The sequence below is a fragment of the Microbacterium sp. NC79 genome (genome assembly GCF_019061125.1).
Taxonomy (GTDB): Bacteria; Actinomycetota; Actinomycetes; order Actinomycetales; family Microbacteriaceae; genus Microbacterium.
This window is the reverse complement of the sequence record NZ_JAHQYI010000002.1, coordinates 1-57,428: the sequence shown is the minus strand read 5'-3', so window position 1 is coordinate 57,428 and position 57,428 is coordinate 1. Positions and strand designations below refer to the sequence as shown.

Below are 57,428 nucleotides of genomic sequence, written 5' to 3'. Positions count from 1 at the left end.
GAGATTCCCGTTGTCGTCGACATCTGGGCGACCTGGTGTGGGCCCTGCAAGCAGGTCGCACCCATCCTGGATCAACTTGCCGCCGAGTACGACGGTCGCGTGAAGATCGTCAAGCTCGACGCCGACCAGAACCCCGAGACCGTGACCGCCGTTGGCGTTACCTCGATTCCGACCCTCGGCTTCTACACGGGTGGCGCGCGCGTCGACATGCTCATCGGCGCCCACCCGAAGCCGGTCATCGCAGAGAAGATGGAGGCGCTCCTCGCATGAGCACCGCAACCGTGTCCACCACCGCACCGGCCACCCGCCGACTGTCGACCCTCGACCGGTGGCTGCCGCTCTGGATCGGTCTCGCCATGGTCGGCGGGATTCTCATCGGCCGCTTCATCCCGGGCGTATCCGAACTTCTCGCCCACCTCGAAGTTGGAGGGATATCGATCCCGATCGCCCTCGGCCTGCTGGTGATGATGTACCCGGTCCTCGCGAAGGTTCGCTACGACAAGGTCGCCGCCGTCACCGGGGACAAGAGACTCTTGATCTCATCCTTGGCTCTCAACTGGCTCATCGGCCCGGCACTGATGTTCGCCCTCGCCTGGGCGTTCCTGCCTGACCTCCCCGAATACCGCACGGGGCTCATCATCGTCGGCCTCGCGCGCTGCATCGCCATGGTCGTCATCTGGAACGACCTCGCCTGCGGCGACCGCGAAGCCGCAGCGGTGCTCGTCGCCATCAACTCCGTCTTCCAGGTCATCGCCTTCTCGTTGCTCGGCTGGTTCTACCTCACCGTCCTGCCCGGCTGGCTCGGCCTCGACTCCCAGGGCCTGGATATCTCGATCGGACAGATTGCGCTGAACGTCCTGATCTTCCTCGGCATCCCCCTCATCGCCGGTTTCGCCTCCCGCTTCATTGGGGAGCGCACGAAGGGACGCGACTGGTATGAAGACAGTTTCCTCCCGAAGATTGGCCCCTGGGCCCTCTGCGGCTTGCTGTTCACGATCGTGCTGCTGTTCGCGCTACAGGGCGAACAGGTCACGAGCCGCCCCTGGGACGTTGCCCGGATCGCACTCCCGCTGCTGGCGTACTTCGCGATCATGTGGTTCATCGGCCTCTTCGCCGGCAAGGCGCTCGGGCTCGGATACGCACGATCGTCGACCCTGGCGTTCACCGCCGCCGGCAACAACTTCGAACTCGCCATCGCCGTGGCCATCGGTACCTTCGGTGCGACCTCGGGCCAGGCTCTCGCCGGCGTGGTCGGCCCTCTGATCGAGGTGCCTGTGCTGGTCGGGCTCGTCTATGTCTCGCTCTGGGCTGCCCGCCGCTGGTTCCACACCGATCCATTCACCGCTGAGAGGATGCAGTCATGAATGTCACCCTGACGACCGCAGACGATACCTGCAGTCCCGTCACCACGCACGCGATCGGGCTGGAGGCAGCCTCCTCAGTGGCAGCGACCTTGAAGGCGCTCTCGGATCCGCTGCGGCTGCGGATGCTGTCGGCCATCGCCTCCGACCCGCGTGGGGAGTCGTGCGTCTGCGACCTCGCCGAACTCGCCGACGTCGCGCAGCCCACTGTGTCGCACCACCTGAAGGTGCTCAAGGATGTCGACGTGCTCACGTCGGAGCGCCGCGGAACCTGGGTCTGGTACCGCATCAACCCGAGCCTGCGTAGCGCAGTGACGGCCCTGCTGGAGTCGTTCGCGCCCGCCACGCTCGCGCCCTGGAGTCTGGCCGACGGCCACGATGAGCCACGACCCGACTTCGACGCGCGTGTCACTCATCTCGCCGACGAGCTCGCCGCGGAAGTTCCCGAGCTGGACCCCAACGTCGTTCTCACCATCGTCCGAGAGTCCCACACCTCGCTCGCGCGCACCGCCAGAGTCACCTCTGCCCTGGTGCCTTTGACCGAACGCTTCGCCCGGCAACGACTCGCCGACCTCACCCGCGACCGCGATGCGTCGGTTCCGCAGGTGCTCTTCGTCTGCGTCGCCAACGCCGGCCGTTCGCAGCTTGCCGCCGCGCTCGTCAACAAGCTCGCCGGTGGCAAGGTCGTGGCGCGCTCGGCAGGGTCTGCTCCCGCGGATGTTATTCATCCGCATGTCCGCTCACTTCTCACTGAGATCGAAGGCGACCGCGCGGCAGACCGCTTCCCCAAGCCCCTCACCGATGATGCCGTCCGTGCGGCCGACGTCGTCATCACGATGGGGTGCGGCGACGTCTGCCCGATCATCCCCGGTGTGCGCTACGACGACTGGGCCGTCGGAGACCCCGCCCTGGCCTCGCGCGACGGGGTCGAGGCCATCCGCGACGATATCGCCGGACGCGTGCGCGCGCTCGTCGACGACCTACTTCATTGACCAACCCCTCTCACCAGGAGCCACCATGACTGACTCGACCACCACGCCCTCCGTCCTCTTCGTCTGTGTACACAACGCCGGCCGCTCTCAGATGGCTGCAGGGTTCCTCCGCGACATCGCCGGCGACCGCATCGAAGTCCGCTCAGCCGGCTCCATGCCCGCCGACCAGATCAACCCGATTGCCGTCGAGGCAATGAATGAACTCGGAATCGACATCACCGCAGAGCAACCCAAAGTGCTCACGACAGAAGCCGTGCAGGCATCCGACGTCGTCATCACCATGGGATGCGGCGATGCCTGCCCGTTCTTCCCCGGCAAGCGCTACGAGGACTGGAAGCTCGACGACCCGGCCGGACAGGGAATCGACGCCGTGCGTCCCATTCGTGATGACATCCGTGCGCGCATCGAACAGCTGGTGAGCGAACTGATCTGAATCAGACCGGTGCCTGCCGGAGAGGGGGTCGCCGCGTGGCAGCCCCCTCCCTCTCTCGCTTCAGGGGCTCAATGCCCGGCGCCGAGATTGCCGGTGAGGCGGCCGTGGAAGGCTGCCGCGGTGTCATTCAGGCCTTCGATGGTGACGTTTTTCCCGTGGTGTTCGTACTTGGTGACGATCGCATCGAGGGCAGCAACCGTGGAGGCATCCCAGACGTGAGATCGGCTCATGTCGATGACCACGGTGGCAGGGTCCTCGGCGTACTCGAATTGCGTGGTGAGGTCGTTGCTGGAGGCGAAGAACAGTTCTCCGTCGACGGCGTAGTGCGCTGTGGCACCATCCTCACTGAGCAGTCGGGTGACGCTCACGAAGTGAGCGACGCGACGCGCGAACATGATCATCGCAGCGATCACACCGAGGATGACGCCGACCGCGAGATTGTGCGTCCAGACGGTCGCAATGACGGTGATGAGCATCACGGCGGTCTCGCTCTTGGGCATCCGCTTGAGAGTTCCCCAACGGATGCTGTGCCAGTCAAACGTGGCGATCGAGACGACGACCATGACAGCAACAAGCGCCGCCATGGGGATGATCGCCACCACGTCGCCGAGAGCGAGGATAAGCACGAGCAGGAAGACTCCGGCGAGGAAGGTTGAAATGCGGGTGCGTGCGCCGGAGGCCTTGACGTTGATCATGGTCTGGCCGATCATCGCGCAACCGCCCATGCCGCCGAACGCTCCCGAGAGAATGTTCGCGGCCCCTTGCCCGAGGGCCTCGCGGGTCTTGCGCGAGTGGGTGTCGGTGATGTCGTCGACGAGCTTCGCGGTCATGAGCGACTCGAGAAGGCCGACGACGGCCATGGCGAGAGCGTAGGGTGCGATGATCTGCAGAGTATCCAGGTTCAGCGCCACGTTCGGAATGAACAGCTCGGGCAGGCTCTGGGGGAGCTCGCCCTGGTCACCCACGTTTGGGACGTTCCAGGCGAAGACGACGACGGCAGCGGTGAGCAGCACGATCGCGACGAGCGGCGCCGGGACGACCTTCGTGATGCGCGGCATGAGGAACATCACCAGGAGTCCGACTGCCACGAGCGGGTAGACCAGCCAGGGCACGTCGAAGAGCTGGGGAAGTTGGGACGTGAAGATCAGGATCGCCAGGGCGTTCACGAACCCGACCATCACCGATCGCGGGATGAAGCGCATCAGCTTGGCGACGCCGAGGAGGGCGAGGATGATCTGGATGAGCCCGCCGAGAAGAACAGTGGCGATGAAGTAGTCCATGCCGTACTCGCGGGCGACCGGCGCGATGACGAGCGCGATCGCGCCGGTCGCTGCGGTGATCATCGCGGGGCGGCCGCCGAGGAACGCGATCGCGACCGCCATGATGAAGGATGAGAACAGGCCGACGCGCGGGTCGACGCCAGCGATGATCGAGAACGCGATCGCCTCCGGAATCAAGGCGAGTGCGACGACGAGGCCGGCGAGTACTTCGCGCGTGAGCAGGCGCGGGCTGCGCAGCGCCTGCATGACGGTGGGTTCGATGCGATACCGCGAGGCAGAGTCGCGGGTGGGGGTGACGGCAGTCATGTGCCCTCCGAGTGTTGGGCTCTCTCGTGAGAGCGCGGGAAACGAATGGGAGCGCAGCGGTGCGCAGGCGTCGGTCAGGCCGACGCGAGAAGATGAGGGGTGGCGGCGCGAGAACCGCGCCGCGTGCAACTCTAACGTAACGTGAGTGTTGCGAGGAAATCGATTGAAGGTGGCCGTTGGGCAACGACGAAACCATGCGCATCGGTGAGGTCACCGAACGTACATCCCTGTCTCTCCGTACCCTCCGGCACTGGGAAGATGCCGGCCTCGTCGCGCCATCCGCGCGCACCGAAGGAAATTTCCGGCTCTACACGGAGAAGGATGTCGAACGACTGCTGCTCATTCGTAGGATGAAGCCTCTCGGGTACACCCTCGACGAGATGCGCGAGCTACTGGACGTCGTCGATGCCCTGGCCGTGACTCCGGCCAGCGCTCCTCTACGTGCCCGTCTCGACGACATCAGAGAGGGTGCACGGATTCGACGAGAGAAGCTCACCGAACAACTCGCAATGGCCGACGAGTTCGTGGGATTGCTCAGTCACCTGTCATCGGGAACGCCACTGCCTTAGCCCAGGTTGACCTGAGCTCGGAAGTGGCCGGCTCGGATGGTGAGGATTTCTCAAGCACGGCCAGGATCATCGAAGCGGTCGAGCGCAGTTGCGATCTTGTCGACGTTCTCGAGCGTGAGACCCACGAACTTGTTGGGCCGCACGACGAACGAAGGAACCTCTGTCATTCCAGTCAGCCGTCGTGCAGCGTCTTCTGGGGCACGATCATCCGCCCAGGCCACGACCGAGGGTTTCACCTCGCGTACGTATGAAATCAAACTCTGCAATCGCCAGCCCTGCTTCGGCCAGTTCTGCCAGGGCACGTAAGGGCCCGAAAGCTTGCCGCGAAGAGGTTCGTGCACGAGCCAAGCGACTTGATCGTGAGGCCATGTCGTCAGCCACGCAACGTCAATCTGAGAACTCTCGACGAGGCTGTCGAGTGCATCGACCACGTCATCATCAACGCTCATCCACGAACGCCATCCCGACTCGTTCTGATGCAGGCTGTGCTCTTCTTCACGGAAGATCCGAGAGACAGTTCCGTCGACGTCGAGGACGAGAAGCCCCCGTTGGGATTGGTTGGCTGACGATGGCACTTCTGTCGTCTCCTTCGGGTCATCGTGCGCCCCGGGCGGCGACGTTTCAGAGCGAAGCCTCCCAGGTTGTGATCGTGAGCTCAAGCTGGTCACTCATACGCCGAGCGCGATGCTCACGACACCGCTGCGGACAGCTCAATCCGCGTCGATCCATTGCTCGGACGACCGCCTGCACGTGCCCCGAATGGCGCAAGATGTAAACGGGAGGCGATGACTATGAATCTCTACCTCGTGAGGACCCCTGATGGCGTGCCTGTCTGGGTTGCGTTCGAGAGTGACCAGAAGCGCCTGTACACGCACGTGCAAAATACTGGAAAGTTCCATCTCAACGCCGGGCTCTACGAGGACTTCTACTTCGACCACACGATGACCTACGAACCAGTCGATCAGCAGGCCGCGGAGGCGGCGATCCTGAGTGGGGTCGGTCGCCGCGACGAACGCTCATTCGTCCACATCCTCGCGCGCTACCGCCGGGATCCGAACGCCCTCTCGCCAGAAACAGTGTTCGGGCATACCCTCAACCGATCGTGACGGTAGAGGGGGCTGCTGCGATACCGGGCTGTGGCGTTGACAGAGCCTTCACAACTAGCCCCTACCATAGGCGCTATGGCGCGGGTTCAGATATTCGCCTGGAGCGCTGACCGCTCGCAGGCCGATTCTGAGTATTCTCGCGTGCTGGAACTGCACCGAGATCATCGCTCCACGCTGGGGCATCTGCCCTATGCGGCGTTCGAAGAGGCTCGGTCCCGGGGGCGGTTGATTGTGGGCAGCGTCGATGGCACGGTGCAGGGATATGTGCTGTACAGCACGCCTCGGCAGCAGACTCTGAAGCTCGTCCACGTCTGCGTCGGAGAGGCTGCTCGCGGTACCGGTCTTGCAAAGGGGATGGTCGATGCAGCGATCACGGCGAATCCAGATCGTGCACTAATCACGGCGCATTGCCGGTCAGACTACGAGATCGATGGGTTTTGGCATTCGCTTGACATGGCGCCGACGGGTGAGCGCCCGGGCAGGGCGGCGAAGGGCTCGGTGCTCACGATTTGGACGAGGAAGATCGGGCAGTTCGACCTGCTGGAGAGTGCGCTTTACGAGTCATCTCGACCGATCGCTGTCCTTGATTCGAACGTTGTGATCGATCTGTACGTCTCAGATCAGATGGATCGCCCGGATCGTGAAGAATCCAAGGGACTTGCGGCGGACTGGCTAGTTGACGTCGTTGACCTCGCCGTTTCGCCCGAGGTGTCGTTTGAGGTGAACCATCTTGAGCCTGCGTCCGAACGGCAACGCGTACAGCGCAACCTCAGCGGACTGGTTGCTTTGCGACGGCAAGACGGCATGCGGTCCCTCGCGTCGGACATCCTCCGAAGAATGCCGACCGAGCTCACGGCACGAGACCGCAGCCTTCGTAGCGACGCCAAGCATCTGGCGGATGCGGTCCTCGCCGGGGCTGACTACTTCGTGACGCGGGACGAGACCTTCCTCGCCGCGACCGCGAGCTGGTCACGCGAAGAATACGCGATCGATGTTCTCCGACCAGTTGATCTTCTTAGGACATTCATTCCGCCGTCCGCCCCAACGGAGTTCCGCTCAGGACAACTCGAGTCGGTCGGACTTCGCTGGGAAGAAGTGACGGCATCATCCTCTGGTCTCGAGGAGGTGTTCGTCGAAGTTCACAAAGGCGAGAAAGGCAAGCAGTTCCGGAAACGGCTTCATGCCGTTCTTGCGAGACCTGCTAGTGCGAGGATCGACCTGCTGGTTGACGAGCGAGGGCGGAAACGTGCCCTGCTCTCGGCCGAGGTCCGCGGTGTCGTGCTGTCGGTTGCGGTGATCCGCGTCGCGCGGGGATCACTCGGCGGCACCATCGCGTTTCAGCTCACACGATACCTTCGGGCGTTGGCATTGGAACGAGGCGCGACGGCCGTTGAGGTCGTCGACGACGTGGTCGATGAAGTGCTTCGAGCCGCCCTGGTCGCAGATGGTTTCGAGGGGGCGCCCCTCGCGGTGAAACTAGGTCGTCACCCTCGCGCGGCCCAGACTGAGTCGCTAGAGACCCCAGGCGCGGTCGCTGACTACGAGCGAAAGAACTGGCCCCAGATCGTGCTCGACAAAGCTGTTCCAGTGCGCGTCGTGCCTATTCAACCGCGGTATGCGCGCGAGCTCCTCGGGTTCAATGACACGCTGATCCAGCTGCGCGAACGCCCTGCGCTGGGGCTCGCCCGCGAGTTCGTCTACTTCGCTGCACCGAAGATGAGACACTGGGACATCCCGACTCGCGTGCTTTGGTACGTGACCAAAGATCCCAGGGCGCGAGAGACTAGCGCCGTCCGAGCTGTGGTGGCACACTCCCGCGTACTCGATGCTGAAGTACTGGACGTCCAGGACGCGGCTGAGAAGTATCGATCACTCGGCGTCCTGCACCGAGGCGAGATCCAAGGTCATGCGATTGACGGAAAGGTGCTTGTGCTGAGGTTCGAAGACACGCAGGTGCTTGACCAGCCCGTCGGCAAGCGCTCGTTCGACGCGCTGCTCCGCAAGCACGGAACCACGACGTCGCTACTCACAACACGTACCGGGGCTCCCGGTCTTTTCGACGACCTCATCCGCACGCAGCCAGGATGGGAAGCCAGATGAAAAGGGCGCTGCTCATCTCAGTGAAACCAAGGTACGCGCGCGCGATTCTCGAAGGACGAAAAACCGTCGAAGTGCGACGGCGATTCCCAGAGGTGCCACCCGGCACCACAGTTGTTCTGTACTCCAGCTCCCCCGAGAGAGCGGTTCTGGGCACTGTGCGCCTCAAACAAACAAGCACAGTTCCTTCCGACCGCGTCTGGGAGATGCACTCCGACGCGATCGGCATCGCCGAAGACGCGCTCGGCAAGTACCTTGATGGCGCCGAAGCCTCCACTCTGCTTGAAGTGGAGGACCCACAAACGTGGGCACGGCCTGTCTCGTTGGCGTCCTTGCGGACTCTCCTTGGCCTTGAGCCGCCTCAGAGCTTCCGCTATCTCGATGCGGATCAGGTGGCTCTGATCGCGACCAGCGGAGCAGAGAGCCTACCGGCGTCCTAGTACGCGTGCGTGGCTAGTGTCGGTGCAAGCTGAGAGACTTCCCTTATGACCTTTCGCACCGCTGATGGCGCAAGCTATGAGGGACGTGATGAATCAGGGAATGAGACGTTTCGCGTCTCTATACCGTCTGACGAGCACGGCTACTTCGGACGCGAGTGCCCAGCGTGCCAGCAGATCTTCAGGATGCATCTAGATGACTACAAGGCGCTTCCCGACGATCTGATCCTGACCTGTCCGTACTGCGGACATCAAGAGGAGCACACAAGCTTCGTGACCTCGCAGCAGCAAGAACGCGTGATGCGCGTTGCCCAGGACGCCGCGATGCAACTCATATCCGAGGCCTTCGGAGGTCTCGGACGATCAGGTCGAAGCAACAAGTTCGTGAAGATCACCTACAGGTCGACGCCCTTCTATCCACAGCCTCTCCCAGATATCGACGAGGAGCAGCTTGTCAGGGAGCGAACGTGCGTGACGTGCGGTATCCGCTATGCCGTCTTTGGCGAGCACTCGTTCTGCCCCGCCAGCGGAGCTCTCGATGCAGGCGAGGTCGCCCGCGATGCGCTGGGAGCGGAAGCCGCGAAGCTGAGCGCGCTCGACAGCATTCCCGGCCCCCAACGAGCCGCCTTGAGAGAGCAAGGAGTGTTCGACCGTATTGCAGTCGACACGCTCAGCAGAGTCGTGGGCGTCGTTGAGCGATTGGCGCGGGCTGAGTTCGAACGCCGCGTCGAACCTGCGGGTCAAATCCTAAAAGGAAAAGGCAACGTCTTTCAGAGGCTGGATGACCTGGCCGACCTCTACTCCGCTCACCTGGATATCGATCCGCGACTCGTCCCAGATGTCGACTGGGTTCTCCTCACGAAGCTTTGGGCAACACGTCACGCACACGTGCACGCCGGCGGGCTTGTCGATACGAAGTATCTGCAAATCGTGAACTACTCATCGCTGAAGGTGGGTCAGCGCATCGTCGTGACCGCAGACGACGCCAGAAACGCAATCCGACAGGCGATGATCCTCTGCTCTATCTTGGCTGGGTAGGACGCCTCGGATCTCGCCTGACCGAAACACCGAGACACGCTTCGTCGCAGATTCTGACAACTCGGGTGAGACAAATCAGCGGCGGGTCGCGCTAGAGATTTCGCGTGATTCCGGTGATCGTTCGTCTCATCTCATGACAGGTCTCGTGAGATCGGACAGCGATGTGGTTGTCCAGTCTCACCGGATCTGTAGAAATCTCACGTACCTGTAGAACGTCTCACTGGAGTTGTAGATTCTCATCGGAGTTGTAGATTGCTCCTGGATGAGATCTACGTTTCGTTCTTTCGTTCGGTGTCGTTGCGGATCGCCAGGAGGGCTCCGGCGATAGCAGCGGTGAAGATCACGATGTCGGCGATGTTCCCGATGAACCAGTTTCCGTAGGCGAGGAAGTCCACGACATGTCCGCGGGCGAATCCAGGATCTCGGAAGAGACGGTCGCCTGCGTGTGATGCTGCGGCTCCACCGAGCGCACCGACGACGATGGCCCACCCCCGGCGTTGAACTCGGAACGCGAACACGATCGCTGTGACGGTAGCGGCGACAGCGAGCAGCGCGAACACCCAGGTGAAGTCTTCGCCGAACGAGAATGCCGCTCCCGGGTTATAGGCGAGCTGCAAACCCAGCAGGTCACCGATCAGCGGGATGCGCTCACGCTCGGTGAGGGTCGCTTCGGCCCACACTTTCGTTCCCTGATCAATCAGGACGACAACCACGGCGATCAGGAGCGCTCCACCAGTGAGCTGCCACCGCCGCGTCGACGACAGCTTGCGCGCAGCGGGCGGGCGAGCCTCATTCTGGGAGGAGGTCATGCGAGCACCTCGATCAGACGGACAATGACCCCAGATTCGATCAGAATGAACAAGCCCAGACCGATGAACACGGCCGGTACGAGCCAGTGCTCGATGCGTTCCAGCCCCTCGGTGACGGCCTTGTTGGTGCCGATCAGTCGTCCGGCAGCGCACCAGACGGCGACGAGGATGAGGAACACGACGATCATGATCGCGACGTCGCCGGGGGCGCTGGTGCGGAAGATCGGCGTGTAGAGGGAGATGTTGTCGGCCCCGTTGGCGATCGTGATCCCGGCGACGCCCCAGAGTCCGACCGCGGTGATCTTGGCGTCATCATCGTCGTCATCACCGTTTCGACGCAAGCCGCGCACGAGCGTCCAGATGCCGATGCCGAGCGGGATCAGCCCGAGGAAGCCCACCCATTCGTCCGGGACGATCGTGAGGCCGAGCGCGGCGATCACGCTGATCACGACGAGGGTGATGAACCCGAGGTACTGGCCAGCGACGATCTGCCACGGTCGCGGCTTTCCTCGGCTGGAGGCGAGGAACAGCACGGTGAGCACGACAATGTCGTCGATGTTGGTCGCAGCGAACAGGCCGATCGCTGATCCGATGGTCGCGAGCATCAGCTCTTCACTCGCGGAGTGCGGGCGGCGCGCAGGCCGTTGAGAATAACGATGACCTCGGCGACCTCGTGGACCAGGACGACCGCCGCGAGCCCCAGCACGCCGAAGAGCGCGAGCGGGACCAGTGCGGTGATGATCAGCAGCGACAGGATGATGTTCTGGTTGATGATCCGTCGACCGCGCCGGGCGTGGTCGAACGCGCGCGGGATGAGACGCAGATCATGGCCGGTGAAGGCCACGTCGGCGGATTCGATCGCTGCGTCGGAGCCGGTCGCTCCCATCGCGATGCCGATGTCTGCGCCGGCGAGGGCCGGGGCATCGTTGATGCCGTCACCGATCATCGCGACCGGCCCTACCTTCGATAGCTCCGCGATCGCGGCCGCCTTGTCCTCCGGGCGCAACTCCGCGCGCACGTCACTGATCCCGGCCTGCGCAGCGAGCGCACGGGCAGTCCGGGCGTTGTCGCCGGTGAGCATCGTCACGCCGATGCCCTGACCGGTGAGAGTTCCGACCACCTCGGGGACTTCTGGGCGCAGTTCGTCACGGACACCGATCGCGGCGATCGGCGTCCCGTCACGATGCACGATCACGACGGTCATGCCCTGCTCCTCTAGCCCCGCGACCCGATCCCCGAGCGCGCCGGCGTCCAGCCAGCGGGGGCTTCCCACAGTGATTCTCGAGTCGTCGACCGTGCCGTCAATGCCGTGACCCGCCCGCTCGGTTACGTCCGCAGCGGCTGTGACACCCGGAGCGGCCGCCGTGATCGCGGCCGCGAGAGGATGCGTGCTGTGCTGCTCCAGTGCGGCCGCCCACGCCAGAGCCTGAGCCTCCGACACGCCATCTGCGGTGAGGACAGCGGTAACCATGGGCTCGTTGCGGGTGAGGGTGCCGGTCTTGTCGAGGGCAACGTGCCGGACGGTGCCAAAGCGCTCGAAGACGGCACCGGACTTGATGATCACGCCGAACTTGCTCGCGGCGCCGATCGCCGCGACGACCGTGAGTGGTACCGAGATCGCGAGTGCACACGGAGAAGCTGCGACTAGCACGACGAGCGCGCGAGTGATCCATACCTCCGGATCGCCCAGCAGCGACCCGATGATCGCGACGAGTGCCGCGAGGATCAGAACACCGGGAACGAGCGGGCGGGCGATCCTGTCCGCGAGACGAGCACGCTCGCCCTTCTCAGTCTGTGCTTTCTCTACCAGCTCCACGATCGTCGTGAGCGAGTTGTCGGTGCCCGCAGCCGTCGTCTCGACCTCTAGCGCGCCGGCGCTGTTGATCGCACCGGCCGACACTGCATCGCCGGGCTCCACCTCGACCGGGATCGATTCCCCGGTGATCGCCGAGGTGTCCAGGCTGGAGCGACCAGAACGCACGACACCATCGGTGGCGATCCGCTCGCCCGGGCGGACCACCATGATTTGGCCGACCGTCAGCTCTCTTGCCTGCACCTGCACGGTGGTGCCGCCCTGCAGCACGGTTGCCGTCTCCGGCACGAGCTTGAGCAGTGCGCGGAGCCCGCCGCGGGCGCGGTCCATCGCCTTGTCCTCGAGCGCCTCCGCGATCGAGTACAAGAACGCGAGAGCTGCGGCCTCCTCCACGTAGCCGAGGATGACTGCACCGACGGCGCTGATCGTCATCAGTAGACCGATGCCGAGCTTGCCCTTGAACAGCTTCCGGATCGCGCCGGGCGTGAACGTCGAGGCGCCGAGCAGCAGACCGACCCAGAACAGCACCAGCGCCGGGATCTCGAGGCTGGACCACTCGAGGATCAGACCGACGAGGAACGCAACGCCGGAGAACACCGGCACCATGACCCCGCGGTCCCTCCACCAGGGACGCTCCGCCTCTTCGATTTCCTCGTTCGCCGCGGTGGCAGGCTCGTGCTCGCAACCACACGCCGCGCTCACGCGTCCGCTCCCGCGCCACAGCAGCCAGCCACCGTGCAGGCCGAGTCCACGCACGGCGCGTGCTCATCCACAGCCAGCGTCACGTCTACGAGCGCGACGAGCGCAGCGGCGAGATGCGGGTCGGCGATCTCGTAACGAGTCTGGCGGCCCTCGGGCTCAGCGACGACGATCCCACAATCGCGCAAACATGTCAGGTGATTCGACACGTTCGACCGAGTGAGTACCAGATCGCGCGAAAGGACGGCCGGATAGCTTGGCCCTTCGAGCAGGGTCATCAGGATCCGTGAACGCGTCGGATCGGCCATCGCCCGGCCAAGCCGGTTCATTACATCGATACGGGAAGCAATAGTCAGCACGCACTGACTATACAGTCACCGGTGACATATTTCTAGTTCGACTGGGTGTCACCAAAACCAACACCTCTGGTGAGACGACAGATCGAACGCGGCTGGTCGCTTGTGCGCAAGAATCCGAGGTACATGTGTCTCATCTCGCGACAACACCAGTGAGATCGGACATTATGCGTTCGCTGGACGGGATGGTGTCTATTCGAATCGCGCGAATACGCGGATCGGGAACGGGAGATCACGCACCTCGGTGAAGCCGATGGATTCGTAGAAGGCTCGTTGTTCTGGCTCGTCATCGGTCATGAGAACTTTTTGACGCACGTCGGCGGAGGGCTCGAATGCGAGGCGGCAGAGTTCTCGTGCGATTCCCTTTCGCTGGTGGTCGGGGCGTACAAGCACGTCCTGCAAGTACGCGATTGTGAGGCCGTCGCCGACCACTCGCGCGAGGCCGACGAGCGCGCCGGCCTCATCGCGTGCGGTCGCCACCGTCAACGACGCTGCCACCGCGCGAGTTAAACGCTCAGGGTCTTTCGTATAGGCAATCCACTCGACGGATTCGTACAGTCCAACGAGGTCATCGCGGGCCGGATAGTCGTTGACGGCGTAGGAGATGGGCATGTCACCAGCCTGGCATGTGTCGCTGGCGTGACCAGTTCTCGGGTTGGAAATTTCTCCCAGCAAACACCCAGGTAAAAGCACTCTCACCAGCCATATTTACCCTCTCAATGTCGGTGGTTGGTGAGAGGGTGAAGACATGGAAGAAACACCGCAGACCCCGGCATCGCAATTGCGCGATGCCATCGCGGTGTTCACTCGGCAGACGCAAGAATTCCACGCGTCCGGGGCGCTCGCGCTCGCTGATGATGGCGAGGCGATCGGCATCATGACGGCCGCCGGTGACGCCCTTCGCGCCGCCGAATCGCTTCTGATTGCGGGTGCCGGAACCATTCAGCAGCGCTCAGCGACGGCAGACGTTGCTGAGCGGCTCACCACCCGGCTTGGGTGTGGTTCCGTCTCCGACGTCATCCAACTCACGACTCGCGTCGCGGGGGCAACGGCGCGCAAGATGCTTCGCGTCGCGCAGGCAACGACGCCGAACCGTTCAATCACAACCGGCGAAGAACTCCCGGCGGCGCTTCCGGCGCTCCGCGAGGCGCTTCACGACGGTGCTGCCGGCATCGACGCGGCCTTCACGATTGTCGGTGCGCTGCAACCGCGCGGTCGCATACTCGAGCCGGCGCTTGTTGCCATTGCCGATCAGGCGCTTTCCGCAACCGTGCGTGGTGATGAATTTGATCCGGCGACGGGCGAGACGAAGACTAACGCCACCATGCCGGCGACAGCCGATGTGATTCGTATTCATGCCACCGCATGGGCGAGTGCGATCGATCCCGATGGTGCCGAACCCATTGAGCAGGCGGCACTACGCAAGCGCGGCGTGACTCTCGGCACCGTGCGCGATGGGCTCGTGGAGCTTCACGGGCTCATCCTCCCCGAGGGCGCCGAGCAAATCCAGCGCTTTTTCGATGCCGTTGGCACCCCGCGCCACACCCGCGTCTCGTTCTCCGACTCCGAGCACAGGCCCGAACACTGCGCATGTGAAGACACGAAAAACTGCCGCTGCGCCGACGACAACGTTGTCGACCCACGCACCGCGGCTCAAAAAGGCCACGACGCACTCGTCATGGCCTTCACGATCGCCGCCGCCAGCGAAGACGCGCCCATGCTCGGTGGTGCCGCACCTACCCTCCTCGTCATGGCTGATGAAACGGCGCTCGCAACCGGCCACGGAACGGCCTTCCTCCCCGCCACCGGAGCCACGGTTCCGCTCGCTGCTGCGCATCATGCCGCATGCGCCGGAACCATCCAGCGCGTCACGCTCGAAGATGGCCGCGTCACCAACATTTCCAGTCCGCAGCGCATCTTTACGAGCAACCAGCGCCGAGCGATTTCCCTGAGGGACGGCGGATGCGTCATCCCGGGGTGCCAGGTTCCGGCTGCATGGTGCGAAATCCACCATGTTGACGAGCACGCCCGCGGCGGCGAAACCCACACCGACAATGGGGTGCTGCTGTGCTGGTTCCATCATCGATATCTCGAAATATCGGGGTGGACGATACGCATGCAGGAGGGCGTGCCCGAAGTGCGCGCGCCCGGGTGGATCGACCCAACCGGTCGCTGGCGCCGCAACACCACGTCGTCGCTACGACTGACACGTCGCGCGCATCGACTCAAGCAACCGCCCGGTACCACAGGGCGGCGCCGAACCAGCGCGGCACCACCCGAGATCTAGCGAGACTACCTGCTGCGTCCATCACCCGCTGCGTCCATCGCCCGCGTTCGGCGGCCCATTCGGTCCATCGCGTGATGCGAGGCCACCCGCCGCATCCTGCACGGGAGCGCCAGGAACGGCCGCACAACGTGCATGAATGCCGAGATCTGTGCACCGTGGGCCGTGCTTTGAAAGGTAATCACCGTTCGGTATTGACCGTGCTTCACGCGCTCTGACTCGGTGGGAGGCACCATCTCAACACATCGGAGTGTCATGAGCAGCAATCGCCGACCCCTCGTCGCTGTTATCTCGGTGCTGGGCAAGGCGCCAGACGAGCGGAACCATCGCTCGTCTACCGAAAGCGCGCCGACGCGCCGAGACTGGCCGTGGATTCCGGCCGCACTCTTCGCCGCCGTCACGCCGCTGCTCTCCGGACTGTGGTGGAGCGGCCCCGCCTACGCCAATGCTCTCCCCACCGCACGCCCCGACAGCGGTGTTCTCTCCGTCGCCATCACCGTCGTTCTCCTCTTCGGTGCAACACTCCTGACACTGCGCGCGGTGCGCCCACACGTGACAGGCATCTGGGGAGGATGGATTGCCGCCCGCAACGGAACCAGCACATGCGTCCGGCACCGAGGTTCCGGCTGGCTTCCTCCGCGCCGACAACGGCCGCATCACATCCGGAACCAACGAGGTGCTCCTGCGCGGAGTAACGTCAACCAGCTCGTCGACTTCTACCACTACGACATCAATCTGCCCGTCACTCGGCCCCTCGCCGAAGCAGACTTCGAGCAGATGGCAACATACGGCTTCACCGTTATGCGACTCGGATTGTCATGGTCAGCCGTCGAACCCGTGCGCGGCCAACTCGACCCCACATACCTCGCCACGATTCACGACGCCGTCGACCAGGCCGCCAAGCACGGCATCTATACCGTGCTCGACATGCACCAAGACGGATGGTGGAATGAAGGCACTGCGCCCGGCACCTTCTGTCGCCCCGGAACCGAGCCGATGTGGGGATTCGACGGAGCCCCCACATGGGCCACGATCACCGACGGTGCGCCGCGCTGCCAGTTCACCGGTCGAGACATTTCGCCCGCAGGCGACCGCGCCTTTCAACACTTCTACTTCAACACCGACGAGATTCGTTCGGCGCTGGCGGAGACGTGGGGAAAGCTTGCCGCCGAGTTCAAAGACAACCCGATGGTCGCAGGCTTCGACCTCTTGAACGAACCCGGCTTTGGCGAAACGGCGCCGGTCACCATCGTCAGCACCGAGCGGCAGTTCGACCTCGCGCTCGCGGGTGCCGCCGGCTATGCCGCCCCGCTGTGGTCTGGCGAGTACGGCTACTGGGGTGAAGACGCCGTCGAACGCATGCAGCGCTACGCGATCGCCGAAGACAAGCACATGCTGGGCAGTGCGTACTGGGTGTGGAAGCAAGCGTGCGGCGACCCGCAAAACGGCATCCAAGATATCGGCGATGGCCTGATGATCGAAGACTGCATCAACGGCACAGATGGCGGAACCAAGGCGGAGATCCTCGAGATTCTGAGCCGCGCCTACCCACAGGTCGCGCCAGGCACACTGACCTCGCTACAGGGCGACGGCGCGACGCTCACGGTGAGTGGAACCACACGGCAGGAGTCGTGTGATCTTGCGGTCTGGGTTCCGGGCGCCGACAAGCCGGTACCCGACGTGAGTGGCATCACACAGTTGGCCACGGAGAAGGTTGATGGCGGCTGGATCATCACCGGCTGCGCGACGGGGCAGTACACACTGAGCACCCTCTGATGCGGTGGGGGTCAGGACGGTTTGCGCTCTATATTAAAATTCTTCAATATAGAGGTATGACGAAGTCCAGCGGCAACACCACCGCGCCCCGCGTGAACGCCGCCGCCGCAACCGCCAGCACACCGCCTCGCATGTCGGTGCTGGATCGTTGGCTTCCGGTGTGGATCGGCCTTGCCATGCTCGGCGGACTCGCACTCGGCCAATTCGTGCCGGCTGTCGCAGACATTCTCGGTGGAATGGAGGTCGGCGGAATCAGCCTGCCGATCGCGCTCGGCCTGCTGATCATGATGTATCCCGTGCTCGCCAAGGTGCGGTACGACAAGGTTGCTGCGGTCACGGGCGACAAGAAGCTGCTCATCTCCTCCCTCGTGCTGAACTGGCTCGTGGGCCCCGCACTGATGTTCGCCCTCGCGTGGATCTTTCTCCCAGACCTGCCCGACTACCGCACCGGGCTCATCATCGTGGGCCTTGCGCGCTGCATCGCCATGGTCGTGATCTGGAACGATCTCGCGTGTGGCGACCGCGAAGCGGCAGCCGTACTGGTCGCGATCAACTCGGTTTTTCAAGTGGTCGCCTTCGCGTTTCTCGGCTGGTTCTATCTCAGTGTGCTCCCGCAGTGGTTGGGTCTTCAGACCCAGGCGCTCGAGATCTCGGTGTGGCAGATCGCGCTGAACGTCGTGATTTTCCTCGGCATTCCCCTCGTCGCCGGTTTTGCCTCACGACTAATCGGCGAAAAAGCGAAGGGCCGAGAGTGGTACGAATCCCGCTTCCTCCCGGTCATCAGCCCCTTCGCGCTCGGCGGACTCCTGTTCACCATCGTGCTGCTGTTCGCATTGCAAGGCGACCAGGTGCTTGCGCATCCCGCAGACGTGGCGCGCATCGCGGTTCCGCTTCTCATCTACTTCGGCGTCATGTGGTTCGTTGGCATCATCACCGGCCGTGCGCTCGGCCTCGGGTACGAACGCTCAGCGACCCTCGCCTTCACCGCCGCTGGCAACAACTTTGAGTTGGCTATCGCCGTTGCGATCGCCACCTTTGGAGCCGCCTCGGGCCAAGCACTCGCGGGCGTTGTTGGGCCCCTCATCGAGGTGCCCGTTCTCGTCGGCCTCGTCTATGTGTCGCTGTGGATCGCACGCCGCTGGTTCCACCAGATGCCCAGCCCGCAGGCAAATCCGGAATGATGAACCCATGAACCCCGAGTGTGCCCCCACGACCAGCCATGCGATGGCGGAACCAGCTGCCGCGGCGCTCGCAGGAGTGCTGAAGTCGCTGGCTGATCCGCTCCGCCTGCGGATGCTGTCAGCAATCGCGACCGACGCGCGTGGCGAAGCCTGCGTATGCGATCTGGAGGCGCTCGCAGACGTATCTCAGCCGACCATCTCACACCATTTGCGGGTCATGCGTGAGGCGGGTGTGCTCCAGTCTGAACGGCGCGGCACCTGGGTCTATTACCGAATTACGCCGGCGCTGCATGGCGCTGTAACCGCACTCTTGGGGTCATTCTCGCCGTCCATTCTCACGCGCGCCGAGATCGCGGCGCCGCCGCTCACCGACGTGGACGATCGGCTCACAGATCTCGCGCAACGGCTGATGCTCGCCCACCCCACCCACTCCGGAGACCTGGTTGCGCACGTGGTTCGGGAATCCTACGCCAGCATGCTCGCCCATTCGGAAAACACCGAGGCAGCGCTGAATGCCGCAGCGGTATTTGCGGCACAACGCCTTGCCGATATCGCTCATGGAAGCGCACGAACTCGCACGCCGCGGGTTCCTCACGTGCTCTTCGTGTGCGTGGCCAATGCGGGCCGCTCACAACTGGCGGCAGCCTTGATCAACGAGCGTGCCGGGGGCGCGATCATCGCCCGATCTGCGGGGTCAGCCCCTGGCGCGGCAATTCACCCGCACGTGCGTGCGCTCCTCGACGAGATTTCCCCAGGTACCGTCGTTTTCCCCAAACCACTCACCGATGATGCCGTTCGTGCTGCTGATGTGGTGATCACGATGGGGTGCGGAGACGTCTGCCCGATCCTTCCCGGGGTGCACTACGAAGACTGGCCTGTCGGAGACCCCGCATTGGCGTCGGACGAAGGCACTGCCGCGATCCGCGATGACATTGCCGAGCGGGTTGACCACCTTATTGCTCGCCTCACCAACGGAGAACAACCATGACCGCGAAACCCACCGTTCTGTTTGTCTGCGTTCACAACGCGGGCCGCTCCCAAATGGCGGCGGGCTTTCTCCGCCACCTCGCCGGGGACGGCATTGCCGTGCGCTCTGCCGGTTCCATGCCCGCCGAGCACATCAATCCGACGGCGGTGGCCGCGATGGCCGAAGTCGGCATCGACATCACCGCCGAGCAGCCCAAGGTACTCACCACCGAATCCGTCCAGGAGTCTGACGTGGTCATCACGATGGGCTGCGGAGACGCCTGCCCATTCTTCCCAGGCAAACGCTACGAAGATTGGAAGCTCGATGACCCGGCTGGTCAGGGCATTGCGGCGGTGCGCATCATCCGTGATGACATCCTGGGCCGCGTCGAAGAGTTGATTCGGAGTCTCTCGCCGACGGCTTGACACCTTTCGCCGAGCCCCAAGACACTGCACAATGACAGGGTGAGCCCAACCGCACAGCCGTGGGTACTGCACGTCGATCTCGACCAGTTCATCGCGGCCGTTGAGATCTTGCGCCGCCCAGAACTCGCCGGGCGGCCGATCATCGTGGGCGGTCGCGGGGATCCCACCGAACGGGCCGTTGTCTCGACGGCAACGTACGAAGCCCGCACGCTGGGCGTCACCTCCGGTATGCCGCTGCGCATTGCCGCCCGCAAGATTCCAGACGCCGTGTTCCTGCCTGTCGATAAAGACCACTACCTTGCGGCTTCGAACGATGTCTTCGCCACGGTCCGCGCGCACCCCGGCGCGATCGTGCAGGTCGTCGGCTGGGACGAAGCCTTCGTCGGCATCACCACCGCAGACCCGGAAGAAGATGCTCGCGCGATCCAACAGGCGGTGCTGGAGAACACCCACCTGCACTGCAGCGTCGGCATCGGCGACACCCTGCTACGTGCCAAGAACGCCACCGACCTCGGAAAACCCCAGGGCATCTTCCGACTGACCGTCGAAAACTGGCTCGACGTGATGGGGGAGCGGCCCACAAAAGAGCTCTGGGGCATCGGCCCGAAAATCTCGAAGCGCCTGGGCGACCTCGGCATCACCACCGTGCGCGAGCTCGCTGCCGTTGACCCGGCCGCGCTCGCGGCGGAGTTCGGCCCGAAGATGGGGCCGTGGTACTCAGAACTCGGGCGCGGAGAAGGAACACGTGTCGTCGATGACACCCCGTGGGTGGCCCGCGGACACAGTCGAGAGACAACCTTCCAAACCGACATCCCGTCCGCCGACGCAACCGCGGCGTTCCGCGACCTCTTTGATCAGGTCTGGCCCGACATCCTCGCCGAAGGGCGTGACGTTATCGGCGTGACCCTCAAAGTGCGGTACGCGCCGTTCACGACAAAAACCTATCGACACAAGATCGCCCAGACGGGTGACCGCGATGAGGTCTGGCGCGAGATTGAGGCGCTCAGCACCCAGCGCGTTGAGCCGGACCGCACCATCCGACTGCTGGGCCTGCACCTCGAAATGGTCATGCCTGATGGCGCCCGCGACAGTCATACCCCGACACGGGGCGGGTGGTAGCGGTGCGCCTTCGGCAGGCCGCACCCCTCGCGCTTGCCGCGCTGGTTGTGGTCACCGGATGCGCCCCGCAGACCCCACATCCGTCAGCGCTCCCGCCCGCCAGCACCGTGGTTCCGTCAACGACAGCGTCAGCATCACCAACCCCAGCGTCAGAAGCAACACCCGATCCGATGGTTCCGCTCCACCCCGCGGGGGAGGTGACGACCGTGGCCACCGGCCTCGATGCCCCATGGGACATCGTGTTCGTCGATGACACGGCACTCGTGTCAGAGCGAGACGCCGGAACCATCACCGCCGTGTCGGCAGACGGAACCATGCGAGAGGTCGCGACGATCGAGGGCATCGTGCACGGCGGCGAAGGAGGAGTCCTCGGCCTCGCCGTCAATGAAGCGCACCTGTTTGTGTATTCCACCGGCCAGAACGGCAACCGCGTGCAGCGATTCGACATCACGGGCGAACCGGGAACGCTGGCGCTGGCCAACCCGATGACGATTATCGACGGCATACCATCGGCTCGAAATCACAACGGCGGGCGCATCGCACTCGGCCCCGACGGATACCTGTACATCGCGACCGGCGACGGCTCACAAACCAGCACTTCGCAAGACCTCGCGTCTCTCGGCGGCAAGATTCTGCGCGTCAGCACCGATGGCGCGATTCCCGCAGACAATCCGTTTGCACCGAGCCCGGTGTACAGTCTCGGGCACCGCAATGTGCAGGGGCTGGGGTGGGCGGCGGACGGCACCATGTATGCCAGCGAGTTTGGCCAAGACACGTGGGATGAGCTCAACATCATCACACCCGGCGGCAACTACGGGTGGCCCGAGCACGAGGGCGTCAGCGGTGCCGCCGGCTTCATCGACCCCGTGCAGGCGTGGACCACCGATGTGGCGAGTCCGAGTGGCGTGGCGGTGGTGGGCGGAACCATCTACATCGCGAATTTGCGGGGCCGGGTGTTGCGGGAGGTTCCGGTCAGCGACCCGAGCCAAGCGACCGAGCACTATGCGGGCGTCTACGGGCGCCTCCGCGATGTTCAAATCGCGCCGGATGGTTCGCTGTGGATTCTCACCAACAACACCGATGGTCGTGGCGATCCGCAGGAGGGCGACGACCGCATTGTGCGTGTCGCGCTCACCGCTGACGCATCGTCGTAAGGCGGGCGGTGTCGCCAAACACCTCCATACCTGCACACTCTCCGGTACCTGCAGCAATCGTGGTTCCGCCTTTTCCGACGTGCGAAAACTCGATGCGCGCATCGAGGGTTTCTTCCACGCGCCTGTGCATCGCGGAGCGCAGCGGCGCATGCAATAACCCACCGCGGGTGCGCTCGGCACGCAAGCTCAGGGTTCCGTCCGGGCCGTGCATGCGCCAGAGCACATGCGAGTCATCGATCGTGAGCTCGTCGTCGCGTGAGCCGTTCCACGTGGCCCACGTGCTGAGCCGGTCGGGGTACTTGAGCGCGACGATGGACCCACGGAAAGTGCGCCCCACTCCCGGAATGATCGCGCACGACGCGACGAGCGAGCCGGCGATCTCGGCACCGCTGTCGTCGGTGAGGTGGTTGCTGGCAAGCCATACGTAGCTTTCCGGAAAAGCGGTTCCCCAGTCTTTTTCGATGTATCCGCGCCCGCCGGTGAACTCCGTGAGCCGGTCTTCGATCACGAGAGTGCCTGCGAGTTCGTGGCCGAATGACACGATGCCGTGGAAGCACTCCATGAACGGGAGATACCCGTACCAGCCCATGATTCCGGGGCGTCGGAGCGTCACCGGGTACGGGTCGATCGGCGTCGAATACCAGAGTGATCCGCTGATCACCGGCAGGTCGAGCATCACGCCACTCTGGTCGAAGCGGTTGCCGCCGATGGTCACAGCGAGCCGGTTCTCGTCGGCCTCAAACTCGTCGGGTGCAAATGGGCAATACCACGAGCGCCCGGTGACGCCATCGAGCACCTGGATGAAGGCTTCGTCGACGGAACCAGCACTGCTGTCGCCGCGGAAAATGCCAGGAATCAGGGCCCACCGCTGCGAGAGGTCGGCGGAAACCAGCTTGATGTACCAGCCCTCGAAGTACGCTTTCGTGCGCCCACGCCCGTGGTAGCCCTCGGGATGGCGCACCCCACGGATGTACTGCATCGGCGACCGCATGCCCCCACGGTACGGGGGATGCGCGGGAAAGGATAGGGGAGCGGGTTGCCATGTCGGTGGGCCGGAGTATCGTCGCATCCGACGCAAAGGAGCATCATGTCTGCACGATTAGAAGCGATCAACATCACGTGCCGTGACCATGCGGCGAGCGGCGCCCGCTGGGCGGAGATTCTCGGGCTTGAACCTGAGGGCGATATCACGTCGGCAAACGATTTCATCACCTATCGCATCCCCGGAACCAAGGTTTACTTCGCCTTTCAGCCGCTAGACAACGGTGAGGTGGGCGACACATTTGTGCCGCGCATCCACCTGGACGCGGTGGCCTCAGGAAACACTCGTGAGCAAGAGTTGGAAAACCTCCTGGCGCGTGGCATGACGCTTGTCGTTGATGCGCGCACCGCCGATGGGGCTGGCTGGTTCACCGTCGAAGACGTCGATGGCACGCAGATCTGTGTGGGGCGTTCTGATGAAGAGCGCGCGGCGGCGAAGACGGCCCGCGAAGGTTCGGCGTGACCGCCGCCGAACGCGGTCGCATTCTGATCGACCTGTTCACGACGCTCGACGGCGTTATGCAGGCACCTGGCGGTGTCGATGAAGACCCCGAGGGCGGGTTTCGGTTCGGCGGCTGGCAGGTGCCACTTGACGATGACGTGATTGGCAAAGAAATCTGGGCAGGAATGCAGGGCCTCGATGCACTACTCCTCGGTCGCAAGACATACGACATTTGGGCCGCCTACTGGCCACACCACGGCGACAACCCGATCGGTGAACTCTTCAACCGGGTGCCCAAGTACGTTGTGACGCATGGCGAGTTGACGACGCCGTGGGCCGGAACCGCGGTGCTCGACGGTGAGCCGGCGGGCCTAGACGCGCTACGCGACCGACACCGCAACATTCACGTGATCGGTAGCGGCGAGGTGGTGCGCACGCTGCTCGCACACGACCTCTTTGATGAACTCAAGCTCTGGGTGTATCCGGTCGTGCTCGGCGAGGGCAAGCGCGTTTTCGGTGCGGGCACCCGGCCGAAGAATCTGCGCCTCGTCGCCGCTGCAACAACATCGCCGCGCGGCATCGTGACGCTGCGATACGCGCCCGGAGAAGGCGAGGTGCATGGCGGCACATTCGACGATTAGTCGGTCGCAGGCCCTCACGTCAACCCCGTTGGCGCCCGGGCGAATGAGCCATAGCGTGACACACAACATTCGTGAATGGAGAACGACATGACTGACGTGCGATCGCTGCCGGAGCTTGACCTCAACCGCTACCTTGGGCTGTGGTTTGAGATTGCCCGGCTCCCGCTCCGCTGGGAAGACGAAGGCGCGTCGTGCGTCACCGCGTCGTACTCAATGAACGATGACCGCACGATCACGGTCGATAACCGTTGCTTCGATGCCGACGGCAAGCCCGTGCAGTCGCTGGGGCGCGCGAAGCCGGTCGATGGCGAGCCAGCCCAACTGCGCGTCTCGTTTCTGCCCGAACTGTTGCGGTGGATTCCCTTCACCGAAGGCGACTACTGGGTACTGAAGATCGACGACAACTACCAGCATGCGCTGGTCGGCACTCCCGACCACAAATACCTGTGGCTACTCGCCCGCACCACAGTCATCGATAAGGCAAAGGAGAAGGAGTTTCTGGAGTACGCCAGCGAGTTGGGCTTCGATCTCGATGCGCTTATTCGCCCGCACCACGATGGGCGGCGGGTCAGTGAGGCCGACCTCGCGGCAGCCTGAGGTGCATTACAGGGTCAGCAGCACTTTGATCGCACGGCGCTCGTCCATGGCGCGGTAGCCTTCGGCCGCTTCTTCCAACGGCAACGTCATGTCAAACACCGCACCCGGGTTGATCTCGCGATCCCAGATCAACTGGATCAAATCAGGCAAGAACCGGCGTACAGGCGCTGGCCCACCGAGAAGATGAACGGTCTTGCCAAACAGTTCGGCACCGTCCAGCGAGACACCGTGCGAAACACCGACAAAGCCAACGTGGCCGCCAGAACGGCACGCACGAATCGCCTGCTGCATGGACTCCTGGGTTCCGACGGCTTCGACCACGCTGTGCGCGCCGTAGCCACCGGTGAGCTCCTTAATGCGGGCAACGCCCTCATCGCCGCGCTCAGTAACGATGTCGGTCGCACCGAATTCGCGGGCCAACGCCTGGCGGTCGGCGTGCCTGCTCATGGCGATGATGCGCTCAGCGCCGAGTTGCTTCGCGGCCAAAATGCCGAGCAACCCCACGGCGCCATCGCCCACAACGGCCACCGTCTTGCCGGGGCCTGCTTCCGCGGCAACCGCCGCAAACCATCCCGTTCCGAGCACGTCAGACGCAGCAAGCAACGACGGAATCAGATCTGCCTGAGGCTCACCCGGCATCTTCACGAGGGTGCCATCGGCGAGCGGAATCCTGGCGAACTCGGCCTGCGTGCCAATCGAGCCCATTCCGGTGGTGTGCACGCACCGTGACTGAAAACCGGCCTGGCAAATCTCACATGTGTTGTCGCTCGTCATGAACGAGCCCACGACGTAGTCGCCAACGGCGAGCGACGAAACGTCGTCACCAATTTCCGTCACGACACCGATGTATTCGTGACCCATCTTCTTGTGGTTGACGCGGTCGTGGCCGCGATAGGGCCAGAGGTCGGAACCACAAATGCAGGTGGCAGTGACACGAATGATGGCGTCTGTCGGCAACTCAAGCTGCGGGTCTGGGCGTTCCTCGACGCGTACATCTCCGGGGGCGTGCATGACTACTCCGCGCATGATTCTCCTTCACTCGAGCCAACGACCGTGCCACTCCAGAGCGGCGTAACTAGTTTGGCGCAACCGCGCACTGTGTGGGCCGTCATCGGAAAATTAAGCCAACAACCCGCGCACGTCGTCTGCCGTTAAGGCGCCGGCAAACAGGTCGCCACCATCGATCACCTCGGTGAACAGCGCGCGCTTGGATTCACCGAGCGCGACCACCTTCTCCTCGATCGTGTCACGAGCAACAAGGCGATAAACCATGACGGGTTTCGTCTGTCCGATGCGATGGGTGCGGTCGATTGCCTGCGCTTCGGTCGCGGGGTTCCACCACGGATCAAGCAAGAACACGGAGTCGGCTTCGGTCAGGGTGAGACCGACTCCGCCTGCGCGCAGGCTCACCAGAAACACCGGCGCATCGCCCTCTCGAAAACGCGAGATGACTTCGGGTCGGTTTGTCGTGGTTCCGTCGAGGTACTCATAGCGGATGCCACGGGCCTCCAGTCGTGCACGCACCAGCGCGAGATACGACGTGAACTGGCTGAACACGAGCGCGCGGTGCCCCTCGGACGCCAGATCCTCGATGCGATCCAGCAGCTCATCGAGCTTCGTTGTCGCGCCAGGCCTCGTGCCCTCGTCGCCGATCAACGTCGGATCCAACGCGAGCATGCGCAGCAGTGTCAGTGAACGGAACACAATAAAGCGGTTGCGGTCGAGATCTTCGACAAGCCCGAGAATCTTTTGCCGCTCACGTTGCAGGTGCAGGTTATAGAGCCGGCGGTGTTCGGGGCCCAGGTCGATCGTGACGACCTGCTCGGTGCGTGAGGGGAGTTCCAGCGCCACGTTCTGCTTCGTGCGGCGCAGCATGAGGGGGCGAATGCGGGAACGCAACTCACCAATGCGCTCAACCGAGTGCGCCTTGATATAGCGGTCGGTGAAACGCAGCCGCGAAGGGTAAAGTCCCGGTGCAACCACGCGCAAAATCGCCCAGAGATCAAGCAGGCTGTTTTCCATCGGCGTGCCCGTGAGAGCAAACGTCACATCCGCGTTCAGCGCGTACGCGCACTCATGCACTTGTGACGCCGGATTCTTGATGTACTGCGCCTCATCAAGCACGAGCGTGCGCCACCGCTGCCGTTCAAAGCGGTCAAACTCCAGTCGAAAGAGCGCGTATGAGGTGATCACAACATCGGTGTCAGCGGGAATGACATCTTTCGTCGAGCCAACCACCGCAACACTCAGCCCCGGCGCGAAGCGGCGAATCTCATCATTCCACCCGCCCACGACAGACGTCGGTGCCACCACAAGTGCAGGCCGCCCTGAGCCGCGCGTGTGCTCGAGCAACGCGATGGTCTGCAGCGTCTTACCGAGCCCCATGTCATCGGCCAGGATGCCGCCGAGGCGATGCGCGTCGAGGTGCGCCAGCCACCGGAATCCGTCGAGTTGATAGGGGCGCAGCTCGGCGATGATTCCTGGCGGCGCATCGATCGGCTCAGGCGTGCTGGTTAGCGCACGGGCGGCTGAGCGCCAGAGCACGGCTTCTGGACGCTGGTCAGACTCATCCTCGAACGGCTCAAACAGGTGCGCGTGGTACCGGCTGACAATCGCGCCGGTCTCCCACTCCTCAAGCTGCGCACCCTCGTGAATCAGCTCGCGCAGGCTGTCAAAGATCGGCTGGTTGAGCGATAGGTACGACTTATCGACCAGCAACAGCTTGGTCTGCCCGCGGCTGAGAGCGGCGAACACGCGCGCGAACGGCACGATGTACTCGCCCAGCATGATGACAAAGCCGAGGCTGAGCCAGTCATTGTCGTTCGTCGGCACGGCGGTGAGCCTCAGGGTCGGCGCTTCTGTCGCCGCGCGGTAGTCAGGTTTGTCGCCGATGCTGTGAATGCGGATGCCACTCGCCGCAAGAACGGGCAGCTCTTCTGCCACGAACGCCGCGGCCTCCGCACCCGTCAACTTTTCCGGAACATCGACGGGGCCCACAGCGAGCGGCTGGTGGGTCGAGCCCACCCACGACTCCCAGCGCATGAGAACCGTATCGCCCGAGCGGTACTCCACGACGAGCACCGTCTCTTCGCGCACTTCTGGCAGCTCAATCCCACGCCCCGCCACGGCGATCTGCGTCGTAAGCGCGGGGTAGACCTGCTCCCAGAACTCCTCGACATCGGCACCTGGCACCCGGATGGTTCCGGCGTCGTCACTCACCAAATCAAGCCCGGGGCCCGGTACCGGCGCAAGCATGACCCGCAGGTCGGGGTCGAACGCACATACATAAATGCCGTGATCGGCCACAACACCCGTCGGTGTGACGCCCACGTCATCGATCGTGACGGTCGGTGCTATCCGCAACCCCGAGGTTCCGTCCGGCGCCACTTCTGCCACGATCCGGGCAGCCGGCGCAAGGTCAACCCGAGTCGCCTTCTTACCTGTCAATAGTGTGATGCCCGCGGCAGCGGCCGAATCGAGATGCGGCCACAGCAACGCGCTGGCGAAATCGTCGAGGTAAAGCCAATCGCTCTCCGAGGCGCGGTAACCGGAACCGCTGGCTCGGTGCAGGGCCGCAAACTGCGTGAACCACGAGACCTGAGCCTCATCGAGGCCCAGCCGCTCGATCTTGTATGTGAGGGTGCCCCACGTGATGTCGCTTGTGACCCAGTTTCCGCTTTTACTGCGCAGGGCCGGCCGCACCCCGAGACGCTGAGTGCCGCGTTTACGTACCGAGGTTGCTGGCGTCGCTTGGGGGGATGTCCACTGGCTACCTGCGCGCGTGAGGGTGCGCAACTGAAACAACAGCCCCAAGTCGGTGTGGCCATCGCGCGCCGGCGCTACGGCAACACCGAGGCGGTCTCGCCAGGAGGGGGTTGCATTCGCCGTCACCCGTTGATTCTCTCAGGCACCGGGGACAGCGACGGCCGGTGCGCAGGAATTCATCGCGCACCAGCCGTCAAGAATGGTTGCTTAGTACCAGTCGGTCGCTTGCGAGTGACCCCATGCGCCGCAGGGTGAGCCATAGACGGCATCGATGTACTGCAGGCCCCAAATGATCTGAGTCGTGGCATTGGTTGCCCAGTCATCGGCAACCGTGGCCATCTTGTCGCCAGGCAGTGATTGCGGAATGCCGTAGGCGCCAGAATCCGGATTCTCGGCGAGGGCGTTCCAGCCGGACTCCTTGTTCCACAGTGATTCCAGGCAGGAGAACTGGTCGCTTCCCCAGCCGTAGTCGTTGAGCGCGATTGAAGCGGCTGTCGCGCGGGCGCCGTCTGGCGTGTTCGCGGCTGCCGCGGCGGCGGCCGCTTCTTCTGCTGCGGCTGCTTCTGCGGCAGCGGTGGCGGCAGCGGCCTGCTCGGCTGCGATGCGTTCCTGGGTGGCGACCACGTCAGCGCGGAGGGCGGCGGTGGCAGCGATCACCCGCTCGGTCTCGGTCGTGATCTGCTCGGTCTTGATGGTGAGGGCCTGTGCTGGCACACCCGTCAGGGTGAGCGCGTTCGCAATATCGGCGCGGAGCTCTTGTGAGTTCACGGTGAGGGTGGCAACGGAAATTTTGGCCGCATCGAATTCAGCGTTGGCCATTCCGGCATCAGCGATCGCCGCCTCGGCGGTATTGATGGCGACGTGAAGGTCAGCGAGCTTTTCGGCGGGCAACATTTGCTTTGTCGCGGACGGCACGATGGCCGCAGCAACGGCAGGCGCTGATGCGCCAAGCACGCCAATGGCAACCAGAGCGCCAACCAGAGCGAAGCTGGCGGTGCGCTTTGACGGAGCGTGACGGTGGGAATGAGGGGTGGGAGAGAAGAAAGGCATGACAAGAAATTCTGTGTCGGAACCACCGACTCTCGGTGGCAGAGCGCGTCGCTGTGCCCATGCGGAGAAGCGTCTGGCTTTCGGGTGCCCAGGCTTGTGGCGGCGCGATGTGTCATTCGGGGTGACACCTGAGCAACCTTGAGTGTCGGATCTGGGCAAAACTGATGAAAACCCTGGACAACGCATGAGTGCGAGGGCTTATCGGCAGTGCACGGAGCTCACAGTGCATCCCGATTTCAACCCCACAAGCAATTCGTTATGGTTCCGTTATTTCGGCGTAATCGCGGACAGAATCCGCATGCCGGACGTTGATTTAGGCACACCGAAAAGGTAGTGTTTTCGGCATGCCTAAAAATGTTCAGGGTCGAATGTGCCGATGGGGTGCTCTGATCGCACTCGGCGCGCTCGCGGGGGCTGTCACGGCGTGTGCAGCGCCCGGTGATGAGACAGGCGATCGCCCCGTTGTCATTGCCACGTTCAGTGTTTTGGCTGACATTGCCAGCGAAATCGGCGGCGAACACATCGACGTTCGTTCAATTACCAAGGTTGGTGCCGAGATCCACGGCTATGAGCCCACGCCGGGAGACATCAGGCAGGGCGCAGACGCCGACCTCATTATTGAGAACGGATGGGGGCTCGAGGCCTGGTTCGATCAGTTCGTCACCGACCTCGATGCGCCGGTGGTCACCCTCACCGACGGACTCACCCCGATCGACATCACGAGCGATGCCTATGCGGGCAAACCCAATCCGCACGCCTGGATGAGTCCGTCCAACGTGCAGCACTTCGCTGCCGTGCTTGCTGACGAGTTCGCACAGCTCGACCCCGAGCATGCGGCCGATTTCGAACGCAACGCCGCCGCCTACTCCGCCGAACTTGAGCAGGTGCATACCGAGCTCATTGACGCGCTCGCCACGATCCCCGCCGCACAACGCACGCTCGTGACATGTGAGGGGGCGTTTAGCTATTTGACCCGTGACGCCGGCCTCGCCGAGATCTACATTTGGCCAGTCAACGCGGAACAGCAGGTGACACCGCAACGTCTCGCTGCCGTGATCGAGGCGGTCGAAACGCATGACATCCCCGCCGTCTTTTGCGAGTCGACGGTGTCAGAACGTCCCATGCTGCAGGTGGTGTCAGCGACCGATGCGCGCTTCGGTGGCACGCTCTACGTCGACTCCCTTTCGCTTGATGATGGCCCGGTGCCGACCTACCTCGATCTGATCCGACATGACGTTGCCGTCATTGTAGACGCGCTCGCGGGAGGCCTGCGATGACCCTCGCCATTGACGTCACAAACGTGTCAGTGCATTACGGCGACACCATCGCGCTCGATGGTGTCGACCTGCAGGTGGAGCACGGAACCGTCACCGGCCTGATCGGCATGAATGGTTCCGGAAAATCCACGCTCTTTCGCACGATTATGGGCGTTACCAACCCGGCCACCGGTTCCGTACGCATCGATGGGGAAACTCCACAGGCGGCGCGTGCGTCGGGAGCTGTTGCCTACGTTCCGCAGGCGGAAGAGGTGGACTGGTCGTTTCCGGTCAGCGTCCACGACGTGGTGATGATGGGCCGCTACGGCAGGCAGGGCATTCTGCGTCGCGCGTCGCGCGCCGACCGCGCCGCTGTCGATGTCGCGATTGACCGCGTCGGGCTCACTGATTTGGCCCGTCGCCAAATTGGGCGGCTGTCTGGTGGGCAGAAAAAGCGTGCGTTTGTCGCTCGGGCGATCGCGCAGGATGCTCGCGTTCTTCTGCTCGACGAGCCGTTCGCCGGCGTCGATAAGCCCTCTGAAGCCATGATCACCCGCGTGCTGATTGAGCTTGCGGGGGAGGGGCGCGGCGTCATCGTGTCTACACACGACCTTGCGGGGCTCCCCGATCTCGCCCAAGACGTGGTGCTGTTGCGCAACCGCGTGCTGTTTCACGGAGATGTTGCCGAGGGGCTGGAACCACGGATTCTGGCGCGCGCCTTTGGTTGGGAGGAAAGCGCATGAGTTGGCTTGGCTTCTTGCTCGAACCGTTTCAGTTCGAGTTCATGTTGCGTGCGTATGGCGCAACGGTGCTCGCCGCCGTCGTGTGTGCGCTGCTGTCGTGCTGGCTGGTGCTGATCGGCTGGTCGCTTATGGGCGACGCGGTGTCACATGCGGTGCTTCCCGGCGTGGTGCTTGCCTACTTTTTTGGGGCACCATTCGCGATTGGCGCACTGGTATTCGGTCTGCTGGCCGTCGCGCTCATCGGCGTGATTCGTGACACGAGTCGTATTAAGGAGGACGCCGCGATCGGCATCGTCTTCACGACGCTCTTCGCGCTCGGGCTCGTGCTGGTGTCGATTATCCCGAGCCAGACCGACCTCGGCCACATCATCTTTGGCAACATTCTGGGTGTTTCCGACGCCGACCTGCTGCAGATCGGCATCCTGGCCGTCGTCGCTATCGCGGTCTTGCTGGTTAAGCGGCGCGACCTCACGCTGTTCGCATTCGACCCGGCACACGCGTTTGCGATTGGGTTGCGACCCCGCGTACTCGGGGCGCTGTTGCTCGGTGTGCTCGCGCTGACGAGTGTTGTTGCGCTCCAGGTGATCGGTGTCGTGCTCGTGGTGGCGATGCTGATCATTCCTGGCGCGACCGCCTACCTCCTGACCGATCGATTCGGCCGCATGCTGTGGATCGCGCCGCTGCTCGGCGCGATCGCCGCGGTGGTTGGTATCACCCTCAGTTACTACCTCGACGCGGCTTCCGGCGCCCTGGTTGTGCTCACCCAGGGCACCATTTTTGCCATCGTCTACCTCTTCAGCCCCACGCAGGGCGTGGTTCCGCGGCTCATCACCCGCCAACGCCACGCCGCCCGCGCCGCGCGCTAGCGCCGTGCGCGTCGGAGGTCGGCGCGGGTACCGGGCGCAGGTTCCGCGCCGTCAACAGCCGGGTCATCCGGCTGCTCGGCACGCGCCAGCTTTGACGGCCACCAGATAGCGGGGCCAATGTCGTATGTGAGCGCCGGAACCAAAAGGGTGCGCACCACGAAGGTGTCAAGTAGCACGCCGAACGCGACGATAAACGCGAGCTGCACGAGGAACAGAATCGGAATCACCGACAGTGCCGCGAATGTTGCCGCCAGCACAAGACCAGCCGACGTGATTACGCCGCCGGTGATCGCAAGGCCGCGCAGCACGCCGTGTCTGGTGCCGTGTTTGACGGATTCTTCGCGCACACGCGTCATCAGGAAGATGTTGTAATCGATGCCGAGCGCGACCAAGAACACGAAGCCAAACAGCGGAACCGCCGCATCGGCACCGGGGAAGTCAAAGATGCCGTTGAAGACCAGCGCAGAAACACCCATCGCAGTGCCAAACGACAACACCGTCGTGAGGATCAGCAACACCGGTGCGACCACCGCGCGCAACAACACCATCAGGATCAACAGAATCACGACGAGGATCAACGGGATGATCAGGTTGCGGTCGTGGATCGACGCGTCATCCGTGTCGATCCTTGTCGCTGTCACGCCGCCGACAAGGGCGTCTGTACCGTCGAGCTGGGTGCGGAGATCGCGCACGGTTGCGGCCGCGGCTGTCGAGTCGGCGGCATCGGTCAGTGTCGCCTGCAGGAGGACGTGACCGTCAACAACGGTCGGCGCCGGCGGTTCGGTGCCGGGAGGGCCCTGCGCGACGATGCCATCAGCGGTGACGGTGGCGGAACCCGTGACCGAGTCCTTCGCCGAGATCGAAACACTCGAGACGCCGTCGTGGGTTAGCAGAATATCGGCGACCTGCTGCTGTTTCGCCTCGGGAGTGAGAACGTAGGTGGGGCTGCCGGAACCACCGGGGAAGTGCTCGCCGAGGGCGGCTTGGCCGTCGCGCGCCTCAGAAGCGCCGAGCACGAGCTCAGACTGCGCAACACCGTCAGCCTTGAGCTGTGTGATGCCGACAGCTCCCATGAGGAGGACAAGCGTCGTGGCGACCCAGATCGCGCGTGGACGCTTGCGCACCAGGCGGGCAAGGCCCGCCCACAGGCCCTTCTGCGGCATGCCGTGCTCCGCCTCAACCACATCAGGCTCGAAGCGTGGGCGGCGCGGCCAGAACACCGCGCGACCGAACGTGAAGAGCAGCGAAGGCAGGAGGGTGAGCGCCGCGAGCATCGCAAACACAATGCCGAGGGCGGCGACGGGGCCCAGCGTGCTGTTGGATTTCAGATCGCTCAGCAGCAGGCACAGCAGACCGGCGATCACCGTGCCACCAGACGCGAGAATCGGTTCCACTGATCCCTTCCAGGCGCGCAGCGTCGCCTGCCATTTGTCTTCTGTGGTGCGCAGTTCTTCGCGGAAGCGCGAGACGAACAGGAGCGAGTAGTCGGTTGCTGCGCCGATCACGAGGATAAACAGGATGCCCTGGGTTTGGCCGCTGAGCAGGAGCACGCCCCATTTCGCGAGCCACCACACCGTGAGAAGTGCGACACAGAGGGCGAAAAGGCTCGTGGAGAGCACGACGACCGGCAACAGGAGTGAGCGGTAGACAAGGATCAGAATCACGAAAACAGCGAGGAGCGCGACGCCGAGCAGGAGCCCATCAATGCCGGCGAATCCCGCGACGAGGTCGGCGGTGAATCCGGCTGGACCGGTGATAGCAACGGCCACGCCGTCGGCAACGTCGGTCTTGAGTTGTGCGCTGAGCGCGGTGACGGCGTCGCCGATGTCGCTGTCTGCGTCGATCGGGATGAACGCCTGGGCGGCCTTGCCGTCTTCTGAGGGGATTGCGGGGGAGAGGTTGGCGTTCACGCCCTCCACGGTTGGCGCCTTATCAAGTGCTGCGGTGATGCTGTCGAGCTGAGCGTCGGTGAGGGTGCTGTCGCTTGTGAAGATCGCGATGGCGGGAATAGCGTTCTCGCCGCTGAAGTCGGCAAGCACTTTCTGTACGGCGGTGGCATCGGCCGAATCGGGGAGGTAGGCGGTGGAGTCATTCGAGGAAACCTCATCGACCTTGCCGAACAGCGGCCCACCGAGACCAGCGCCGGTGAACCACGCGAGGATCAACAATGCAGGGATGAGGATGCGCAACCATCGCTTTGGCTTGGACATGTTCTCTCGATTCTTTCCTGAGTTGCGCGATTGTCTCGCCTAACAGATTGCTAGCCTAGCAAGAAATAATATTCGCGAGTGAACGGATAAGCTAGACCCATGGAAGTGGAAGAAGGGGTATCGGGAGCGAGCATTTATCGCCTCGATGCGAGCGACCCTGACGGTCGACTCGTTGACCGCTCCGCCATGTCTGCCGAAGACATCACGCAGGTCAGTGAAGTGATGCAGGCGCTCGGCGCGCTGCGCTCGGCTGAGCAGCGGATTTCCGAAGCGTCGCGCCGGTACATGAAGCTCAACGACACCGACATGCGAGCACTGCACTTTCTCGCGGCATGCCTGCACACCGATACGGTCGCTACCCCTGGTTCCATCTCCGCGCACTTGGGGATCTCAACAGCGTCGACAACCAAGCTTCTTGACCGCCTCGAAGCCGGTGGACACGTCACGCGCTCCGCGCACCCCACCGATCGCCGTGCCCTCGCGATCAGTATCACGCCCGAAACCCACGAGGCCGCGATGCAGTCAGTCGGCCGCCAGCACGCGAAGCGCGTGCCCTCCGTGATGCGCCTCACTCCTGCCGAGCGCCAGGTCGTGATCGACTTCCTTCGCGGCATGGCCGCCGACCTCGACGCGCCTGAAGCGTAAGCAGTCGCACTAAACGACAATCGGCCCCGGTATTCAAAGCCGGGGCCGTTCGTAAAATACTTCCGCTTAGCGGTAGTTGACGTATTGCAGGTCGACGTCGAGGTCGGCTGCCTTGAGCAGGCGCTGCACCTCCTGCAGGTCGTCGCGGCTCTTCGAGCTCACACGCAGTTCGTCGCCCTGGATCTGGCTCTTGACGCCCTTGGGGCCCTCATCGCGAATGATCTTGCCGATCTTCTTGGCGTTCTCCTGAGAGATGCCTTCCTTCAGGGTCGACGTGATGCGCACCTCCTTGCCGGAAGCGAGGGGTTCACCCGAGTCGAGGCTCTTCAGCGAGATGCCGCGCTTGATGAGCTTGGTCTGGAAAACGTCGAGGATGGCGTTTGCGCGCTCTTCGGAGTTTGCCTTAATGATGATCGAGTCGCCGCTCCAGTCGATCGCGGCATCGGTGCCCTTGAAGTCGTAGCGCTGCTCGACTTCCTTCTTCGCCTGGTTCAGAGCGTTGTCTGCCTCTTGGCGGTCGATCTTGGAGACGATGTCAAATGAGGAGTCAGCCATACCCACATGTTATCGGGGTGGGAGAAGAATGCACCTGAGGCCGTCGCGCTTGTAAGCGTTTCCACAATCACAATCTGGAAACAGCCTGATTATTTAGCGCTCTTTCCTGTTGCGCATCCGGGCGAAGGGTGTGCATACTGTAAGCGCTTGCAATCACACATCGCCAGGGCAACGTCGGCCGGCACTAGCCTCTGACACCCCGGGCCCACCAACGTAGAGAGGCAACACCAATGATGGTGAATAAGAAGGGCGCCCTTGCATTCGGCGCACTGCTCGCAACGAGCGCATTGCTGGCTGGCTGCTCCGGTTCCGCGAACCCCGCCGACACCGCGAAGCCGGGAGAGACCACGGAAGCAGGCTCCTCGAGCGAAAACACGCTCGTTGTGTGGGTTGACGCTGAGCGCGTCGACGCGCTGCAGGGTGCCGCTGACGCATACGAAGAGAAGACCGGCATCAAGGTCGACCTCGTTGGTCGTGACAACAACACGATCAAGGATGACTTCATCCAGCAGGTTCCGACCGGTAAGGGTCCGGACATCACCATGGGTGCGCACGACTGGGCTGGCGAGCTCGCCACCAACGGTGTCGTGGCTCCCCTCGAGCTCGGTGACTCGGCAGCTGACTACCTCGATGTCGCACTGAAGGCAGCAACCTACGACGGAACCGTCTACCTGCTTCCGTACGCCGTGGAGAACATTGCTCTGCTGCGTAACGCTGACATCGCTCCGAACGCCGCAACCTCGTTCGACGACATGATCGCAACGGGAACGGCCGCTGGCCTGACCCAGCCGTTCGTCGTCGAGCAGGGCGCAGAGGGTAACCCCTACCACCTGTACCCGTTCCAGACGGCATTCGGCGCTCCGGTCTTCGGCCTGGACGCTGAGGGCGGTTACGACCCGACCAAGCTCGAGCTCGGCTCGGCTGGCGGCACCGAGTTCGCTAACTGGCTGTCGGCACAGGGCAAGAACGGTACCGGCGCGCTGAACACCGACATCGACGGTGCCATCGCGAAGGAAAACTTCCTCTCGGGCAAGTCGGCGTACTGGCTGACCGGCCCGTGGAACGTGGGCGCAGCTGTTGATGCTGGCATCAACGTTGCCGTCGACGCGATCCCCAGCCCGACCGCGAACCCGGCTCAGCCGTTTGCTGGCGTCAAGGGCTTCTTCGTCTCGAGCGAGTCGAAGAACAAGGTTGCCGCTAACGACTTCCTGGTGAACTACATCGGTACCGCTGACGTTCAGCTCGAGCTGTTCAAGGCAGGCAACGTTCTTCCTGCACTGACCGCAGCAGCAGAAGAAGCATCGGCTGACCCGATCGTCGCTGGCTTCGCAGCCGCTGGTGCTGACGCTGTTCCGATGCCCGCTGTTCCCGCTATGGGCGCCGTGTGGCAGTACTGGGGTATCGCTCAGGCTGAAATCATCAACGGTGGCGACCCCGCAACGGTATGGGCAAAGCTCGTATCGGATGTTGCAGCAGCCATCAAGTAATTAACCTGTGGGTGCGGCGCTCGCGTCGCACCCACACTTTTCTTTCGCACGGGGAAGGGCCAGCCGGATGACCACGGAGGCGCCAGTCGAGCCACCGGTTCGACGTACCAAACAGCAGCGTCGTGCCGCACATATTGCGGAACACGCAAGTGGCAGCATGTGGGCCGTCGTCGCGAAGCTCGCGCTCCTCGGCATCGTTGACGCGATCGCGGTTTACGCGCTGATCGTCCTCATCGGATACCAGCAGTGGGGCGTTGCTACCCTCGTCGCCGCAGTCACGATCCTCGTCAACTGGATCTACTTCAGCCGAGGCAAACTGCCCGCCAAGTACCTCGTTCCTGGCGTTATCTTCCTCCTGATCTTCCAGGTGTTCGTGCTCGGTTACACCGGCTACATTGCGTTCACCAACCAGGGCACCGGCCACAGCCTCAACAAAGACCAGGCGATCAGCTCGCTGATGGCAACGTCGTTGGAACGCGTCGAAGACTCCGCCACCTATGACGTCACGGTCGTGGAGAGTGGCGCGGGCGAATTGGGCCTTTTAGTCACCGACCCAGACGGCGATGTGTGGGTCGGAACCAATGAGACCGGTCTTGAGGAAGTCTCAGGCGCGACGATGGAGAATGGCAAGGCCGTCGCCGTCGACGGCTGGACGAGCCTGAAGTTCGGCGACGTCGTTAACCGTTCTGACGAACTCGAAGCACTATCAATTCCGCTTTCTGATGACCCGAACGATGGCGCGCTGCGCAGCCCCGATGGTTCCAAGGGGTACCTCTACACGTCGACCCTGACCTACGACCCGGTCGCTGACACGATGACGAATGCGGATGGCATTGTCTTCGCAGACAACGGAACCGGATCCTTCACGGCAGATGATGGTTCCGTTCTCGTTCCTGGCTGGACAGTCGGCGTTGGCTTCGATAACTTCATTCGCGCCGTCACCGATCAGCGGCTCGCGCAGCCGCTGATGTACGTCACCGCGTGGACCTTCGCCTTCGCGATCCTGTCGGTGGCAACCACGTTCTTCCTCGGCCTCTTCCTCGCGATCGTGTTCAACGACATGCGCATGAAGGGTCGCAAGATCTACCGCTCGCTCATGATTCTGCCGTACGCGGTGCCGTCGTTCCTGTCGGCGCTGGTGTGGGCGGGCATGATGAACCAATCGTTCGGATTCATTAACGAAGTCCTGTTTGGCGGCGCGGATATACCGTGGCTGACCGATCCGTGGCTTGCTAAGGTGTCGATCCTGATCGTGAACCTGTGGCTTGGCTTCCCGTACATGTTCCTGGTGTGCATGGGCGCGTTGCAGTCCATCCCGGAGGATGCCCTGGAAGCGGCGAAGATGGACGGCGCGAAGCCCTGGGCGATCTTCCGCCTGATCAAGCTGCCGCTGTTGCTTGTCAGTGTCGCGCCGCTGCTGATCGCGTCGTTCGCGTTCAACTTCAACAACTTCAACGTGATCTACATGCTCACCAACGGTGGCCCGCGCGATACGGCGGCACCGATCCCCGTGGGCTTCACGGACATCCTGATCTCGATGGTCTACAAGGTTGCCTTCACCGGGCAGACCCGTGATTACGGCCTTGCGAGTGCCTACTCGATTCTGATCTTCGTCATCGTCGCCGTGATCTCGATCATTGCGTTCCGTCGCACGAAGAGCCTGGAGGAGCTGAACTAATGTCCACCACAGCAGTTCCCACCGATATCTCCACGATCCCGACGAAGCGACCCTTCAAGTTCGGTCGCTGGTTTACCGAGACCGGGTGGCGCCACATCGTCGGCGTCGTCATGGTGATCTTCTCGCTCTTCCCGATCATCTTCGTGATCTCTTCGTCGCTGAACCCGAACGGCACCCTCACCGGCTCCAACGCGCTGTTCTCGACGATCGGACTCGACAGCTATCTGCGCATTCTGAATGACCCGCAGGTTCCGTTCATGCAGTGGTTTGGCAACACGTTGCTTGTCGCTGGCATTACGAGCGTCGCAACGGTCTTCCTCGGCGCCCTCGCTGCCTACGCGTTCTCACGCATGCGGTTCCAGGGGCGTCGCGTCGGGCTGATGTCTATCGTGATCGTGCAGATGTTCCCGCAGATTCTGGCCGTCGTCGCCATCTTCTTGCTGATGTCGACGCTCGGTGAGTGGTTTCCCGCGATCGGCCTGAACACGCATGCCGGACTGATCCTGGTGTACCTCGGTGGCGCCCTCGGCGTGAACACGTACCTCATGTACGGCTTCTTCAACACGGTGCCGAAAGACATCGACGAAGCGGCGAAGATTGACGGTGCCAGCCACGCGCGCATCTTCTTTACGATCATTCTGCGTCTGGTTGCTCCGATCCTCGCTGTCGTTGCCCTGCTCAGCTTCATCGCAACCGTCAACGAGTTTGTGGTGGCGTCCGTCATTCTGACCGACAAGGAGGCGCAGACCCTCGCTGTTGGTCTCACGCAGCTCGTGTCGAACCCGCGCTATGCCGACTGGTCGGCGTTCTCCGCCGGCGCCGTGATGGCGGCTCTTCCCGTTGTCGCGCTCTTCCTCTTCCTGCAGAAGTACATCGTCGGTGGTCTGACCGCCGGTGCGGTCAAGTAAGCATCCGATGAAGCGCACTGTCGCCGCGGGGGCCATTCTGGCTCTCGCAGCGCTGTCATTAGCGGCATGTTCATCGACCGACGAGACGACCCGCAGCGATGTCGGTGTGCAACTCTTTCAAATGCCGTGGACGGCCATCGCCGATGAGTGCGAGTCAACCCTTGGCCCCGCCGGCTATGGCTGGGTGCTGACGTCTCCGCCGCAGGAGAGCATCACGGGCGACGAATGGTGGGTGTCGTATCAGCCGGTCAGCTATCAGCTCGACTCCCGACTCGGTACGCGCGATGAGTTCGCCGACATGGTGAAGCGGTGCGATGCGGTCGGTGTCGGAATCATCGCCGATGCCGTGATCAACCACATGTCGGGTCAGAGCGCGCCGGGCACAGGCTTTGCTGGCAGCGCCTACGAACACGACTCGTACCCTGGTCTTTACGAACCCGCTGACTTCCACGATTGCGGACTCACCGGCGACAACGACATCCGCAACTATCGCGACCGCGCCCAGGTACAGACGTGCGAACTCGTCAACCTCGCCGACCTCGACACCTCTGCACCGCACGTGCGCGCGACGATCGTGGCCTACCTGAACGACCTGCTGTCGCTGGGTGTCGACGGCTTCCGCATTGATGCAGCCAAACACATTGCGGCGACCGATGTTGAAGCTATCGTCGCCGAACTGCCAGCAAACACCACCATCATGAGCGAAGTGATCCGCGGATCAGGCGAGCCCGTCCTGCCCGAGGAATACCTGGGTGCGGGCAGCGTCTTCGAGTTCACCTACGCTCGCGACCTGGGCATTCAGTTTGTCTCCGGCAGCTTTACTGAACCCGATCTGAGCAACGAACGCCCGCAGCACGTTCCGTCTGATCAGGCCATCGTCTTCGTCGACAACCACGACACCGAACGCGGCGAAGCACAAATCACCTACCGCGACGGCGACGCGTATGCGATGGCGAACGTCCTGATGCTGGCTGATGACTACGGCACTCCCGTCGTCTACTCCGGTTACGCGTTCTCTGACCGTGATGCGGGGGCAAAAACAACGGCGAGCGGAACCATTGAACCGGTTGGTTGCGCCGAGGGCGCGCATGGTCCGCAGGACTTTGCGGATGGCGACCGCACGTGCATTCATGTGTGGGATGCGATTGCCCCCATGGTGGCATTCCGGATCGCCGTGGGAGAAGCGCCGCGTCTTCCCGGAGTGATGGTGGACGACGCGTACGCCTTCGAACGCGAGGGGAGGGGCGCTGTCGCCGTTAACCAGGGCGAGTCCGAGGCGACGCTCACCCTGCCCACCACGATGCCTGACGCAACCTACTGCGATGTCCTGGTTCCGGAGTGCGCTGTTACCGTCACCGTGGACAATGGCACAGCCACGTTTACTCTGGCTGCCGGCCAGAGTTCCGCGATCCATGTTGAGGCCGTCGCCCGTTGAGCGGCGTGGTCTCGTTGTCACTCATTACGCTGGGCACGACGAAAGGTTAGGAGCACCGTGACGAATCTGCTGCCCCACCATGATGGTTCCGATCTCTACGTTTCGACGCAGGCGCCCACGCTCGGCGACACCGTGCACGTGCGTGTGCGCGTGCCACAGGGGTATGGACCGCTGGCCGCGGTGCGCACCCGATCTAACCCCGACCACGAGCCGCGGTGGAGCGAGGCCGCGTTGATCTCGAGTGCTGACGGCTGGGACTGGTGGCAGGCCGAGATTGTGGTGGAGAACCCGCGGCACGGCTACCGCTTCCTCTTTATTCACGTCGACGGTTCCGTCACGACGCTCAACCAGTCGGGCATGCACATGGGGGAGACGCTCGACGCAGAAGACTTCGCGTTCGTCACGACGCCGGCTCCGCCCACGTGGCTGAACCAAGCGGTGATGTACCAAATCTTCCCGGACCGCTTCGCGCGCTCGGCGCAGGCCGACACGCATGAGACGCCGGAGTGGGCCATCCCGGCGGCCTGGGATGCCCCTGTCGACCCGGTGCTGCCCGGCCGTTCGCAGCAGTTCTATGGCGGTGACCTGGACGGCATCATCGAGCACCTTGATCACCTCGAAAATCTCGGCGTCACGCTCCTCTACCTGACCCCGGTATTTCCTGCGGCATCCAACCACCGATACGACGCGTCCAGCTTCTTGTCCGTCGATCCGCTGCTCGGCGGCGACGATGCCTACCGGCGGCTCATTGATGCCGTGCACGCCCGCGGCATGCGCATCATTGGCGACCTGACCAGCAACCACTCAGGCGACCGCCACGAATGGTTCCGCGCCGCCTACGGCAACCCGGATGCGCCGGAAAGCGACTTTTACTACTTCACCAACGCCGACAACACCGAATATGCGACGTGGATGGGCGCGCAGACGCTGCCGAAGTTCAACTGGGCATCGACGGAACTGCGCCGACGCTTCATCGAGGGCGAGGATTCGGTCGTCGCGCACTGGCTGAAACAGCCGTTCGGCATCGACGGTTGGCGCGTTGACGTTGCCAACATGACCGGTCGCTACGGTGACATTGACCTTAACGCCGACGTGCGACAGACCCTGTTGCGCACGGTGCAGGCAACGAACCCGGATGCGATTTTGCTCGGTGAATCCACGAACGACGCGACAAGCGACCTGCAGGGTGACGCTTGGCACGGCGCGATGACGTATCCGTCGTTCACCCGCCCGGTATGGGGCTGGCTGAGCGCCCCCGCCGGCACGCCGTGGCTCTCATACGACGGCGAAGAGCTCACTGAGCCATGGTTCTTCACGCAGCCGATCGGTGGCATTCCGCGCTACACGGCACGCGACGTCGCCACGGCGATGACCCGCTTCACCGCAGGCATCCCGTGGCGTGTGCGCCTCGGCAACATGCTGCCGCTCGACACCCACGACACCGCCCGCTTTGAGCAGAATGCGGCTGACGGAACCATGCCGCTGGCGGTGGGACTCTCGCTCACGGTGCCCGGGGTTCCGGTGGTATTCGCAGGCGACGAGTTCGCGTTGACCGGTGCCGATGGCGAGAGCAGCCGCACCCCGATTCCGTGGGGAACGGAGTCTGACCCCGCGATCGCCGAACGCATCGCCCTGTATCGCGAGCTGATTGCCCTCCGCCACGCGCATCCGGCGTTGCAGACCGGCGGCATGCGGTTCGTGCACGTCGACGATGAGGCGCTCGTGTTTGTTCGTGAGAGCGCCGCCGAGACGATGCTCGTCGTGGCGAGCCGGGGTGACCTGTCTGTCGAGCTCGACGCTGTTCTCCTTCCCGGTGCATCGCACGCCCAGGCGCTCTTCGGCGACGTGACCCTCGCCACCGCAACCGATGGTTCCGTTCTCCTGGAAGCCGAGGGCCCCGCGTTCGCGCTCTGGTCACTCCCCGGCGTGCGCACCGCTTAACCCTCTCTCCGCCGCGAAACACAATTTGGTCGGCGAAACACTGCCGCGCCGCATGTTTCTCGCCGACCAAATTGTGTTTCGCGTGAACCCACGTGTGGGGGCGCGACAAAATTGATGGACTTCCACGCGGGTCTCGGCCACACTGTGTGCCATGGGATCAGCGTTGACCACCATCGGATTACCCGTCGCCCTCGGCATCATCATGTTCGGCCTGGGCCTCAGCCTCACACCGCGCGACTTTGCACGCGTCGTGAAGCAGCCAAAAGCTGTCTTCCTGGCGCTGCTGTGCCAACTCATTCTGCTGCCTGCGATCTGTTTCGGGCTCGTGCTGTTGTTTCAGCTGCCGCCCGTGTTGGCCGTCGGCATGATGATGCTTGCGGCATCGCCTGGCGGAACCACGGCGAACCTTTATAGTCACCTGTTCCGCGGCGACGTGGCGCTGAACATTTCGCTTACGGCCGTCAACTCGGTCATCGCCGTTGTGACGTTGCCGCTCATCACAAATCTCGCCATCATGTACTTCCAGCCGTTCGACGACCAGCTCGGTATGCAGTGGTCGAAGGTCATCGAAGTCTTCGCCATTGTGCTGTTGCCCGTGGTGCTCGGCATGATCGTGCGGCACTTCGCTCCCGGCTTCGCGAAGCGCACCGACCGAGCCGTGCGCATCGTCTCGATGCTCGTGCTGGTCATTGTGATTGCCGGCGCCGTCGCCAGTAACTGGCAGCTGCTGGTCGACAACGTCGGCGCGCTCGCCGGAATCACGATCGTGTTCTGCATCATCAGCCTCGCCGTCGGCTATCTGGTTCCGCGCCTGGCGCGCGTCGGCAAACGCCAGTCGATCGCGGCGTCGTTTGAGATTGGTATTCACAACGCCACCCTCGCGATCGTCATCGCGCAAACCGTGATGGGCTCGATGGAGCTCAGCCTCCCCGCCGCTGTCTATGGCGTGCTGATGTTCTTCATCGCATTCGCTTTCGGCTTCGTCATTCGCGATCGCAACGCTGAGGCGGTAGCTGAGGCGCCGACGGCCGTGACGGAGGGTGCCGATGCGCCGTACACCTCATAGACTCAGCGAATGCAGGCTTTGACCGAAGCGGACGTCGCTCATGCGCTCCGCAACGCCACCGCAGAGGAAGTGAAGCACCTCACCGTGCCGATTGGTTTCTATATTGCCGATTGGGATCACCAAGACTTCTACGCGTGGGCGGATCCGCGGCACGCGGGCCGCGGATATCTCATTGTGCAGACGGGCGCGGAGGCAACCGGCATCGTATTGCGCCGCGCCGACGGTCACTCACGGGCGCGGTCGGCCCTCTGCAACATCTGCCACACGATGCAACCGGGAGATCAAGTTGCCATGTTCACTGCACGTAAGGCTGGGCAAGCGGGGGAGCGTGGCGACAGTATCGGAACCATGATGTGCGCAGATTTGTCGTGTCACGATAACGTGCGGCTGGCGGCTCCGCTTGCTCCAGGTGAAGTGCGAGCGAGTGTCGACCGCCGCATCGACTCCACCCGCATGCGCGCCGAGAATCTGGTTGCGCAGGTGCTGTAATGACCGCCGATGTCATCGTCATTGGAGATGCGCTCATCGATGAACTGCGCGATGAGCGCAGCGTGCGTGAGTTCGTCGGCGGCGCTGCCCTGAACGTTGCCGTGGGCCTTGCCCGACTCGGGCATTCCGTTGCGCTCATCGCCATGGTCGGAGATGACGCCGACGGCGACCGCGTGCGCACCTACCTGCAGACGTTCGGGGTCTCGCTGATCGCGACCCGATCACCACTCGGTACCGCGCGGGCCGTGAGTGAACGAGTCAATGGTGAGCCGACATACGCGTTCAATAACGCCTCACGGCGGCGCTCGATCGTCTTCGGCGATGCGGAGCGCGCGGCCATCGCCGCCGCACGCGGCGTGGTGGTGAGCTGTATGGCCCTTGACGATCCCGCGCAGGTCGACGGTCTGCGCGCCGCACTCGATGGTTCCGACGCTGACCTCTTCATCGACCCCAACCCGCGAGCCGGAATGATGCGCGACCTCGATGAGTTTGTGCGCGGCTTTGACAGGCTCCTTGCCCGCGCAAAACTCGTGAAGGTTGGCGACGACGACACCGAGCTGCTGTACGGATCCGGAGTGGAACCAGTGCGCGGCTGGTTGCGTGAGCGCGGCATTCCCGTGGTGGTCTCCACCCGTGGCCGCGGCGGTGCACGTGTCGACACCGCAGATGCCGTGGTTGAGCGTGGCATCGCGCACATGCCCGGGCAGGTCGTTGACACGATGGGGGCAGGGGACGCGGTGCTGGCGGCGATGGTGTCGTGGGTGCTGACCGCGCCAGAGCCCATCGATTGGGCGGCCGGTCTCGAGCGTGCCATGGATGTTGCAGCTGCCACTGTGCGCCACGAAGGAGCACTGTTGCAAATACCGGCTCAACCTGGCGAAAGTTACGACAAGATCGAGACGTAATCGTCGAGGGAACGGTGATCGTGCGCGGGTGAGAATCGATGACACTCGCGGGTAACGTGGTCGATTTTTTCCTCAGGCTTTGGCAGGGTAGTATCAATAATCGCGTCTCCGGTCGGCTGTACAAGTCGGACGGGGGTGCACCTGGCAAGTTACCCAAGCGGCCAAAGGGAGCTGACTGTAAATCAGCCTGCATTGCATTCGGGGGTTCGAATCCCTCACTTGCCACCAAACGAAGAAGACCCTGACGCATGTCAGGGTCTTCTTCGTTTATCCGGCGCTGGGGATTCGAACAGCGGTGCGTAGCACCGCGTAGTTCGATGGGCCCACAGCACAGAGGCTCCGCGCGCCATGCAATGGCGTGTGGAGGAGTGCTGGGGACCCTCACTTGCCACCAAACGAAGAAGACCCTGACGCATGTCAGGGTCTTCTTCGTTTATCCGGCGCTTTCGCCGTTGTTACCCAGCTCTTCCTTGGCTGCTGCGCCTTCGTGCTAACCTCGCGCGCGTTGTCATACTTACCTGGATGATGCTGGAGCGCATGGTGCAGGCAGACTTTCTAGGCTTGATGGGGCAAAATCTTGCATATAGGGGGCCAACATCATGACAACGCCATCGTCCACGGAGCCAGAGTCTACGCGGCGCGGTCGGCCAAAAGCGGCTGCCAAGCGCATCTTCCATGAGGTCAATACGCCCTATGGCGTGCACCCCGCACTGATCCCCGGAATCGGTGTGGACGACACCGGCCGCAAGTTCAGCACGAACTGGTGGGTGTTCGTCATTACCGCCGCTTTCGCGGTCGGTTTCGTTGTGTGGGGTCTCACCGACACCGTCGGCATGGGCACATTCGCAACCACCGCACTCAACGGAATCTCCTCCGGGTTCGGGTGGCTGTTCTCCCTGCTGACGATTGCCGTTTTCTTCTTCATGCTCATTGTCTCGATCGGCCAACGTGGCCGCATCGTGCTCGGTGCGGATGACGAGAAGCCGGAATTCTCCACCATCTCCTGGGTTGCCATGCTGTTCTCCGCAGGCATGGGCATTGGGCTGCTCTTCTACGGACCCTACGAGCCGCTGGTCTATTTCATGACACCGCCTTCGGGCTTTTCCGGCGACGCGGAGAGTCGTGACGCGATGCTCCATGCGATGGCCCAGACGATGTTCCACTGGGGGCCGATGGCCTGGGCGTACTACGCCCTCGTCGGTGGCGCCATCGCCTACGTTGCCTACCGTCGCGCTCGTTCGCCTCTCATCTCTTCGATCTTCGACCCCATCTTCAGCCAGAAAACCAAGGGGCCGATCGGCGCGGTGATCGATATCTTCGCGATCATCGTGACGCTGTTCGGTACCGCCGTTTCCCTCGGCATCGGTGCATTGCAAATCGCACGCGGCGTCGAAATCGTTGGCGGCATCGGCCCGGTGGGCAACAGCATCATCATCGCGATTATCGCGGTGCTGACGTGCGCCTTCATTCTGTCTGCGGTCTCGGGAGTCAAACGCGGCATCCGCGTGCTCTCCAACATCAACATGCTGATGGTGGCCGTGCTCGCCGCCTTCGTTTTCATCGCAGGCCCGACGCTGTTCCTGCTGAACTTCATTCCGTCATCCGGTGTCGCGTTCTTCAACGACCTCACCACGATGATGCAGCGCTCGCCCGTCGATGGCCCCGACACCGCCGAATTCATGAAGACCTGGACCACCTACTACTGGGCGTGGTGGGTGTCGTGGACGCCGTTCGTCGGCATGTTCATCGCAAAGATTTCTCGCGGCCGCACGATTCGCCAGTTCACGTTCGTCGTGATGATCGTTCCGTCAATCGTTTGCCTCATCTGGTTCGGTATTTTCGGCGGCACGGCGATGCGCATGGAGGAGAATGGCGCAGGCCTGTCGAAGGCTGATGACAGTCAAGACATCCTGTTCAGCCTGCTCGGCAACCTGCCGATCCCGCTGATCACCTCGGTCATCGCGATGGTCGCGGTCGTCATCTTCTTCGTCACTAGCGCCGACTCGGCCTCAATCGTGATGGGTCAAATGAGCCAGAGCGGCAATCCGCAACCGACGCGGTGGGTCACCATCACGTGGGGTGTCGCGCTGTCGGCCATTGCCACCACGCTGCTGCTGGCCGGTGGCCGCGACGCACTCACCGCACTTCAAGCCCTGGTGACCGTCTCGGCGCTTCCCTTCGCGTTCGTGATCATCGGCATCATGTTTGCGTGGTGGCGTGACCTCTCCACTGACCCGCTGATTCTGCGAAACAAGTTCGCTGAAGTCGCGATCGAAGAGGGCATCAAGCGCGGTATCGAAGAACACGGTGACGACTTCGTGTTTGAGGCCTCCGCGACGGCGCCAGACGAGGGCGCTGGCGCGTGGCTCGACACGGAAAATCCGGAACTCACCGAATGGTACGACGACGCCCGCACCGGGCAGATCGACGTGATTCGTGCGCAAAAGGCCGAGCAAGACGCCCTCGAAGCCGTCGAGCATGAGGCGATTGAGCAGGCTAACCGTGAGGCGATCGAGGCGTCCGATCATGAGGCGCTCGAGGCGATCGAAGCTCCGGAACCGCCTCAGTCCGAGGCGACGGATGGCGAGTTGCCGAAGGCATAGCGACCAAAACATCTGCCGGAACCGTGCTGCGAGATCTGCAACATGGTTCCGGCTTTTCTTTGCATTCGCTGAAAAGCGCGTCATCACATTGCGCAGAGACCGAACGGCAAATAAATTACATATGTAAGTAACTTACAGATGTAAAGAAGGCATGTGATGGAAGACCCCCGCGCTGTGCGCTCCCGCGAACAACTGATGCGCGCGATCGCCGAGTTCCTGGAGCAGGGAGTCGCCCCCACCGTCACCGACACCGTGACCCGCGCCGGTGTTAGCCGCCCGACCTTCTACCAGCACTTCGGCGATCTGCAGACGGCATACGCCGAGACCGGCCTTGCTCGTGTGCAACAGCAACTGAACCTCATTCCCATGCCTGGCGTGGGCGAGGCGAGTGAAGCGCAAGTCACCCCGACCTGGATGGCTCTCACCACTCACCTGCACGACCACCACGCGTTTTACCAGACCGCGCTGCGCGAGGCTGGATCCCGCCGCCTCAGCGATCGCATCGTGGCTTTTATCGCCGAGCGCATTATTCGCGTCTCCCCCCTGGGGGCGCCGTACCGAGACCTTCCAGCCGGAGAAATTCCTGACCACATCCTGGTGCTCGCTGCCGGTCTGTTCGCCCTGATCGGCCGGTGGCTTGATGGCGATGAGCCCGAGGCGCCCGCCCGCATGACCGAACGTATCGTCGCGGTCTTTCTCTCCTTCAGCTCACGCCCGGCCACGGCCTGACACCCTCAATCGAAAGCCGACTCATGTCGAAAAAGCGCCCCTCCGCGCGCCTGATTTCCCGCCTCCGCACGGCGATCGTCATCGCAGCCATCGCCGCGATCCCGCTGATCTATGCCGGCGCCCTGACGTGGTCGAATCAAGACCCCACGCACAATCTCGACCAGGTGCCGGCAGCCGTGGTCAATAACGACACCCCAGCGGTTGCTGGCGATCGCACGATTGATCTGGGTGCAGAAGTCACCGCAGAGTTGGTTGACTCCACCGCGTCAAACAACTTCAACTGGGTTGAGTATGACGAGAGCGACGCAGCGGCGGCTCTCGGGCGCGGCGACGTGCTCGCTGTCCTCACGATTCCCGAAGACTTCTCCCAGCACGCCGCATCTCCTGCCGAGGCTGATCCCATCGACGCCTCCGTTGCCACCATCACGATCGAGACCAACGATGGCGCCAACATGATCAGCGGAACCATTGCCGCATCGATTGCGACGTCGGTGCGCGAGAGCCTCGCCAGCGAAGTGAGTGCCACGTACCTCGAGCAGATTTACCTTGGCTTCAGCGATATTCACGCGGGCATGGCCGATGCTCGTGACGGCGCGACTGAGCTGACTGACGGCGCAAGCAAAGCGCAGACCGGGGCGGGCACTCTCGTCGTCGGGTTGACCGATTTGGCGAACGGAACCACGACATTGCAGTCGGGAGCACAAACGTTGGCGACGGGGGCGGCACAAGCATCAACCGGCGCCGACTCGCTGGCGCAGGGCCTCGCCCTCCTCGTGCTCAATGCGGCCGATCTGCCGACGCAAGCGACACAGCTTGATACCGGCGCTGACGCGATTGCGACGGGAGCATCGCAATTGTCGACCGGCCTTGCCACATTGTCGACCGGAACCACGACGGTGGCAACGGGCTCCGCTAACGCTCGCGACAGCGCGCAGCAGCTGAGCGACGGGCTCACCGCGTTTGCGGCACAAACCCCGCAGGCAGTGACCGGCGCTGCCGCCCTGAAAACCGGGATCGATGACCTCACGGCGGCCTGGCCGATGTTGACTGACGAACAAAAACTTGCTGCCCTTGAGGCGCTCAGCACCGGTGCACAAACCCTGAGCGACGGACTCGCGACAGCCGATGCCAGTGCGCAACAGCTTGCGATCGGAGCCGCTCAACTCGTGGGATCCTCCGAACAGGGCACCGGGCTCGCCGCTCTGGCAGACGGTGCACTGCAGCTGCAGACCGGAGCGGGCACCGCGGCGACGTCAGCCGTCACGCTGAGTACGGGCGCCACCACGCTGGCGGCGGGAACGCAAGCGCTCGCTGATGCCGCCCCCACCCTTGTCTCCGCGATGACGACCGCATCCACCGGTGCCACTGAGCTTGCCACTGGGGTGAGCCAGCTCTCCGCGGGCGCGTCGTCGCTCGCTGATGGCACGACGACACTGGAAACCGGTGCGCAGAGCGCTGTCACCGGCGCATCAGATCTCGCCACCGGTCTCGGTGCGCTCACCGACGGAACCACAGAATTGCGCGACGGTCTCGTCGACGGCGCAGCCGAGGTTCCGACGTACACAGACAGCGAGGCGAAAGCACTCAGCTCTGTTGCCAGCGACCCGATAACGACGGACGCCTCGCGGCTCAACGAAGTGGCCGGCTACGGTCATGGACTCGCGCCGTACTTCTTGTCGCTTGCGCTGTGGGTCGGGGCGCTTGCGTTCTACCTGATGTTCCCGGCGATGAACAAACGTGCTCTCGTCGCAGCGCGCACCGCCATCGGCGCCGCCGTGCGTTCATACCTGCCTGGCGCGCTGATGGCCGTCGCGCAGAGCGTCTTGGCCGTGTTGATTTTGACGGGGCCGGTCGGTATCAACGTCGTCAATCCGTGGGGTCTGTGGGGTATCGCCCTGCTGACCAGCCTGACGTTCGTCGCCATCAACCAGGCCCTCATTGCGTTGCTGGGCGCACCCGGCCGATTCTTTGCACTTGTCATGATCGTGCTGCAGCTTTCCGCCGCTGGTGGCACCTACCCGATTCAGACCGCGCCATCGTTCTTCCAAAGCATCCACAACGCACTTCCGCTGACGCACTCGCTGGAAGCGATGCGCTCCATGATTGCTGGCGGAGATCTCGGGGTGGCCGCTGCCATCAGCGTTCTCACGCTGTGGTTGCTCGGTGCCGTGCTCGTCACGACCCTCGCCGCGCTCCTGGCTCGTCGCACCCATCGGGTGCGGTCCGCCGTCACGAGCCCAGACACGCTAGAAGACATTGCTTCCGATGAATCCGCCGCGGAGGTAACTGATGATGCCGCTGCACCAGAGGTAACCGACGCGAGTGAACACCCGGAGAATCTCGACGATGAGCCGGTTGCACCGGTGCAGGCACGCACTACCGTGGAGGCATGAGCTCCGAAGCTGATTTGCTGGCCATTGCCGTTGACATTGCGGAAGAAGCGGCGGCGTTGGCTGCTCACCGCCGAGCGCAGGGAGTGACGGTCGCGGCCAGCAAGTCTGTGCTGGCCGACATCGTCACCGAAGCCGACCGCGAAGTCGAAGATCTCATTCGCACCCGTCTGGCAGCAGAACGCCCCGGTGATGGTTTCATCGGTGAGGAGTCCGGAGATGCGAATGGAACCACGGATGTCACGTGGGTGGTGGATCCGATCGACGGAACCGTCAACTACTCGTTCGGGATCCCGTCGTACGCGGTGAGTATTGCCGCCGTCAGCGGTGGCAGCACATTGGAATCGTGGACGGCGCTCGCCGGAGTGGTCGCGGCACCGGCGCTGGGCGAAACCTTCACGGCCGCACGCGGCGAGGGCTCGTGGCTGGGGGAGCAGCGCTTAGGCGTGTCGACGACGTGGCCTGCCGGCGCCCTGATTGCTTCTGGGTTCGGTTATGATCCCGCGACGCACGAGGGCGATCTGGCGAATGTGGCAAAGATCATGCCGATCGCGCGCGACCTGCGACGAATGGGGGCCGCATCGCTCGATCTGGCTTTCGTGGCAGCCGGACGCCTCGATGGTTACTTTGAGCGAGGCCTCAAGCCCTGGGACTACGCTGCCGGTGCTCTCCTTGTTGTGGAAGCCGGGGGAGAGGTACGCCGCACGATGCTGGATTCACCTCGTCCGATGTGTGTAGCCGGTACAAAAGAACTTGTGCGTGAAATTCTTGAACGGATAGATTCCTAACAAAGGTCGGCGTTGCCATCGAGTTCTCAGCCGCTCGCATGTAGTGTTTACCCATTCGTTACTTTCTCCCCGAGAGAGTGCAAGCCCCCATCGCCACCCGAATGGCGAAAACCCGAAAGTCCTCCCCCTTTTGACGAATGAAGCTGAGCGCGTGCCTGACACACGCGCACATGATGGTGTGCGGCCATCAGAGGCTTTGGCTACCACCAACTCCCCTCTGACGCGTCGTGCCATGCGAGCCTTGGCGACCGCCGCCGTCGTGAGTGAAACGGCGAATGAGCTCGGCAACGTGTCTGAAACGAGCGTCGTGCCCGTGGCTCCGGCACCCACCCGTCGGTCCCGCGTTCGCGAAACCGCGGCCGCTACTCTCGCGGTTGAGCAGGCTACCTCCGCTACCGCCGAGGCCGCTGCGACCGCCGAGCCCGCAGTTATCGCCGAGCCCGCAGCTACCGCCGAGCCTGAGGCCGCTGCCAAGAAGCAGCCTGCCGGTGACAAGCTCGCGAACGAAAAGCCCGAGGGCGATGCTCCCACTGGCGCCGCGTTTGGCCTCACTGATACCGATGCGAATGACAAAGCGGCGAGCGATCAGGCCGACGCCTTTGAACATGCCGCTCGGCTCTTTGCCTTCACCGGTGAGATCGCCCTCACCGACGTCGTTGAAAAGCCCACCATCGTTCCCACCGCAGATGACCCGCTCAGCGACGTCCGTGGTTCCGCGCCTCGCAAGGCCCGCTCCAACTTTCGCAAAATTGCAACGGCCGGTTTCTCGGTCAGCGTGATGGGTGTCATCGGCGCCTTCGTCTTCTCGATGAGCATGCCGTTCATGGGTGCATCGTCTTCGACGCCTGAGGCTGCTGCCGCAACCACATCGCTGACGCCGATTGACGAATCTGAGATTCAAGCTTTCGTTGCTTCAAGCGAAGTAGAGAACGCGACGGTTGCTCGCGAAAGCGACTATTCACAGGTCACCGCGGCACAGATTGCTGACGAAACCGGCATTGCCTACTCGTCGAACGTCTTCACCAACGACCGCACCGCTGCGATCCAGTGGCCGTTCGCGGTCGGCGTTGACATGTCGTACGGATACGGCATGCGCGATGGTCGTCTGCACGAAGGAATCGACTTCACGCCCGGCGCAGGAGCTCCTATTCAGAGCATCGCCGACGGTGTTGTTCGTATTGCAACCGAGAACGGTGGCAATTATGGCGTGACCGTTTATGTCGATCATGTGATCGACGGCGCGGTCATCACGAGCCACTACTCGCACATGCAGTATGGCTCCCTTGCTGTTGTCGAAGGACAAGAAGTCAAGGTCGGAGACCCAATCGGTTTGACGGGTAACACCGGCCGGTCGTTTGGCGCGCACTTGCACTTTGAACTCATCGTCAATGGTTCCACCATCGACCCGATGCCGTGGTTGAAGGAGCACGCTGGGTAGTGGTCAAAACCACTCAAAAGTGATGCTACGATTTTCTAGTTGCCTGATTCGCTCAGGTACGCCCCGATAGCTCAGTGGCAGAGCACTTCCATGGTAAGGAAGGGGTCGTCAGTTCAATCCTGACTCGGGGCTCAGCATCCTCTGGATGACTGTGGCAGGGTAGCTCAGCTGGTTAGAGCGCACGACTCATAATCGTGAGGTCGCGGGTTCAAGCCCCGCTCCTGCTACCAAAACCAAAAGGTCCCGCAAGGGGCCTTTTGCTTTTGGTATGAGAGCGCCGCGCTACGCTGATGCCATGACAGCAGCGTTGCGTGACCGAGCATACGGAGCCTTCATCGGGCTCGCCGTCGGTGACGCGTTGGGGATGCCCACGCAGTGCTTCTCGCGCGTCGCCATCAGCGAGCGCTACGGGGTGCTGAGCGGATTCGAGCCGGCACCCGCCGACAACGAGATCAGCCGCGGCATGGCCGCCGCCCGCGTCACAGATGACACCGATCAAGCGGTGATGATCGCAGAGCTCCTCATCGAGGGCCGCGGTCACGTCAATCCGCACCAACTCGCCGAGCGCTTTCTCGCGTGGCAACAGCGCATGCAAGCACGTGGTTCCGAAGATCTCCTCGGACCCTCAACGATTCGCGCCCTCACGGCGGTGGCGAATGGAACCTCGCCGCACGACTCGGGACGATGGGGCGACACAAACGGGGCGGCAATGCGCATTGCTCCGATCGGCATCGCGACTCCCGCTCACGACGTCGAAGCGCTTGTTGATGCCGTCGTCGGGGCAAGTTTTGTGACGCACAACACCGGTGTGGCGATCGCCGGGGCCGCCGCCGTTGCCGCGATCGTGTCCGCTGGCATTTCAGGGCACGACTGGCACGACAGCATTGACCTCGCTTTCGACGCGATCGCCGACGGTGAGACGCGCGGCCACTACGTTCCGGCGCCCAGCATGCTTGCTCGGGTGCAGTGGGCTCTCGATATCGTCAACGAAAACGATGAGCACACGGCGCTCGACCTGATCGCCGACCTGGTCGGTACGAGTGTTGCGACCCAGGAGTCGGTGCCAGCCGCCATCGCCATCGCGCAGCTTTTCCGCGGCGACGCGTGGCGCGCGGTTCGCGAAGCTGCGAGCATTGGCGGCGACTGCGACACCATCGCGGCGATGACCGGTGCCATGCTCGGCGCCCACCATGGTTCCGGTGGCTTCCCGGCCGAAGCCCGCGATCAACTTCTTGCCGTCAACGCTGGGCTCGATCTCGACTCGCTCGTCGATGGACTCCTCGCATTGCGGGCGGCAGCATGAGCCGAGTTGTCAGCACCGGAAGCATCATCGTCGATCTCACGGTGACGGTTCCGGCGGTGCCTGTTCCCGGCGGCGATGTGCTGGCTTCGCCGTTGCGCGCGCTCGTCGGTGGCGGCTTCAATCTGGTCGCGGCGGCGTCGCGTCACGGAGCCCACGTCGTATATGCGGGCGTGATCGGCACCGGCCCCTACGGGCAGCTGGCTTCAGCCGCTCTTGCCGCTGAAGGGATCTCCCGCGTACCAGGCACCGCTGCGACGGGCGATACGGGGGTGTGCATCACGCTTGTCGATGCCAACGCAGAGCGAACATTCATCACATCTCCCGGTGCAGAATCGCGCCTCACGCCAGAACACCTCGACGCCGTACGCCCGAAACCCGACGATGTCGTTTGCGTCTCCGGGTACGACGCGGTGTACGAAGGCTCGCGCGACGCACTGACTGAGTGGGTCATGTCACTCCCGCTGGGGACGACGATCGTTTTCGATCCGGGCCCGCTGGTGTCAGAGATTCCGGAGTCGGTCTGGAACGCGCTCCTTTCCCGCACCGACGTGCTGACGCTCAATGACCAGGAGGCCGAGAGGTTGACGCCTGGCGTGGTCCCGGCCGATCAGCACTTCGCGCTGCGTGAGCGGCTGCGCCTCAGGCCCGAAACGGCAACGGTCATTCGTCGGGGATCGGCCGGGTGCACGTGGCGGTCAAACAGCGCGCACGGTCATGTGTCAGCGCCTCGTGTGGTCGCCGTTGACACCACGGGTGCCGGAGATACACACACCGGAACCATGGCTGCGGCTTTGGCGGAGGGATTCGATTTGCCGACGGCGTTGCGTCGCGCAAATGTGGCGGCAGCCGACTCCGTCACACGGCAAGGCCCGGCGACCGCACCGACGCGCGCTCAGTTGGACGCTTTACTCACGCGCGTCAGCCGCTAGCGCTCACACCATTCCTCGACGTAACTGGCGTCGCCTGGCATGGTGAGGTCGAGATCGCGCAGTTGGATCGAGATTTCCGCCCCGTAGTGTTCGCACGCCGATGCGAATGACTCGCGGTCATACTCGATGTCGTACACACGCTCGGGGTAGATCGCGGCGTAATCGGCGCATTCATCGAAGGCTCCGCACTCTTCCACAATCGCGAAGTCGAACCCCTCGGTTCCGTTCACGAATACGGCGCCCTCATCTCCGAAGCCGGTTTCCGCGTCGATAGCGTTCTTTTGGCCGATAGCGAGGCCGGCGTCGTGAGCGTGCGTAACGACGAGAGCGAGGTACGCGCGGATGTCAGCATGGGTGAGCAGGCCGTGAGAGCGTTCGTTGCTGTCGATATTGTCCGGTTCGATCGCGTCGAAGCCGTCTTCGGCGCATTGCTCAATCCACTTTCGTTGAATATCGAACAGCGCGTCCCGCTTGGCGGCCGTTGACACATCAAAGAGCGCCTCGTCCCATTCCTCATCGATGACGAGGTCACCGGCACCGTCACGCAACAGGAGCGAAGGGTGATTCGCCCCCCACCATGCGGTCGTGCCGTAGGAGCCGGGGTCGCGTACGGAACCATCAGGTTGCGTCTGCAAGACATTGACGTAGCAAACGTTGAAGACCGCGCCGGAGGCCGGACTCTCGGTGCGATCACGCACCACAATGTCCGTGCCGGCGGGCGGGGCGTATGAACCACCCAGTTGGTAGGACAGCGCGCCTGCCGCTGGCGGAACCTCGTAGCCGGAAGAGGAGATCGGTGCGCACGCTGACATGGGGGACACACAGATCATGGCGGCCACGATGGTCAGGGCCGTGCGACGGCCGGCTGCAGAATGCATGTGCCTACTGTACGGATCGTGGTTCTGCGCGACGCCAGATGTCACGCGAAGAACGTCCAAAAGATAAAAATTAGCGTGATTCCGCGGAAGTGGTCATACGACACGCCCGAGATATGCGCTGGATTTGCCCGACCCCCAGAACCCGCGTAAGTTATTACCTGTTCGCCCCACAGGGTAGAGCGGAAGGCCAGACGGCCTGGCTCCCCTCAAGCTGGTGAACATCCCGGTTAGCAAGATCCGCAAGGATGAGCTACAGTGGAAACCCAGCCCCAACTGTTCTAAACAAACCGCGTGTCGGTTTGACAGAACGAAGTGGCTAGGTAAGATAGAGAAGTTGCCCTTCGGCAGGCCAGGAATGGTTTGGTGGGGGAGCATCCGATCCTTGAGAACTCAACAGCGTGCACTTGTCAAATGCCAAATTATCCTCGTCTAGCTTCGGCTGGGTGAG

At 63.1% G+C, this 57,428-nt stretch carries 52 protein-coding genes, 3 tRNA genes and 1 pseudogene (1 of these 56 running past the window's edge); 42 read left to right on the top strand and 14 right to left on the bottom strand.

Going from position 1 to position 57,428, the window contains the following annotated elements; genetic code table 11:
- The 4 genes in view from trxA to KTJ77_RS10450 are tightly spaced (at most 25 nt apart) and all read left to right on the top strand, a layout consistent with a single transcriptional unit that may run on beyond the window.
- Positions 1–270, top strand: the 3' portion of a protein-coding gene (trxA, locus tag KTJ77_RS10465) for a thioredoxin (protein ID WP_217338493.1). It extends 57 nt beyond the left edge of the window; 270 of the gene's 327 nt are visible here — the last part of the coding sequence; its start codon lies off the left edge, out of view; it ends in the stop codon at positions 268–270.
- A complete protein-coding gene (gene arsB, locus KTJ77_RS10460) occupies positions 267–1,364 on the top strand; it encodes an ACR3 family arsenite efflux transporter (RefSeq protein ID WP_217338492.1) in 1,098 nt (365 codons plus the stop codon). Before trxA ends, arsB (KTJ77_RS10460) begins: the two co-directional genes overlap by 4 nt.
- Positions 1,361–2,353: a metalloregulator ArsR/SmtB family transcription factor gene (locus tag KTJ77_RS10455; RefSeq protein WP_217338491.1), complete on the top strand. Its 993-nt coding sequence runs from the start codon at positions 1,361–1,363 to the stop codon at positions 2,351–2,353. The genes arsB (KTJ77_RS10460) and KTJ77_RS10455 overlap by 4 nt, the downstream gene beginning before the upstream one ends.
- 25 nt (positions 2,354–2,378) lie before the next feature.
- Positions 2,379–2,786: an arsenate reductase ArsC gene (locus KTJ77_RS10450; RefSeq protein WP_217338490.1), complete on the top strand. Its 408-nt coding sequence runs from the start codon at positions 2,379–2,381 to the stop codon at positions 2,784–2,786.
- A gap of 68 nt (positions 2,787–2,854) precedes the next feature.
- On the opposite strand, the gene KTJ77_RS10445 is transcribed toward KTJ77_RS10450, so the two are convergent.
- Positions 2,855–4,372 (bottom strand): SulP family inorganic anion transporter, encoded by a 1,518-nt coding sequence (locus tag KTJ77_RS10445; RefSeq protein WP_217338489.1) that lies wholly within the window; start codon positions 4,370–4,372, stop codon positions 2,855–2,857.
- 194 nt (positions 4,373–4,566) lie between these two features.
- Between KTJ77_RS10445 and KTJ77_RS10440 the strand changes: the two genes are divergently transcribed.
- The gene (locus KTJ77_RS10440) at positions 4,567–4,941 is read left to right on the top strand and encodes a MerR family transcriptional regulator (RefSeq protein WP_217338855.1); all 375 of its coding nucleotides are present in this window, start codon (positions 4,567–4,569) and stop codon (positions 4,939–4,941) included.
- 50 nt (positions 4,942–4,991) lie between these two features.
- Here the strand turns inward: KTJ77_RS10440 and KTJ77_RS10435 are convergent, their stop codons facing one another.
- On the bottom strand, positions 4,992–5,516 hold the full coding sequence (locus tag KTJ77_RS10435) for an HAD domain-containing protein (protein WP_217338488.1): 525 nt from the start codon (positions 5,514–5,516) through the stop codon (positions 4,992–4,994).
- A gap of 216 nt (positions 5,517–5,732) precedes the next feature.
- Here KTJ77_RS10435 and KTJ77_RS10430 point away from each other — a divergent pair, with 216 nt between their 5' ends.
- The 5 genes and pseudogenes from KTJ77_RS10430 (at position 5,733) to KTJ77_RS10415 (ending at position 9,619) form a co-directional block, all read left to right on the top strand.
- Positions 5,733–6,047: a hypothetical protein gene (locus KTJ77_RS10430; RefSeq protein ID WP_217338487.1), complete on the top strand. Its 315-nt coding sequence runs from the start codon at positions 5,733–5,735 to the stop codon at positions 6,045–6,047.
- Positions 6,048–6,122: 75 nt separating this feature from the next.
- Positions 6,123–8,147 (top strand): GNAT family N-acetyltransferase, encoded by a 2,025-nt coding sequence (locus tag KTJ77_RS10425; RefSeq protein WP_217338486.1) that lies wholly within the window; start codon positions 6,123–6,125, stop codon positions 8,145–8,147.
- Positions 8,132–8,350: pseudogene (locus KTJ77_RS13725) on the top strand (ASCH domain-containing protein); the annotation flags it as partial. The gene KTJ77_RS10425 and the pseudogene KTJ77_RS13725, both read left to right, overlap by 16 nt.
- On the top strand, positions 8,351–8,584 hold the full coding sequence (locus KTJ77_RS13440) for a hypothetical protein (protein ID WP_254367760.1): 234 nt from the start codon (positions 8,351–8,353) through the stop codon (positions 8,582–8,584).
- 45 nt (positions 8,585–8,629) lie between these two features.
- Entirely contained in the window at positions 8,630–9,619 is a 990-nt protein-coding gene (locus tag KTJ77_RS10415) for a hypothetical protein (RefSeq protein WP_217338484.1), read from the top strand.
- A gap of 269 nt (positions 9,620–9,888) precedes the next feature.
- Here the strand turns inward: KTJ77_RS10415 and KTJ77_RS10410 are convergent, their stop codons facing one another.
- The 5 genes from KTJ77_RS10410 to KTJ77_RS10390 form a co-directional block, all read right to left on the bottom strand.
- The gene (locus KTJ77_RS10410) at positions 9,889–10,428 is read right to left on the bottom strand and encodes a signal peptidase II (RefSeq protein WP_254367759.1); all 540 of its coding nucleotides are present in this window, start codon (positions 10,426–10,428) and stop codon (positions 9,889–9,891) included.
- Positions 10,425–11,033: a cadmium resistance transporter gene (locus KTJ77_RS10405; protein ID WP_141386902.1), complete on the bottom strand. Its 609-nt coding sequence runs from the start codon at positions 11,031–11,033 to the stop codon at positions 10,425–10,427. Before KTJ77_RS10405 ends, KTJ77_RS10410 begins: the two co-directional genes overlap by 4 nt.
- Entirely contained in the window at positions 11,033–12,943 is a 1,911-nt protein-coding gene (locus KTJ77_RS10400) for a cation-translocating P-type ATPase (protein ID WP_217338483.1), read from the bottom strand. The genes KTJ77_RS10405 and KTJ77_RS10400 overlap by 1 nt, the downstream gene beginning before the upstream one ends.
- On the bottom strand, positions 12,940–13,299 hold the full coding sequence (locus KTJ77_RS10395) for a helix-turn-helix transcriptional regulator (protein WP_141386901.1): 360 nt from the start codon (positions 13,297–13,299) through the stop codon (positions 12,940–12,942). Before KTJ77_RS10395 ends, KTJ77_RS10400 begins: the two co-directional genes overlap by 4 nt.
- Positions 13,300–13,488: 189 nt before the next feature.
- A complete protein-coding gene (locus KTJ77_RS10390) occupies positions 13,489–13,908 on the bottom strand; it encodes a GNAT family N-acetyltransferase (protein ID WP_217338482.1) in 420 nt (139 codons plus the stop codon).
- Positions 13,909–14,044: 136 nt separating this feature from the next.
- Here KTJ77_RS10390 and KTJ77_RS10385 point away from each other — a divergent pair, with 136 nt between their 5' ends.
- The 7 genes from KTJ77_RS10385 to KTJ77_RS10355 all read left to right on the top strand — a co-directional run bounded on the left by KTJ77_RS10385 (position 14,045) and on the right by KTJ77_RS10355 (position 22,202).
- The gene (locus tag KTJ77_RS10385; RefSeq protein WP_217338481.1) at positions 14,045–15,583 is read left to right on the top strand and encodes an HNH endonuclease signature motif containing protein; all 1,539 of its coding nucleotides are present in this window, start codon (positions 14,045–14,047) and stop codon (positions 15,581–15,583) included.
- A 252-nt stretch (positions 15,584–15,835) separates the two neighbouring features.
- On the top strand, positions 15,836–17,356 hold the full coding sequence (locus tag KTJ77_RS10380) for a cellulase family glycosylhydrolase (protein ID WP_217338480.1): 1,521 nt from the start codon (positions 15,836–15,838) through the stop codon (positions 17,354–17,356).
- Between the two features lie 131 nt (positions 17,357–17,487).
- Positions 17,488–18,537, top strand: coding sequence for an ACR3 family arsenite efflux transporter (gene arsB / locus KTJ77_RS10375; RefSeq protein WP_254367782.1), 1,050 nt, complete (start codon positions 17,488–17,490; stop codon positions 18,535–18,537).
- 7 nt (positions 18,538–18,544) lie between these two features.
- Positions 18,545–19,525 carry a metalloregulator ArsR/SmtB family transcription factor gene (locus KTJ77_RS10370; RefSeq protein ID WP_217338478.1) on the top strand — a complete coding sequence of 327 codons (981 nt, stop codon included), beginning with the start codon at positions 18,545–18,547 and terminating at the stop codon, positions 19,523–19,525.
- The gene (locus KTJ77_RS10365) at positions 19,522–19,929 is read left to right on the top strand and encodes an arsenate reductase ArsC (protein WP_217338477.1); all 408 of its coding nucleotides are present in this window, start codon (positions 19,522–19,524) and stop codon (positions 19,927–19,929) included. The genes KTJ77_RS10370 and KTJ77_RS10365 overlap by 4 nt, the downstream gene beginning before the upstream one ends.
- A gap of 39 nt (positions 19,930–19,968) precedes the next feature.
- Positions 19,969–21,048, top strand: coding sequence for a DNA polymerase IV (locus KTJ77_RS10360; RefSeq protein ID WP_217338476.1), 1,080 nt, complete (start codon positions 19,969–19,971; stop codon positions 21,046–21,048).
- Between the two features lie 2 nt (positions 21,049–21,050).
- Complete coding sequence (locus tag KTJ77_RS10355) at positions 21,051–22,202, top strand: sorbosone dehydrogenase family protein (RefSeq protein ID WP_367948905.1); 1,152 nt, start codon at positions 21,051–21,053, stop codon at positions 22,200–22,202.
- Here the strand turns inward: KTJ77_RS10355 and KTJ77_RS10350 are convergent.
- On the bottom strand, positions 22,180–23,193 hold the full coding sequence (locus KTJ77_RS10350; protein ID WP_254367758.1) for a tocopherol cyclase family protein: 1,014 nt from the start codon (positions 23,191–23,193) through the stop codon (positions 22,180–22,182). The genes KTJ77_RS10355 and KTJ77_RS10350 overlap by 23 nt on opposite strands.
- A gap of 96 nt (positions 23,194–23,289) precedes the next feature.
- Here KTJ77_RS10350 and KTJ77_RS10345 point away from each other — a divergent pair, with 96 nt between their 5' ends.
- The 3 genes from KTJ77_RS10345 to KTJ77_RS10335 all read left to right on the top strand — a co-directional run bounded on the left by KTJ77_RS10345 (position 23,290) and on the right by KTJ77_RS10335 (position 24,923).
- A complete protein-coding gene (locus KTJ77_RS10345; RefSeq protein ID WP_217338474.1) occupies positions 23,290–23,706 on the top strand; it encodes a VOC family protein in 417 nt (138 codons plus the stop codon).
- Complete coding sequence (locus tag KTJ77_RS10340) at positions 23,703–24,326, top strand: dihydrofolate reductase family protein (RefSeq protein ID WP_367948904.1); 624 nt, start codon at positions 23,703–23,705, stop codon at positions 24,324–24,326. The genes KTJ77_RS10345 and KTJ77_RS10340 overlap by 4 nt, the downstream gene beginning before the upstream one ends.
- An 87-nt stretch (positions 24,327–24,413) precedes the next feature.
- On the top strand, positions 24,414–24,923 hold the full coding sequence (locus tag KTJ77_RS10335) for a lipocalin family protein (RefSeq protein WP_254367757.1): 510 nt from the start codon (positions 24,414–24,416) through the stop codon (positions 24,921–24,923).
- A 6-nt stretch (positions 24,924–24,929) separates the two neighbouring features.
- Here KTJ77_RS10335 and KTJ77_RS10330 read toward each other — a convergent pair whose 3' ends face one another.
- From KTJ77_RS10330 to KTJ77_RS10320, 3 genes are all read right to left on the bottom strand, one after another.
- Positions 24,930–25,949 (bottom strand): zinc-dependent alcohol dehydrogenase family protein, encoded by a 1,020-nt coding sequence (locus KTJ77_RS10330; protein ID WP_217338472.1) that lies wholly within the window; start codon positions 25,947–25,949, stop codon positions 24,930–24,932.
- Positions 25,950–26,042: 93 nt separating this feature from the next.
- The gene (locus tag KTJ77_RS13720; protein WP_217338471.1) at positions 26,043–28,814 is read right to left on the bottom strand and encodes a DEAD/DEAH box helicase; all 2,772 of its coding nucleotides are present in this window, start codon (positions 28,812–28,814) and stop codon (positions 26,043–26,045) included.
- 81 nt (positions 28,815–28,895) lie between these two features.
- The gene (locus tag KTJ77_RS10320) at positions 28,896–29,738 is read right to left on the bottom strand and encodes a phospholipase (protein ID WP_254367756.1); all 843 of its coding nucleotides are present in this window, start codon (positions 29,736–29,738) and stop codon (positions 28,896–28,898) included.
- A 344-nt stretch (positions 29,739–30,082) separates the two neighbouring features.
- Between KTJ77_RS10320 and KTJ77_RS10315 the strand changes: the two genes are divergently transcribed.
- The 3 genes from KTJ77_RS10315 to KTJ77_RS10305 are packed head-to-tail and all read left to right on the top strand — an operon-like array spanning position 30,083 to position 32,603.
- Positions 30,083–31,015 (top strand): metal ABC transporter substrate-binding protein, encoded by a 933-nt coding sequence (locus KTJ77_RS10315; RefSeq protein WP_217338470.1) that lies wholly within the window; start codon positions 30,083–30,085, stop codon positions 31,013–31,015.
- Positions 31,012–31,737, top strand: coding sequence for a metal ABC transporter ATP-binding protein (locus tag KTJ77_RS10310; protein ID WP_217338469.1), 726 nt, complete (start codon positions 31,012–31,014; stop codon positions 31,735–31,737). The genes KTJ77_RS10315 and KTJ77_RS10310 overlap by 4 nt, the downstream gene beginning before the upstream one ends.
- Entirely contained in the window at positions 31,734–32,603 is an 870-nt protein-coding gene (locus KTJ77_RS10305) for a metal ABC transporter permease (RefSeq protein ID WP_217338468.1), read from the top strand. Before KTJ77_RS10310 ends, KTJ77_RS10305 begins: the two co-directional genes overlap by 4 nt.
- Here KTJ77_RS10305 and KTJ77_RS10300 read toward each other — a convergent pair.
- Positions 32,600–34,813 (bottom strand): efflux RND transporter permease subunit, encoded by a 2,214-nt coding sequence (locus tag KTJ77_RS10300; protein WP_217338467.1) that lies wholly within the window; start codon positions 34,811–34,813, stop codon positions 32,600–32,602. The genes KTJ77_RS10305 and KTJ77_RS10300 overlap by 4 nt on opposite strands.
- A gap of 99 nt (positions 34,814–34,912) precedes the next feature.
- On the opposite strand from KTJ77_RS10300, the gene KTJ77_RS10295 reads away from it, so the two are divergent.
- Complete coding sequence (locus KTJ77_RS10295; protein ID WP_217338466.1) at positions 34,913–35,458, top strand: MarR family winged helix-turn-helix transcriptional regulator; 546 nt, start codon at positions 34,913–34,915, stop codon at positions 35,456–35,458.
- A gap of 66 nt (positions 35,459–35,524) precedes the next feature.
- On the opposite strand, the gene KTJ77_RS10290 is transcribed toward KTJ77_RS10295, so the two are convergent.
- The gene (locus tag KTJ77_RS10290) at positions 35,525–36,013 is read right to left on the bottom strand and encodes a YajQ family cyclic di-GMP-binding protein (RefSeq protein ID WP_217338465.1); all 489 of its coding nucleotides are present in this window, start codon (positions 36,011–36,013) and stop codon (positions 35,525–35,527) included.
- Between the two features lie 230 nt (positions 36,014–36,243).
- Between KTJ77_RS10290 and KTJ77_RS10285 the strand changes: the two genes are divergently transcribed.
- The 18 genes from KTJ77_RS10285 (at position 36,244) to KTJ77_RS10200 (ending at position 56,102) form a co-directional block, all read left to right on the top strand.
- On the top strand, positions 36,244–37,500 hold the full coding sequence (locus KTJ77_RS10285; protein WP_217338464.1) for an extracellular solute-binding protein: 1,257 nt from the start codon (positions 36,244–36,246) through the stop codon (positions 37,498–37,500).
- 67 nt (positions 37,501–37,567) lie between these two features.
- The gene (locus tag KTJ77_RS10280; protein WP_217338463.1) at positions 37,568–39,178 is read left to right on the top strand and encodes an ABC transporter permease subunit; all 1,611 of its coding nucleotides are present in this window, start codon (positions 37,568–37,570) and stop codon (positions 39,176–39,178) included.
- On the top strand, positions 39,178–40,086 hold the full coding sequence (locus tag KTJ77_RS10275; RefSeq protein ID WP_217338462.1) for a sugar ABC transporter permease: 909 nt from the start codon (positions 39,178–39,180) through the stop codon (positions 40,084–40,086). Before KTJ77_RS10280 ends, KTJ77_RS10275 begins: the two co-directional genes overlap by 1 nt.
- 7 nt (positions 40,087–40,093) lie before the next feature.
- The gene (locus KTJ77_RS10270; protein ID WP_217338461.1) at positions 40,094–41,521 is read left to right on the top strand and encodes an alpha-amylase family protein; all 1,428 of its coding nucleotides are present in this window, start codon (positions 40,094–40,096) and stop codon (positions 41,519–41,521) included.
- Between the two features lie 57 nt (positions 41,522–41,578).
- Complete coding sequence (locus KTJ77_RS10265) at positions 41,579–43,462, top strand: glycoside hydrolase family 13 protein (RefSeq protein ID WP_217338460.1); 1,884 nt, start codon at positions 41,579–41,581, stop codon at positions 43,460–43,462.
- Positions 43,463–43,613: 151 nt separating this feature from the next.
- Positions 43,614–44,528, top strand: a complete 915-nt coding sequence (locus tag KTJ77_RS10260) for a bile acid:sodium symporter family protein (RefSeq protein ID WP_217338459.1) — start codon at positions 43,614–43,616, stop codon at positions 44,526–44,528.
- A gap of 9 nt (positions 44,529–44,537) precedes the next feature.
- Positions 44,538–45,017: an FBP domain-containing protein gene (locus KTJ77_RS10255; RefSeq protein ID WP_217338458.1), complete on the top strand. Its 480-nt coding sequence runs from the start codon at positions 44,538–44,540 to the stop codon at positions 45,015–45,017.
- Entirely contained in the window at positions 45,017–45,922 is a 906-nt protein-coding gene (locus KTJ77_RS10250; protein ID WP_217338457.1) for a PfkB family carbohydrate kinase, read from the top strand. Before KTJ77_RS10255 ends, KTJ77_RS10250 begins: the two co-directional genes overlap by 1 nt.
- Before the next feature lie 143 nt (positions 45,923–46,065).
- A tRNA-Tyr gene (locus KTJ77_RS10245) sits at positions 46,066–46,150 on the top strand.
- Positions 46,151–46,521: 371 nt separating this feature from the next.
- Positions 46,522–48,525, top strand: a complete 2,004-nt coding sequence (locus KTJ77_RS10240) for a BCCT family transporter (protein ID WP_217338456.1) — start codon at positions 46,522–46,524, stop codon at positions 48,523–48,525.
- Positions 48,526–48,681: 156 nt separating this feature from the next.
- The gene (locus KTJ77_RS10235; RefSeq protein ID WP_254367777.1) at positions 48,682–49,254 is read left to right on the top strand and encodes a TetR/AcrR family transcriptional regulator; all 573 of its coding nucleotides are present in this window, start codon (positions 48,682–48,684) and stop codon (positions 49,252–49,254) included.
- Positions 49,255–49,277: 23 nt separating this feature from the next.
- Positions 49,278–51,647 (top strand): YhgE/Pip domain-containing protein, encoded by a 2,370-nt coding sequence (locus KTJ77_RS10230; RefSeq protein ID WP_217338454.1) that lies wholly within the window; start codon positions 49,278–49,280, stop codon positions 51,645–51,647.
- Complete coding sequence (locus KTJ77_RS10225) at positions 51,644–52,432, top strand: inositol monophosphatase family protein (protein ID WP_217338453.1); 789 nt, start codon at positions 51,644–51,646, stop codon at positions 52,430–52,432. Before KTJ77_RS10230 ends, KTJ77_RS10225 begins: the two co-directional genes overlap by 4 nt.
- A 151-nt stretch (positions 52,433–52,583) precedes the next feature.
- Positions 52,584–53,870 carry a M23 family metallopeptidase gene (locus KTJ77_RS10220; RefSeq protein WP_367948903.1) on the top strand — a complete coding sequence of 429 codons (1,287 nt, stop codon included), beginning with the start codon at positions 52,584–52,586 and terminating at the stop codon, positions 53,868–53,870.
- Positions 53,871–53,930: 60 nt separating this feature from the next.
- Positions 53,931–54,002 (top strand) — tRNA-Thr (locus KTJ77_RS10215).
- Between the two features lie 21 nt (positions 54,003–54,023).
- A tRNA-Met gene (locus KTJ77_RS10210) sits at positions 54,024–54,100 on the top strand.
- A gap of 65 nt (positions 54,101–54,165) precedes the next feature.
- Positions 54,166–55,173: an ADP-ribosylglycohydrolase family protein gene (locus KTJ77_RS10205; RefSeq protein ID WP_217338452.1), complete on the top strand. Its 1,008-nt coding sequence runs from the start codon at positions 54,166–54,168 to the stop codon at positions 55,171–55,173.
- Positions 55,170–56,102, top strand: a complete 933-nt coding sequence (locus KTJ77_RS10200) for a PfkB family carbohydrate kinase (protein ID WP_217338451.1) — start codon at positions 55,170–55,172, stop codon at positions 56,100–56,102. Before KTJ77_RS10205 ends, KTJ77_RS10200 begins: the two co-directional genes overlap by 4 nt.
- On the opposite strand, the gene KTJ77_RS10195 is transcribed toward KTJ77_RS10200, so the two are convergent.
- Positions 56,099–56,980 (bottom strand): endo alpha-1,4 polygalactosaminidase, encoded by an 882-nt coding sequence (locus tag KTJ77_RS10195; protein WP_217338450.1) that lies wholly within the window; start codon positions 56,978–56,980, stop codon positions 56,099–56,101. The two genes, KTJ77_RS10200 and KTJ77_RS10195, sit on opposite strands and share 4 nt — an antisense overlap.
- Positions 56,981–57,428: the final 448 nt, after the last annotated feature.

Coding starts and splice junctions, on each gene's coding strand:
- KTJ77_RS10455 (WP_217338491.1), top strand. CDS start 1,361: ATGAATGTCACCCTGACGACCGCAGACGATACCTGCAGTCCCGTCACC.
- arsB (WP_217338492.1), top strand. CDS start 267: ATGAGCACCGCAACCGTGTCCACCACCGCACCGGCCACCCGCCGACTG.
- KTJ77_RS10320 (WP_254367756.1), bottom strand. CDS start 29,738: ATGCCTTTCTTCTCTCCCACCCCTCATTCCCACCGTCACGCTCCGTCA.
- KTJ77_RS10440 (WP_217338855.1), top strand. CDS start 4,567: ATGCGCATCGGTGAGGTCACCGAACGTACATCCCTGTCTCTCCGTACC.
- KTJ77_RS10235 (WP_254367777.1), top strand. CDS start 48,682: ATGGAAGACCCCCGCGCTGTGCGCTCCCGCGAACAACTGATGCGCGCG.
- KTJ77_RS10410 (WP_254367759.1), bottom strand. CDS start 10,428: ATGACCTCCTCCCAGAATGAGGCTCGCCCGCCCGCTGCGCGCAAGCTG.
- KTJ77_RS10445 (WP_217338489.1), bottom strand. CDS start 4,372: ATGACTGCCGTCACCCCCACCCGCGACTCTGCCTCGCGGTATCGCATC.
- KTJ77_RS10345 (WP_217338474.1), top strand. CDS start 23,290: ATGTCTGCACGATTAGAAGCGATCAACATCACGTGCCGTGACCATGCG.
- arsB (WP_254367782.1), top strand. CDS start 17,488: ATGTCGGTGCTGGATCGTTGGCTTCCGGTGTGGATCGGCCTTGCCATG.
- KTJ77_RS10225 (WP_217338453.1), top strand. CDS start 51,644: ATGAGCTCCGAAGCTGATTTGCTGGCCATTGCCGTTGACATTGCGGAA.
- KTJ77_RS10430 (WP_217338487.1), top strand. CDS start 5,733: ATGAATCTCTACCTCGTGAGGACCCCTGATGGCGTGCCTGTCTGGGTT.
- KTJ77_RS10285 (WP_217338464.1), top strand. CDS start 36,244: ATGATGGTGAATAAGAAGGGCGCCCTTGCATTCGGCGCACTGCTCGCA.
- KTJ77_RS10390 (WP_217338482.1), bottom strand. CDS start 13,908: ATGCCCATCTCCTACGCCGTCAACGACTATCCGGCCCGCGATGACCTC.
- KTJ77_RS10200 (WP_217338451.1), top strand. CDS start 55,170: ATGAGCCGAGTTGTCAGCACCGGAAGCATCATCGTCGATCTCACGGTG.
- KTJ77_RS10405 (WP_141386902.1), bottom strand. CDS start 11,033: ATGCTCGCGACCATCGGATCAGCGATCGGCCTGTTCGCTGCGACCAAC.
- KTJ77_RS10275 (WP_217338462.1), top strand. CDS start 39,178: ATGTCCACCACAGCAGTTCCCACCGATATCTCCACGATCCCGACGAAG.
- KTJ77_RS10195 (WP_217338450.1), bottom strand. CDS start 56,980: ATGCATTCTGCAGCCGGCCGTCGCACGGCCCTGACCATCGTGGCCGCC.
- KTJ77_RS10270 (WP_217338461.1), top strand. CDS start 40,094: ATGAAGCGCACTGTCGCCGCGGGGGCCATTCTGGCTCTCGCAGCGCTG.
- KTJ77_RS10290 (WP_217338465.1), bottom strand. CDS start 36,013: ATGGCTGACTCCTCATTTGACATCGTCTCCAAGATCGACCGCCAAGAG.
- KTJ77_RS10255 (WP_217338458.1), top strand. CDS start 44,538: ATGCAGGCTTTGACCGAAGCGGACGTCGCTCATGCGCTCCGCAACGCC.
- KTJ77_RS10330 (WP_217338472.1), bottom strand. CDS start 25,949: ATGCGCGGAGTAGTCATGCACGCCCCCGGAGATGTACGCGTCGAGGAA.
- KTJ77_RS10365 (WP_217338477.1), top strand. CDS start 19,522: ATGACCGCGAAACCCACCGTTCTGTTTGTCTGCGTTCACAACGCGGGC.
- KTJ77_RS10380 (WP_217338480.1), top strand. CDS start 15,836: ATGAGCAGCAATCGCCGACCCCTCGTCGCTGTTATCTCGGTGCTGGGC.
- KTJ77_RS10300 (WP_217338467.1), bottom strand. CDS start 34,813: ATGTCCAAGCCAAAGCGATGGTTGCGCATCCTCATCCCTGCATTGTTG.
- KTJ77_RS10415 (WP_217338484.1), top strand. CDS start 8,630: ATGACCTTTCGCACCGCTGATGGCGCAAGCTATGAGGGACGTGATGAA.
- KTJ77_RS10335 (WP_254367757.1), top strand. CDS start 24,414: ATGACTGACGTGCGATCGCTGCCGGAGCTTGACCTCAACCGCTACCTT.
- KTJ77_RS10425 (WP_217338486.1), top strand. CDS start 6,123: ATGGCGCGGGTTCAGATATTCGCCTGGAGCGCTGACCGCTCGCAGGCC.
- KTJ77_RS10450 (WP_217338490.1), top strand. CDS start 2,379: ATGACTGACTCGACCACCACGCCCTCCGTCCTCTTCGTCTGTGTACAC.
- KTJ77_RS10205 (WP_217338452.1), top strand. CDS start 54,166: ATGACAGCAGCGTTGCGTGACCGAGCATACGGAGCCTTCATCGGGCTC.
- KTJ77_RS10385 (WP_217338481.1), top strand. CDS start 14,045: ATGGAAGAAACACCGCAGACCCCGGCATCGCAATTGCGCGATGCCATC.
- KTJ77_RS10230 (WP_217338454.1), top strand. CDS start 49,278: ATGTCGAAAAAGCGCCCCTCCGCGCGCCTGATTTCCCGCCTCCGCACG.
- KTJ77_RS10370 (WP_217338478.1), top strand. CDS start 18,545: ATGAACCCCGAGTGTGCCCCCACGACCAGCCATGCGATGGCGGAACCA.
- KTJ77_RS10280 (WP_217338463.1), top strand. CDS start 37,568: ATGACCACGGAGGCGCCAGTCGAGCCACCGGTTCGACGTACCAAACAG.
- KTJ77_RS10295 (WP_217338466.1), top strand. CDS start 34,913: ATGGAAGTGGAAGAAGGGGTATCGGGAGCGAGCATTTATCGCCTCGAT.
- KTJ77_RS10350 (WP_254367758.1), bottom strand. CDS start 23,193: ATGCGGTCGCCGATGCAGTACATCCGTGGGGTGCGCCATCCCGAGGGC.
- KTJ77_RS10260 (WP_217338459.1), top strand. CDS start 43,614: ATGGGATCAGCGTTGACCACCATCGGATTACCCGTCGCCCTCGGCATC.
- KTJ77_RS10240 (WP_217338456.1), top strand. CDS start 46,522: ATGACAACGCCATCGTCCACGGAGCCAGAGTCTACGCGGCGCGGTCGG.
- KTJ77_RS10310 (WP_217338469.1), top strand. CDS start 31,012: ATGACCCTCGCCATTGACGTCACAAACGTGTCAGTGCATTACGGCGAC.
- KTJ77_RS13440 (WP_254367760.1), top strand. CDS start 8,351: ATGCACTCCGACGCGATCGGCATCGCCGAAGACGCGCTCGGCAAGTAC.
- KTJ77_RS10315 (WP_217338470.1), top strand. CDS start 30,083: ATGCCTAAAAATGTTCAGGGTCGAATGTGCCGATGGGGTGCTCTGATC.
- KTJ77_RS10305 (WP_217338468.1), top strand. CDS start 31,734: ATGAGTTGGCTTGGCTTCTTGCTCGAACCGTTTCAGTTCGAGTTCATG.
- KTJ77_RS10250 (WP_217338457.1), top strand. CDS start 45,017: ATGACCGCCGATGTCATCGTCATTGGAGATGCGCTCATCGATGAACTG.